This window comes from Methylocystis bryophila (assembly GCF_027925445.1).
Lineage (GTDB): Bacteria > Pseudomonadota > Alphaproteobacteria > Rhizobiales > Beijerinckiaceae > Methylocystis > Methylocystis bryophila.
On sequence record NZ_AP027149.1, the window covers coordinates 1,133,587 to 1,190,225 of the forward strand.

Consider the following 56,639-nt stretch of genomic DNA (forward strand, 5'->3'; position numbering starts at 1 on the left):
CAGCTCCTGACGCCAGGGATGATCGGGCTTGCGCATGTTGGAGAGCGTGTCGACGAGCCCGGCGACGACTCTCTCGACCAGCATGGCGTCGATCCATTTCGGCAGCCATTTGGGCGCTCTCTTCGCGGCCCGCCGCTGGATGTCCTGGCGTCTCGCCAAGAGCTGATCGCAAGCCTCCGCGATGGCGCGGTCGAGCAAAGCCTGCGCCTCGCCTCGCGCCCAAAGCGTCTCGAGCAGATGCGCGCCGAGCGTCGCGATGGGGACGGATTGCGCGCCCTGCCGCGCCACTTCGTCGACGACTTGTCGAATTCGATCCTTCGGAACGATCTTCGCGAGCTCGGGCAGCGCCCGACTGCAAAAGGAGGCGATCTTGGCGGAATTCTTGGAATCGCCCAGCCAGCGGGTCAGTGCGCCCACCGCATCGACGCTGCGCAGCTTTTGGTCGACGGTGCGGCGCGTAAGGAAGTTGGTTTCGATGAAGCGGCCGAGCGCGTCGGCGATACGGTCCTTATTGGCCGGCACGATGCCCGTATGCGGGATCGGCAGTCCGAGCGGTCGGCGAAACAGCGCGACCACGGCGAACCAGTCGGCGCAAGCGCCGACCAGTCCGGCCTCGGCGAAGGCGCGCACATAAGGAACCCAAGGATAGGCGTCGCCGAGGCGCTTCGTCGCCGCAAAGACCGCCGCCATCAGCAGCAGCAGCAGCGTCGCGACGAGGCGCATCCGAAGGAGATCCGTCGCGCGCTCGCCGCGCCGCGCCGCTTCCGCGTCGGTGATTTCGGGCGGTTTCAGCATCGCTCAAGCAGTCGCAAAATTCTTCGCCGATCCCAGGGGGCAGAGGCGTTTCCGGCTCACCAATTGAGCCAACGCCGTCCGGCCGCATATCCCGCGAGCGTAACGATAGCGATCGCTAACGAATACCACGCGACGACGAAAAATGGGCTGTCGTCGGTGCAATGGAGGGCATAGAGCGTGGCTCCGACCCCTCCGGCCAGAAGCCCCGCGACGGCGCCCGCGAGCCCCGGGTCGGAGGGCGCTCCCCGTCGCAGCGCATGGAGCGCGCAGGCGAGCGGCGCCGCCGACAGAAGCGGGATTAGCGTCAGGCAATAGGGGGCGTTATGGCCGACGAGTCGCGCAGCCCAGGAAGCGGGCGGCGTCGTGACGGCTTCGGCGAGCACGCCGAAGCCGATGACGAGCAGCGTGAGAGAGAGGGCGCCGAGCCACGGCTTGACCTTCGCCCCCGGCGTCGCAAGCCGCGAGACGAGCCCCAGGCTCGTGACGCTGAGCGTCAGCGTCGTCACGAATTTGAACCAGAGACGCGGCGAGGCGATCTGCGCGCCCAGGTCAGGCCGAAGGCGCAAGGCAACCAGCAAGATGAGGCCCGCCAAAACCGCGCCGCAGGCGAGCTCGAGGCGCAGTCGAGCGCGAAACCTCAGCCTCGAGGGCTCGAGATCGGCGACGAGGATATCGATCAGCGCGCCGGTTTTCATGCCCGCTCTCCCCGAAAGAAGGCGGCGAGCCGCTTGACGGCGCGGTGGAGAGCGACGCGAACCGCGCCTTCGCTCATGTTCAGCGTCGCGGCCGTCTCCCGCACCGAGCGGCCCTCGATCGCCAACGCCCGCACGAGGCTCTGGTCGCGATCGCCCAGTCGCCCGATCATGCGGTCGAGATCGATTCGATCGAGGTCGTCGTCAATGCTTCCGACGCTCAGCATGTCGGCGAAATCCTCGATTGGCGCGACGGTGGCGGCGCCGCGCCGCCGTCTTGCGTCCACGAGCTTGTTGCGCGCGATCGTCATGATCCAGGGGCCGATGGGGCGCTCCGGCTCCCATGTTTCCCGCTTCAAATGGATCGCCAGCAGCGTTTCCTGCACCACATCCTCCGCCTCGCCCGGATCGAGACCGATGCGCCCGCAGTTCCGTCTCACGACGGCGCGAAGCGCAGGCGTCAGGGAAGCCAGGAGACGTCGGTAGGCCTCGCCGTCCCCGGCGGTCGCCTGGCGCATCAACGCCTCCCACTCGGCTTCGGCGCGAGCCAAACCCAATCCCCTCTCCTCTTCCTCGTCGAAAAGCGATCCGGCGTTACAGCGTCAGCCTTGCGGCCGCGTCCCTTTATCATCATTGCCGCCCCCAGGGCGAGCGTCGGCGGGATCGGGCTGTAACGGTCGCCTCTGCATCCGCGAAGTCAAGAACGCGAACCAAACAATTCGCAGAACAACCTGAATCGGGAGAGCGAAATGAAAACCACCGTCTATTCGAGCGCGGCCATTGCCGGCGCGGCCATCGCGCTCGCGCTGAGCGGAGCGGCGTCCACGCCCGCCTTGGCGAAGAAGGCGCCGGTGCATTGCTCCGGGATCAATAGCTGCAAGGGCATGGGGGCCTGCAAGACGGCGAACAACGCCTGCAAGGGCCAGAACGCCTGCAAAGGGCAAGGCTTCGTCGAGGTCAAATCGCAAAAGGTCTGTGAAGCCAAAGGCGGCTCGGTCGTCGAGTAGCGCGAGACGCTCTCGATCGCAATCACGGCAATCGGGGGAAGAGGTCTTTGCACGAACCTCATCCTCAGGAGGCTCCGCAGGAGCCGTCTCGAAGGATGAGGATTCGTACTGGACGTGGCGCTACTGCGTCGCGGCGGCGAGCTGGTCCTTCAGTTTTGGCTCATTGGCGTTCGCCGCGACGAATTTGTCGAAATCTTTTTTGTTTTGGGCCGCGTAGAGCATCGCGAAAGAGGCGATGGCGTCTTCGAAGGTTTCGCTCTTCCCCATGTAGCCCGCAAGCGTCGTCGCGTCCGCAGAGCGGGCATGGGCGCGCGCGAGCGTGCGGCCGCAAAGGATCGCATATTGGGTGAGGGCCTTGGCCTCCAGAAGGTCGCTGATCGAGCCGAGCCGGCGGTTTTTCAAATGGCGAACGTAGAATTGCCGCTTCGAGACCGGGTCCTGCGTATAGCCGAGGAAGCTGTCGGCCGCCGTCTGCATGATGCGCTGACCTGTGACGACGCGGGCTCCCTGTTGTCCAGCCCAGGGTTTGCCACCAAGCCGCTCGAGCGCCGAGGTCATCGCCTCCTTGAGCTGCAGGAAGAGCGGCTCGCCGTCCTCGGTGACGTAGAGGCCGATGGCGCAATAGGTGCCGACGCTGCCGACGCCGACGACCTTCACGGCCGAGTCCGCAAGGCGGTAGCGCGCCAGGAGGATTCCCACCTCCGCCGGCAGGGTTGCGAGGACGCTCTCGAAGACCTGCGGCAAATCGACATGGATGGCCGCATCCTCCACGTCATTGTCGTGATAGATCAGCGGCGGGTGATCGGCGATGCGCCAGCCGCCTTTCTTGGAGTCGCCGACGAGATGAGGGAAGTTCTTGTCGTCTCCGTGGTCGGCGCGCTTGTGCGCGGCGGCCTCGCGCAGCGTCTTCGCCAGATCGCCTTCGAAGAGATCGGCCGCCTCGCGGCGCAGATCGACTCGCGCGTGCCACGCCTCATAGGGAGAGAGCGCCGCGAGCTGCGCCATGCGCTCGCGATAGGCTTTCACCGACTCTTTTGCGACCGCGCGCGCCTTTTTCTCCGAGTCGCCCGCGGCGAGCGCGGCGACGGCGCAACTGGCGGCAAGGCGCTTCACGTCGACAGTGAAATCGACGCCGGGCAGCGTCTCGTCGAAATCATTGATGTCGAAAAGCGCAGCGCCTTCGGGCGAGACGAAGGCGCCGTAATTCATCAGGTGGCCGTCGCCGCAGGACTGCACGGGGAAGCCGGGAGGCTTTTCCGTGGCGAGGTCGACGGCCATGAGCGCCGCGGCGCCGCGCAGGAAGGCGAAAGGCGAGGCGGCCATGCGCTGGCGACGTATCGGAAGCAGATTGGGGAGACGGCCCTTGTTGGTCTCCTCGATGATTGCAATCGGATCTCGCGCCGTGGCGGAGAACTCACCGAGCGACTCGCGCGAGACTTCGGCGCGGCGCTTTTTTCCGGCCTCGTAGCGCGCGTCGACGGAGAGCTGCGCGAGGGAAGTGGCTGAGCTGGATGCTTGCATAGGTGAGCCTCCCCGAGACGTTTGCTCTATCGATCAAGAAAAGCAGGATTATTATAGAAATTTGATCGAAAGGTCACAGCCGAGCTTCCAGTCGGGCTGGGCCATGAGGTGCGTTTGGTCCGCCCGGCAAAGCCCATAGTAGTTCATTGCCAACGCGCCGAACAGTGGCTGAAGGCTGAGCGGTAGCGACGCCATGAATCCGCGCTATGAGGAAAAGGGCGTCGGTCGCTTTTGTCTCATTGTGGTAGAGCGTTATAAGCCAAAGGGACTTAAAGACTCTCGCGAAGCGCTTTCGCAGCGATAATCCCATGAGGTCGCCTGGTGTCAAAAACTGTTCAGATGATCATCATTGCGGCGGTTATCGCGATCGGGGGCTACATCGGCTATCAGCACTGGAGCGCCGCGCGATCGGCGCTGCCGTCGGGGATCGCCTCTGGCAATGGGCGCATCGAGGCGAAGCTCGTCGACATCGCGGCAAAGGAGCCTCTGCGCGTTAAGCAAATCCTCGTCGACGAAGGCGATCTCGTGAAGCCCGGCCAGGTGGTGGTGCGAATGGACACGGTGACGCTCGATGCTCAGCTCGCCGAAGCCAAGCTCAGCGTCGTGGCGAAGCAACAGCAGGAAGCCGTCAGTCGAGCCACGATCGGAAAGAGGCAGGCTGAAATCAACCTCGCCAAGACGGAGGTCAAGCGCAGCACGGCGCTGGTCAGGGAGAGGGCCGGATCTCAGCGCGAGCTCGACGTGCGCCAAATGGCGTTGGCGACGACGACGGCCGGCTTGGCGGAAGAAGAGGCGAAGCTGCGCACGATAGAACAGGAGGTCAAGGTCGCCATCGCCACCGCCGCGACCATTCAGACCCGCATCGACGACGCCATACTCAAATCTCCGGTCACGGGGAGGGTGCTTTATAAGCTGGCCGAGGTCGGCGAGGTGATCGCGGCGGGTGGGAAGGTGCTGACTCTTACCAATCTCAGCGACGTTTACATGGAGATCTTCCTGCCGTCCGCTCAGGCCGCGAGGATCAGGGAAGGCGCGGAGGCGAGGTTGACCCTCGATGCGCTGCCGGGCGTCGCCGTCGCCGGCTATGTCAGCTTTGTGTCGCCGGAGGCGCAATTTACGCCGAAGCAGGTCGAGACCAAGACCGAGCGTGATAAATTGATGTTTCGCGTCAAGATCCGCGTGCCCGAGAAGATGGTCGAGTCCCACATCGACGTTGTGAAAACGGGCGTGCGCGGCGTCGGCTATGTCAAGCTCGACAATTCCGCCGAGTGGCCGGCTTACCTGCAGAATCTCGTTAAGCCCGGGGGCGAGCAGGCAAGTCGCAGCGCGAAACCGTAAAGCCCCGGAGCGACAACCTGATGCTGGATTCTGCGACTGACGCGTCAAAGGATGCACGCGTCGCTCCGCCTGTCGTTTCGGTCGCCAAAGTCACGCATCGCTATGGCAAGACGCTGGCGGTCGACACGCTTTCGCTCGACATTCCGAGCGGGCTCATGGTCGGCGTCATCGGTCCCGACGGCGTGGGCAAGTCGACGCTTCTGGCGCTCATCGCCGGCTCGAAGAAGATCCAGCAGGGCAAGGTGATCGTGCTCGGCGGCGACATGGCGGACGCCCGGCATCGGCGAGACGCCTGTCCCCGCATCGCTTACATGCCGCAGGGTCTCGGCAAGAACCTCTATTTAGAGCTCAGCGTCGCGGAGAACATCGATTTCATGGCCCGGCTCTTCGGCCTCTCCGCCGAGGAGCGTCCGGCCAAAATCAAGGAGCTGCTCGACGCAACGGGGCTTGGGCCTTTTCCCGAACGCCCCGCCGGAAAGCTTTCGGGCGGCATGAAGCAGAAGGTTAGCCTCTGCGGCGCGCTCGTGCATGAGCCGGATCTGCTCATTCTCGACGAGCCGACCACCGGCGTCGATCCCTTGTCGCGGCGGCAATTCTGGGCGCTCATCGACGACATTCGCCGGGACCGCCCGAGCATGAGCGTGATGATCTCCACCGCCTATATGGACGAAGCCGAGCGCTGGGATTGGATCGTCGCCATGGACGCGGGCCGTGTGCTCGCGACCGGCACGCCGAAGGAACTTATGGAGCGAACGGGGACGAAAGACCTGGAGCGGTGCTTCGTCCAATTGCTGCCGGAGGAAAAGCGCAGCGGCCACGTCGACCTGACCATCCCGCCAAGGCCAAAGGGCAAGGCCGAGATCGTCATTGACGCCAAGGGCCTGACGCGCCGTTTCGGCGATTTCGTCGCGGTCGATCACGTAACCTTGACGATCGAGCGCGGGGAAATTTTCGGCTTCCTCGGCTCCAACGGCTGCGGCAAGTCGACGACGATGAAGATGCTGACGGGCCTTCTGCCGCCGACGGAAGGCAGCGCGACGCTCTTCGGCCACTCCGTCGAAGCCGGCAGCATCGAGGTGCGCAAAACGCTCGGATATATGACGCAGGCCTTCTCTCTCTATGAAGAGCTTACCGTCAGAGAGAACCTCGTTCTCGACGCGCGCCTGTATCACCTCCCGCCCGACAAAACGAAGACGCGCATCGACGAGCTTGTCGAGAAATTCGGTCTCGGACCCTATCTCGATGCGCTTACCAAAGATCTGCCCCTGGGTCTGCGCCAGCGGCTTTCGCTCGCGGTCGCCGTGCTGCACGAGCCGCAGATGCTCATCCTCGACGAGCCGACCTCGGGCGTCGATCCGGTGGCGCGCGACGGCTTCTGGGAATTGCTCATCGATCTCTCGCGCAACCAGGGCGTGACGATCTTTATTACGACGCATTTTATGAACGAGGGGATGCGCTGCGATCGTATCTCGCTCATGAATGCAGGAAAAGTGCTCGCCGCCGACGCGCCGCAGAAGCTCATTGAAGCGCGCGGCGCCGCCTCGCTCGAGGAAGCCTTTATCGGCTACATGGAAGACGCGATCGCCGAAAAGGCGGCCAAGGAGAGCGCTGCAGCGGCGGCGCCGGCGAGCGCCGAGAAACCGGTGGGGCTTGCGCACGCCCCGCGCTCTGCTCTCTCGCTCGGGCTTGGCCGCTTGCTCGCCTATAGCGCCAATGAGACCATGCAGATTCTGCGGGACCCGATCCGTCTGGCCTTCGCCTTCCTAGGGTCGGCGCTTCTGATGCTCGTCTTCGGTTTCGGCATCACGACGGACGTCGAGCATATCCGCTATGCCCCCTTCGATCTCGACCAGACCGCGGAGAGCCGCGCCTATCTCGAGCAATTCGCGGGAACGCCGCGCTATTTCACGCTGACGGAGCCGGTTCGCTCAGCCGACAGCGCATTGAGGCGTCTGCAAGCGGATGACATCTCGCTGGTCATCGAGATGCCGCCCAATTTCGGTCGCGACTTGCGCAAGGAGCTTGCGCCGGAGGTGCTCGCCTGGGTTGACGGCGCCAACACCTACCGCGGCGAGACCGTCTCTCAATATGTTCAAGCCGTTCAGATGACGATGATGCAGGATCCCTCGAACGGGCTGCCTACCGAGCCTCCAAAATATACGGCCACGTTCCAAGATCGCTACATGTATAATCCGACATTTGAAAGCATTTATGTTATGGTTCCCAGTGTTCCGCCTATGTTGCTGATCTTCATTCCCGCCATCCTAATGGCGATCAGTGTCGTGCGCGAAAAAGAGCTTGGTTCGATCATCAATTTCTATGTCACGCCGACGGCGCGGCTGGAATATCTGCTCGGCAAGCAGATCCCCTATATCGTGATCGGCTTCGTGAACTATTTTATTTTAACGGCGATGGCGATCATCGTGTTCGGCATACCCGTCAAGGGCGACTTTGTGATTTTAACCATCTGCACGCTGCTCTACCTCGTCACGACGACCGGCATCGGCATGGTGGTCTCGACATTCACGAGCAGCCAAGTCGCCGCCGTGTTCGTGACCGCGATTCTGACCCTTGTGCCGACGATCAATTTCGCTGGTCTGTTGCAGCCGGTTTCGACGCTTGCGGGGAGCGCGAAACTCATGGGCGCAATTTGGCCGACGTCCTATTACATGCATGCCAGCAGGGGCGTCTTCACCAAGGGGCTCGGCGCCGATTTGCTGATGCAGGATGTGGTCTATCTGGCTTTCTGCATCCCCGTTTTATGGCTCGTGAGCGTGCTTGCCTTGCGCAAGCAGGAGAACTAGCCGTGAACACTCTGCTCAACGTCTTCTGGCTGGGGCTGAAGGAGTTTCGCAGCCTCGCGAGCGATCTCGTGATGGTTTTCTTTGTCCTCTATGCTTTCACCGGCGCGATCTATGCTCAAGCGACCGGCACATCGAGCGAGGTCCGCAACGCCTCCATCGCCTTCGTCGACGAAGACGGTTCGGCCCTCTCCAAGGAGCTCATGAACGCCTTCTATCCGCCGCGCTTTCAAAGGCCAGACATCATCCCCGTGTCCGAGGTCGAAACCTCGATGGATCGGGGCGAATATATGTTCGTCGTCGTGATCCCGCCGCGGTTCGAGCTCGATCAGCGCGCCGGCCGTCATCCCGACATTCAGCTCAACATCGACGCGACCGCCATGACGCAGGCGGCGATCGGCAGCGGCTACATCAAGAACATCATCAACGACCGTGTTTCGAGCTTTTTCCGACGAACAGACCGATCAGCCGCCCCTCCGATCAATTTGATCATCCGGCGCTTGTTCAATCCTAATGGCGAATCCTCCTGGTTCACGAGCGTCGTCGCCATCATCAACCAAATCACTCTCATAACCGTCATTTTGACGGGAGCCGCCGTCATCCGTGAACGTGAGCACGGAACGCTCGAACACCTGCTCGTCATGCCGCTCAACGCTTTCGAGATCGCCATGGCGAAGATTTGGTCCAACAGCCTTGTGATCCTCATATGCACGGCGCTTTCGCTGCGCATCGTTGTCATGCAATTGCTGGAGTCGCCTTTTGCGGGCTCTGTCCTGCTATGGTTCGCGGGCGTGCTGCTTTATCTCTTCTTTGCAACCGCGCTCGGCCTGTTCCTCGGGACGATCTCTCGCTCCATGGCGCAATTCGCCTTGCTCATCATTATCGTGGTCCTCGTGCTCCAATTGCTCTCGGGCGGCAACACGCCTGTCGAGAGTCAGCCGGCATGGCTGCAAAGTTTGACCTTCCTCCTGCCGTCTCGCCATTTCGTGAGCTTCTCGCAAATCATCATCTATCGGGGCGGCGGATTTCAGGACGTCTGGCGGCAGTTCGCGATGGTCGGCGGGATCGGCCTAACCTTTTTCGTCTACAGCCTGTCGCTGTTTCGAAAATCGATCGCGGTCACGCGATAGGCGGGGAGCGCACATCGACAGCGCTGGCGCCGTTTGGCCTTTATCGAGAACTAACCCTATTAAGCGAGGCCGCGGCGTTAATTAGCCCCCTCGGTGAGGGGCGGGGAGCTTTATGAAGCGTTCGACGGGCGCGAGGGGCATGCTTGCAAAGCGAGCGCGGAGACCGGCGCGCGCTGCGGGACTCCTCGGCCTCACGATCCTAACCGTCGGCTGCGCCGTCGGACCCGACTTCGTTCCCCCGGAAGTTCCGGTCAATGAGGATTGGCTCGAGCATCGCGATCGGCGCGTGTCCGAGCATTCCGGTCCGCATCTCTATTGGTGGAAGGTCTTCAAGGACCCGACTCTCGACCGACTTATCGAGATCGCGTCGGAGCAGAATCTTCCCCTTCAGGTCTCGGGGCTGCGCATTCTCGAATCGCGCGCGCAACTGGGCGTGGCGGTCGGCGAGCTCTTCCCGCAGGTCCAGCAGGGCACGGGGCTCGCGCAGGAAAATCTTCTGAGCTCGCGCGTGGCGAACCAGAACTTGCCCGTGTTTTTTAGGCATAACTTCCCGATCTACAGTCTCGGTTTCCAGGCCGGCTGGGAGCTCGATTTTTGGGGAAGGCTGCGCCGCAACGTCGAAGCCGCCGACGCCAAGCTCTTGGCGACCGCTGCCGACTACGACAATGCGCTTGTGTCGCTCACCGCAGAGGTCGCGCGCGACTATACGTGGATGCGGACATATGAAGCGCTCATTCGTCTCGCCCACGAGAACGCCAAGGTCCAAAAGGAGGGATTGGACGTCGCCGAATCGCGGTTCCGAAATGGCGCCGTCTCCGAGCTCGACGTCACGCAGGCGCGCACGCTGCTCGAGAGCACGCTCGCGTCGATTCCGGAGTATCAGTCCGAGTGGCAAAAATACAAAAACGCCCTGAGCGTGCTGCTCGGGCGTCCGCCAGGCGCGATTGAGTCTCTTCTTTGCCGTCCGGCCGGAATTCCGTCGGCGCCCAAGAGCATAGGGGTTGGCTTGCCGGCCAATCTTCTCCGCCGTCGCCCGGATATTCGCGCCGCCGAGCTTGCCGCAGCGGCCGAAAGCGCCCGCATCGGCGCCGCTGAGGCCGAACTCTATCCGCGCTTCGTCTTGTCCGGCGAGGTCGGGGTGCAGGCGAGCGACGTCCACAAGCTCTTTGCGCCCCATAGCCTCGCCTACACGCTTGGGCCGACCTTCACATGGCCCATTCTGAACTACGGCCAGATCACCAATAATGTGCGCGCGCAGGACGCACGCTTTCAGCAAGCGCTCACCAATTATGAGCAGACGGTGCTTTCGGCGCAGCGAGAGGTCGAAGACGGGTTGATCGGCTATCTCAAGGAGCAGGAGAGCGCCGTCAATTATCAGCGCGCTGTTGAGGCTGCGCTCGAGTCCGTGCGTCTCTCTATGATCCAGTATCGCGAAGGCGCGACGGATTATCTGCGAGTGCTCAACTCGCAAACTTCCTTACTCCAGCAGAGAAACCGGCTCGTGGAGGCGCGGTCGACCATCGCGCTTAATCTCATCGGCGTTTACAGGGGGCTTGGCGGCGGCTGGGAGATCCGCAACGGCAAGCCGGTCGTTCCCATAGAGGTGCAGGCGGACATGGCGTCGCGCACCAATTGGGGCGATTTGCTGCCGGCGCCTTCTCCGCCCCCGACCGACGCCCTGCCTTTGCCGACGCCGGCGGGCGCGGCGCCGGCCCTGAGGCCCCCGGACTGGTGAGCGGGCGCGCGCCTCGTCCGCGAATCGCGATGAGTCCCCTGCGCAACCTCTCTCTGAGACGGCTCGAGCCCGTCACGGAGGCCGGGCCCAGCGGCGTCGCTGGATTTGACCGCGAGGGGCCGAGCCTTTACAATCCAATCGTAGCCTGCCGCCCCTTCGGGGCGGCGGTTTGTTTTTGGGCTCGAGCGCGATGCGGGCCGCCCTACAGACGCGCCGCCTAGAGCATGTCACGGAAAAGTGCGAAGCGGTTTTCCGGTGAGGACATGCTCTAAGTTCATGATTTGGAGCTGTGTCCTTTTCGATCGCGTGATTCCGCGCGATCGGGACGCGCTCTAGGGGAGCGAGAGCTTTGACGTCGGCGCTTTATCCAACTTACGCTCGCGCGGATCTCGCCTTCGAGAGCGGCGAGGGCCCTTGGCTCGTCGCGAGCAACGGCGGGCGTTATCTCGATTTTGGCGCGGGAGTTGCCGTCAACTCGCTCGGCCATGCCCATCCGCGCCTTCTCGAAGCCTTGCAACAGGGCGCGACGCGGCCCTGGCACGTCTCCAACCTCTATCAGATACCCCAGGCGGAACGGCTCGCGCAGCGGCTCGTCGACGCGAGCTTCGCGGACGAGGTCTTTCTTTGCAATTCCGGTGCGGAAGCGATCGAATGCGCGATCAAGACCGCCCGCAAGTTCCACGCCGCCAACGGCGAGCCGCAACGCTACCGGCTGATCACCTTCGAAGGCGCGTTCCACGGCCGCACGCTCGCCACTCTCTCCGCCGGCGGCAATCGCAAATATCTCGACGGCTTTGGCCCGCCGGTCGAAGGTTTCGATCAGGCGCCCTTCGGCGACCTGGCCGCGGTGGAGACGCTGATCGGCCCCGAGACGGCGGGCGTGCTCATCGAGTCGATCCAGGGCGAGGGAGGCATTCGCGTGTTTCCGCTCGAGTTCCTGCGCGCGCTCCGCACGCTTTGCGATCAGCGTGGCCTGCTGCTTGTCGTCGACGAGGTGCAGACCGGAGTTGGGCGATTGGGAAGCTTTCTCGCCATCGAAAGAGCGGGCGTTTCACCCGACATTGCTGCGCTCGCGAAGGGACTCGGCGGCGGATTCCCCATTGGCGCCTGCCTTGCGACGAAAGAAGCGGCCAAGGGCATGACGCTCGGCGCCCATGGATCGACTTTCGGCGGGAATCCGCTCGCGGCGAGCATCGCCAATGCCGTTCTCGACGTTGTTCTCTCGGAAGGTTTTCTCGAGCGCGTCAAACGGCTGGAGCCGGTGCTGCGCCAGCAGCTCGCCGAGCTCGAGGACGAGCATCCGCAGATCATCGACAGCCTGCGCGGCGAGGGGCTGATGTTCGGCCTCAAGACGCGCGTCCCCAATCTCGAATTTCTCAAAGCGGCGCGTGACGCGGGGCTGCTCCTCGTCGCGGCCGGCGACAATGTCGTCCGCCTCCTCCCGCCGCTCATTATCGACGAGAGCCATATCGCGGAAGCCGGCAAACGACTGCGCGCCGCCTGCGTTGCGCTGGAGAGCGCGGCGCTTGCTGGAGCGGCGCAGTGACCAAAGGACCGGCAAAAGGCGCGCCGCGCCATTTTCTCGATATTTCCCAGCTCCCCGCGAACGAGCTGCGCGCCATTCTTACGCGCGCGGTCGCCATGAAGGCGCGCCGGATCAAGGGCGTGCTGTCCGCGGAGCGCCCGCTCGCCGGAAAGTTCCTCGGCATGGTCTTTGACCGGCCCTCGACGCGCACGCGCGTTTCCTTCGACGTGGCGATGCGCGAGCTCGGCGGCGAGACGATCATGCTGACGGGCGCTGAGATGCAGCTCGGCCGCGGCGAGACGATCGCCGACACGGCGCGCGTGCTCTCGCGCTTTCTCGATGCGGTCATGATCCGCATCTTGGATCGCGACGATCTGCTCGAGCTCGCCGAGCACGCCGCCGTGCCCATTATCAATGGATTGACGAAACATTCGCATCCCTGCCAGGTCATGGCCGATGTGATGACTTTCGAGGAGCATCGCGGCCCGATCGCCGGACGCCGTGTCGCCTGGAGCGGCGACGCCAACAATGTGCTGACGAGTTGGGTTCATGCGGCGCAGCGCTTCGACTTCGAGATCAACATCGCGACGCCGCGAGATCTGCGGCCCGCCAAGGAGCTTCTCGACTGGGCGAAGAAACATCGCGCCAGGCTCAACCTCTGCCATGATCCCTATGAGGCGGTCGCCGGCGCCGACGCGGTCATCACGGATTGCTGGGTGTCGATGGGCGACGAGGAAGAGACGTATCGGCACAATCTCCTTGCGCCCTTCCAGGTCGACGAGAAGCTGATGAAGGCGGCGGCCAAGGACGCGATCTTCCTGCATTGCCTGCCGGCGCATCGCGGCGAGGAGGTCACCTCCGCCGTGATCGACGGTGCGCAATCGGTCGTTTTCGACGAGGCCGAAAATCGACTGCACGCTCAAAAAGGCATCCTGACCTGGTGCCTGGACGCGAGTGCGTCGTGAAGGGCGCGCCGGCGAGCCGTCCCGTCTCGAACGAGCCCGAGGACGACAGCGTGCTGGCCTTCGCCGTGCCGGGGCTCGATCTGCGCGGCCGCATCGTGCGGCTGGGGCCGGTCGTCGACGAGATCCTGACGAATTACCCCTATCCGGAATCGGTCGCGCGCGCGCTCGGGGAAGGGGTCGCGCTCACCGCGCTGCTCGGCTCGATGATGACGCGCCACGACCGCTTTCAGCTGCAGACGCGCAGCGATGGCGCGATCGACCTTCTCGTCGTCGATTACGATCCGCCGGGGCGGCTGCGCGGCTTCGCCCGTTACGAAAAAGAAGGGGAGGCGCCGCTCGGCGCGCCCGCGGAGCTTCTCGGGCGCGGCCATATGGCGCTCACGATCGAAAATCCCGAGGAGGACGCACGCCATCAGGGCGTCGTCGCCCTCGAGGGCGAAGGCTTGGCCTTGGCTGCCTTCGAATATTTCCGCCAGTCCGAACAGATTCCCTCCTTCCTGCGGCTGGCGGTCGCCGAAGTCGTCGAGCCGCGGGGCCGGCGCTGGCGCGCCGGCGGCATATTGCTGCAGTTCCTGCCGCCGCGAGGCGCGTCGCTGATCGAGTCCACGGGCGAAGTGCCGGATTCCTGGAACGAAGGCGTCGCGCTGGCGACCACGATCGCAGACCATGAGCTCGTCGACCCGAGCCTTTCCGCTGAGCGCCTGCTTTACCGCCTATTTCACGAGCGGGGAGTCACCGTGGAGACGGCCCGGCCCCTCAAGGCGGGCTGCCGCTGCACCGACGAGCGCGTCGAAAACATGCTGAAGAGCTTTTCGTCGCAGGACCGCGCCGACATGGTCGGAGACGACGGCCGCATCGTCGTCACCTGCGAATTCTGCAACAGGCGGCGCATCTATGATCCGGCGGCGCTGGATTGAGACGCAGGCGCAGCGAAGCGAGCCCCGCGAAGCTGAAACTAAATCACCTGAACCTTGCGGGCGCCGGCGCTTTCGTGGCACAGCGTGCCTAGGTTTCCTCAGGCGAGAGTCCGCGGTGAATAAGACCGAATTGCGAAAGTTGCAGGCCTTCCTGCGCAAGTCCTTTGGCAACGAAGGGGTACTCGTCGGGCTCGATCCCAAGGACGAGGATGCGGCGGCTGTGCGGCTCGGCGAGCGCCAGATCGCCAAGATCACCGTCGACGACGAGGACGGAGACCGCTCCTTCGCCTTCGCGATGAAAATTCCCGTCGGCCGCGAGGTCCTGCAGTCCTACCTGCAGAAGCTTTTCGAGAACGAGCGCCTCACGCTCGCGGCGCGAGGCCGCAAGGGCGATTTCGTCGAGCTCAACAGCGGCGAGGACTTCCTCGGCGTCATCTCGGCGGACGACGCCAGAGGCTCGAGCTATACCTTGCAGATCGCCATTCTCGACATCGATCTCGACGAGTTTTAAGCGCGCCGGGGTCATGGCCTCGATTCAAACGCTCGAACCGCCCCGCTTCGCGGGAGAGGGAGCGGGCCCTGTCCCCCATCATCGCCGGTCGTTGGCGTCCCCTCTCCCGCGAGCGGGGGAGGGACAGGGAGGGGGCTTAGAGCGCGGCCGGATCGCGTGGGCGCCATCGCCGCAAACGGTGATCGGTCATGCCCGCGCTTGTCGCGGGCGTCCGCGCCAGCGGGCGCCACGGGCGTTCGCAAATGGACGTTGCGGTTCAATGTCTTGCGATTGCGCAGCGGGATGGCGTGGATGGCCGGGACGAGCCCGGCCATGACGACCCTTGAAGCCTGCTTGCCGCCCTTCGGTATTACTTCACATCCAGCAGCTCGACATCGAACAGCAGCGTCGCGTTCGGCGGGATGACGCCGCCGGCGCCGCGCGCGCCATAGCCGAGATCGGGCGGAATGATCAGCGTGCGCTTGCCGCCGACCTTCATCGTCGAGACGCCTTCGTCCCAGCCGGGAATGACCTGGCCCACGCCGATCTTGAATTGGAAGGGCTGGCCGCGGTCCTTCGAGCTGTCGAATTTCTTGCCCTTGGCGCCGTTCTCATAGAGCCAGCCCGTGTAATGCACCGTGACGGTCTGCCCGGTCTTGGGCTCTGCGCCGGTTCCGACCTTCGTGTCGATGTTCTTGAGGCCGGACAGCGTCGTCACGGCCTTGCTGTCCTCGAGCGCGATCGCAGGCGCCGACGCTACGCCGAGGAGCGGCAGGGAGAGAAGAATACCGGCGAGGGCCGTGGTGAGAGAAGATCTCGTCATGCTGCTGTCTCCGTGGTGGGGAATTTCATCTTGGCGTCAGGCGAGGAGCCCGTTGTCGCGGGCGAGTTGCGCCAAGTCCTTTTGCGGGCGAGCGCCGAAATGCGAGATGATCTCGGCCGCTGCGAGCGCGCCGAGCCTTGCGCTTCTATCGTGCGGCAGGCCTTGCGTGAAGCCCGCGAGAAAGCCAGCCGCGAAGAGATCGCCGGCGCCGGTCGTGTCGACGATTTCCTCGACCGCGAAGGCCGGGACGCTCACGACGCCGGCCGCGTCCGCGACGAGGGCGCCCTGGGCCGAGCGCGTGACAACGCCGAGCAAGCCCTTCTCCGCCCGCAGCGCCACAAGCGCCGTGTCGAAATCGGCGGTCTGATAGAGCGAATGCAGCTCGCTTTCGTTGGCGAAGACGATGTCCACCAGCTGGTCGCGTATGAGGCCGAGAAACTCGTCACGATAACGGTCGACGCAGAAGGCGTCGGAGAGGCTCAACGCGACCTTGCGCCCTTTCGCGCGGCTAAGCTTTGCGGCCTTCAGGAAAGCCTCCTTGGCGGCCGGCGGGTCCCAAAGATAGCCCTCGAGATAGAGGACCTTGGCGTCGGCCGCTTGCGCTTCGTCGATGTCCGCGGGGCCGAGCGCCTGACAGGCGCCGAGAAAGGTGTTCATCGTGCGCTGGCCGTCCGGCGTGACGAAGATCAGGCAACGCGCCGTCGCCGCGCCGTCCGTCGCAAAGGGCGTCTCGAAAGCGACGCCCGCCTTGCGAATGTCATGCGCGAATTCGCGACCGGCTTCGTCTTCCTTGACCTTGCCGACGAAGCCGACGCGGCAGCCGAGGCTGGCTAAGCCCGCCATCGTATTCGCGGCGGAGCCGCCCGAGACGATCGTTGTCGGCCCCATGTCGGCGTAAAGCGCGTCGGCGCGGGCCTCATCGATGAGCTGCATCGCGCCTTTATGGAGGCCGGCGCGCGCGAGCGCGTCATCCTCGGCGCGGGTGAGCACGTCGACGATGGCGTTGCCGACGCCGAGCACGTCGAGGGTCGTGGTCATTGAGCAAATCCGTGCGGTGCATGAGAAAACCGCCTCGAGACTCGAGGCGCGGGCTTCCTAGCGCGCTTTCCGCTCGAAGGGAACCATTCGAGGGCGAATGTCTCGCGCGAGCCCGAGCCGCCCCTCGTTCCGATCGCTCCGCATATCCAGCGCGCGACGAAACTCGCTGTGTGAAGGAGGCTCGCGAAGCTGCGTCAAGATGGACGCCGCTTCGCGCTTTCGTGGGTTTTCCTCAGTGCAGGAGTTTTGCGAGGATGAAGTCGACAATGATGACGAATGTCGCAGAGAGAGCGAAAGCCGGAAAGTTCCGCAGCTTGCCGTGGCGATAGATGTAGGCGAAGGCGAAGAAGTTCCAGATGCAGAGCGGAAACAGGAGAAAGCTGACGAGACGAGCGGTTGGCAGCGGCGGCGGCAGCGCGATCGCGAACACGAAATGCAGCACGATGGAGGCGAGCGCGATCACGGCGCCGACGCCCGCGAGCGCGGTGATGGTTTGAACGACCCGGTCGCGCGCGTCGTAGCGCGGCAGCAGGAGGGCTGTGAGCCCGCCGACGAGCCCCGCGCTGGCGAGGCCGAAACCGATCGACCCGAGAAAGCTATGCTCGGGCAAATGATCAAGGCTCTGAAGCACGGCATAGACGCCGAGGCTGCCGGCCATCAGCTGCGTGTTGATGGGAAGCTTGCCCTGTCCTCCCTCGAGCGTGAGGATGTCGAGGAACGCCTTGGGCGTTCCATTCGCCCAATTCGTCCAAGCGGCCGGCACATTGATCGCCATGAGGATCTTTATCCGTGAGTTGGAGCGCGAGATTCGGTTCGGCGTCGAGGACGCGAAGGAGGCTGCGCTCGAATTGATGACAGGACAACCGTCCGCGAGCGGGACGCCCGCCCGCTTTTGGCCGCTCAGAGGCTTCTTAACACGGCTCGCGGCGCGCGAAAACAGCCGGAGGCAAGCGGAACGCCGCGGCGCGGGCTCGGAAAGCCGGCGCCGACGGCGAGCCAAGGGGGCGTTTCACTTTCGCCCGCCAACATTGAGGAGGCGCTGCAAAAACCAGATGGGGAAGACGATCGCGGCGCCCGCCACCACATAGTCGATGAGCTCGCGCACGGCGCCAAAGCCCAGCGCATAAATGCGCCGGAAGAAGTTCGCGAGCCCCATGAGAATGTCGGCCGGGCGGATCTCGAGCCACATCATCAGGGCGCCGACGACGAGCGACATAAGAAGCAGCTTCAACGCCACCGCGGCCGGCGAGCCGCCTAGGAAGGACTCGAGGCCGTTCGCCGGTTCGGACGCGGGCTCTTGCGAGGCGCCAGAGGGCGCGCGCGCGCCATCCGCGCCGGCGCCTTGGGCGCGATCGAGATGTGGCCAGTTGGACAGAGGGTTGTCGTCTTGCGTCACTTGAAACGCTCCTTGATTCTCGGCGCTCAGATTCGGTCGCCCGAGTTCTCTTCCTTAAGAATACGCACCATGCGGCGAAAGAAGCGTTCGACGAAATTGAGCGTCCGCTCGAGCTCTTCTTCCCTTGGCAAGGGCGACGCGCCCGTTTGATTGTGCGCCCCACCGCGACTGGCCTGCAACTCGATGTTCTGACGCCGCAGCTCGGCGATCTCCTTCTCGAGCGCGGCGCGCTCGTCGGCGCCGGCCCGGCAGATGGATTGGCCGGCTTCGACAGTGCAGAAGGACACGGCGCCGGTCTGTTTGTCGAGCCGCAGGAAACCGCCCTGGGCGGGCGTCATCGAGAAACGATCCATAGGAGCCGGCGGCTCAGCGGTTTGCGGTGGCGGCGCCGTCGTTTGCGCCAGCGCCCCCGGCGCGGCGAGCGACGCTGCAGCGAGCGAAATGGGGAAGGCTACGGCGCGCACGGCGGAGCCTCTCCAAGGGAGCGCCAGCGGCGCCGGCAGGCGGGGGGCATGGAGTCTCGCAAAAGTTGGTAGACTTTGGCGACCAAAACTCGCTCCAGCTTTTCGACCTGGCGCGAACTCGCAATCCTCGAACCCCTCCGTTCAAGGGGAAAGCGCGCTACGTAGCCGCCGAGGGCGCCGGCACAGCACATGGTGAGCCCCGGGGCGAGCGTCAATGGCCCAGCGGCCGAACAAGACGAGGTCCGCGTGATCATTGGCGGCAACAGCACAACTTTGGGATTAGCCTGAACAGCTGTCGCCTCGCCCGGGGATGGCCCGTGGTCTCCGAGGAAGTCGCGAAGGTACGAGCTCGAAGATGAAAAAAGGCTATAAGGACTTGTTGGCTGAAGCCAACGCGTTGGTTGACGTAGTCAACCCCGCCGAAGCACGGCTTCTCCTCGATCGAGACGACGTCCTTTTCGTGGATCTTCGGGAGCTTCGAGAGCGGGAGCGCGAGGGAAGCATCCCCCGGGCGTTTTCCTGCCCGCGGGGAATGCTCGAGTTTTGGATCGACCCTGAAAGCCCCTATGCAAAACCCGTGTTCGCGCAGCCAAAGAAATTTGTGCTTTTCTGCGCCAGTGGTTGGCGCTCCGCGCTTGCGACAAAGACGGCGCTCGAGATGGGCTTAGAGAGTGTTTGCCATCTCGAAGGCGGGTTTTCAGCTTGGCGAAAAGCAGGAGGTCCGGTCGAGCCGATAAATCCCAAAAGCGAGTGATAAAGCCTAGCGCCCTGAGGGGCGCGGAGGGAATCACTCCGCCGGCGCTGCGCGGACAGGCTTAGGCGCTGTGGGCAGCGTCGCGGCGAGCCGCGTCGCAAGGACAATGACCGCGATCGTCGCCAGATAGACCACGCCTTGCAGCGCCGACGGCTGGTCCGCGTAGCCAATTAGCGTGCGCAATACGCGCCCCACGACGCCATTGTCGGGCAGGATCGCGGAGGTGTCCCAAAGCGTTTGCGTGAGCACAGGCGCCAATCCCGCCTGCTGCAGGAAGGCCGCGCATTGGGAGGCCAATCCCGCGGCGAGCAGCGTCACGAGCACAGCGGTTGCGCCAAAGAGCTTGCCCGGCGGGATCTTCACGAGCCCGTAGAAGGTGAGGAAGCTCAATCCCGCGCCGAGCGCGAGGCCGATCACGCCGCCCGTGAGCAGATTGGCGGTCGATTCTCCCGAGACCAGAATGCCGTAAAGGAAGAGCGCGACCTCGGCGCCTTCGCGCAGCACGGCGACGCCGACGACCATCGCGAGCGCGACAAAGCCCTTCTCGCCCGTCTTGACCGAGTGGCCCACCGCCGACAATTCGCGCGCGAGCTCGCGCCCGTGCCGCGCCATCCAGATGTTATGCCAGGCGAGCATGAGCACGGCGAAGCCGAGCACGCCCGCGTTGAAGAGCTCCTGCCCGCGCCCCGCGAGCGCGCCGGAGAGCTGTTCGGCGAAGGCGGCGACGATGAGCGCGCCGAGGAGGCCCGCGACGGCGCCGGCGACGATCACGCGGCGCGTGCCAGGGACGCCGCGCGTGACGGCGAGAGCGATCCCGATGATCAGGCCGGCTTCGATAACCTCGCGAAAGACGACGATGAGCGCGCCGAGCATGAATGACCGCCTATTCTACGATCAGCACGCCTTGGGCGGTTTTCTCATGATAGTCGCCGAAGAAGCTATATTTGCCCGGCGCGAGCGCGGGAATGCGCACGGTCGCCTGCGCCTTGCCGGCGACAACTTTCTCGATGCGCAACGGCTTGCTCTCGAATTCTTCCGCCGTCGCATCGAGATTCTTGACCGTCAACGTGATCGCCTTATTGGCCGGCGCATGAAGCTCGGCAGGCTCGAAGCGATGGTCCTTGATCTCGACGCCAAGGCTCGTTTCCTCGGCCGATCCCGCGCCCGCATAGCAGGTCGCGGCGAGCAGAATCCCGGCGGCGACGAATTTTCTGAGACGTGTCACGAAGCAGTTTTCCTCTCGCTTGGCATGCGTGGAGCCAGCCTAGCAGGCCGCAGCAGACGGTCAATGTCGATGTTCTGGACGAGTTCCAAGCTCGACCTGCAGAAAATTTCAAGACTTGCGGGTCCGAGACGCCGCCTACTCCGGGTAGCCGTGCCGGGACTTGCTCGCTCGCAGCAGACTTAGCGCCTTCGCCTCGTCGCCATAGGCGCAGGCGCTCTGGGCCTCGGCGATCTCCTTTTGAATCCGCGAATGGACCTTTTTATCGACGTGGCCCATCGCGAGGTCGTTGTCTTGAATTGCGCGATAGCGAGCGACGGCCGAGGCGCAGCCGGGGCCTTCCGGAATCGTCGCGCTTGTCTGCGCCGCTGGCGCCGCGACCGGGGGCGGCGGAGGTGGCGCGGCGCTGTTGCAGCCGGCTGCGAGCGCCGCGAAAGAGAGAGCCGCCGTCAGGAAGGCTGCGTTACGTCGCATATCGATCCCTCGGTTGTTGGAGCCGTTCCGCAAAAGTTTTCTTATCGCTCGAATGATTCCGCTCAAGCGCGCAGCGCGCTAGAGCGAGCGCTGGAAATGCATCACGCCCGGGCCTTTGAAGGCCTTGATGATGAGCTGGTCGCCTTTGAGGTCCCAAAAGGGGCCGCCGAGCAGAATTGCCCAGAACTGCTGCTCAAAGGCCTTTTGCGCCGGGTCGCAGGGCGATTCGGTGAAGGCCGGCATCGTGCGCGGCCCAAACCGATCTGGACCCACCGCGAAAATTCCCGACCAGTTCTTGCAGCCCGAAGAGCCGTTGGCGCGTCCGGTCGAATCGATTCGCAGCCACATTTCGGCGGGCGGCGCCTTTCCGTCGATGTCGACGAGGTTGAAAATCAAATTATGCGGAAAGGGCGTGTAGCGCGGCGGCGCCTCGCTTTTTGTCTCTTCTTGCTGTTGCCCTTCGTCTTTTTGTTGCTTCTTCTTGGCCTCCGCCGGCGCGACGGCCAGAGCGTAGGCGCACAACACGAGGGTGAGCGTGGTCGAAAGGCTTTTCATTCTCCCCATCCCTTTAATCGTCACAGCTCACAACATGCTGGGCAGGACTCGATCGGGCGGTCTGTGCCCGTCGATGAAGGTTTTGATGTTCACAATGACCTTCTCGCCCATGTCGATGCGGCCCTCGATGGTCGCCGACCCCATGTGCGGCAGCAGCGTCACTTTGCCCGCTTGGGCCAGCTTGAGGAGCTTGGGAGAAACTGCCGGCTCGTGCTCGAACACGTCAAGACCCGCCCCCGCGAGTTCGTCGGACTCGAGCATGCGCACGAGCTCATTCTCGTCGACGATCTCGCCGCGCGCGGTGTTCACCAATATCGCGTGCGGCCGCAACTGCTTCAGACGACGCGCCGAGAGCAAATGGTAGGTCGCCGGCGTGTGGGGACAGTGGATTGAGAGAATGTCCACGCGCGCCAGCATCTGGTCGAGGCTCTCCCAATAGGTCGCCTCGAGCTGTTCCTCGATCTCCGCCGGCAGCCTGCGGCGGTTGTGGTAATGAATGGAGAGGCCGAAGGCATTGGCGCGTCTCGCCAGCGCTTGGCCGATCCGGCCCATGCCGACGATGCCGAGGCGTTTGCCGGTGATGCGCCGACCGAGCATCCAGGTCGGCGACCATCCGCCCCAAGAGCCCGCGCCAATCACATTGGCGCCCTCAACAATGCGACGCGCGACCGCGAGAATCAGCGCCATCGTCATATCGGCCGTGTCCTCGGTCAGCACACCCGGCGTGTTGGTCACGGTGATCGACCGCCGGAGCGCCGAAGCCACGTCAATATTGTCCACGCCATTGCCGAAGTTGGCGATCAGCTTCATTTGCTCGCCGGCTTGAGCGATGAGGCTGGCGTCGATCCGGTCGGTGATGGTCGGCACCAGCACGTCGGCGGTGCGCATCGCCTCGGCGAGCTCCTCATGGGTTGGCGGCTTGTCGTTTTCGTTGAGGCGCGCGTCGAAGAGCTCGCGCATGCGCGTCTCGATCACCTCGGGCAGGCGACGCGTCACGACGACGACGGGCTTCCTTTTCGGCATTTTCGCCTTCGCTCCCACTCCCGATGCATTATTTTCCTAGCAGGAAAACCGGCCATCGGATACGCCGATCTCGCGGACGCGCCAGGCCGAGCAGCGTTCGAGCGCGCGCTTCAACTCGCTGTTAACGCCGCTGCGCCGAAAAATCGGGCTGGCGCGGACTAAGCTCCGAGCCCGGCCTTCTAACAGATGCCGGGCCAAAGACAAGACGAGCGGCGGGCTGTGTCATCGCGTTGCATGAAGGGTCTCGATCAATGCTGTGGATTTCGCGCCTGATCAGAAGAGGGTCGTCGCCGTTGCTCGCCTTTCTCTTCGTCCTGGCCGCTTCGGTTAGCGGAACGCCGGGCGCTTCCGCGCAGCAGGCGCAGCTTGGACCTGTCTCGAAACTTCCGCTTCCACGATATGTGAGCCTCAAGTCGGATCGGGTCAATTTGCATGAGGGTCCGAGCAAGGAGCACCCGACACGTTGGATCTACGAGCGCGCGGGCCTGCCGGTGGAGGTGACCGCAGAATTCGAGATCTGGCGTAAGATTCGCGACTCGGAAGGCGGCGAGGGATGGGTGCTCCATTCGCTGCTGTCGGGACGCCGCACCGCGCTCGTCGCGCCCTGGAAGAAGGAGCCGCTCCTGCTCACCGCCGCCGACCACCAGCAGCCCGTAGCGAAGCTTTCGCCGGGCGTGATCGCGCTGCTCAAATCCTGCGACGGCGAATGGTGTCGGCTGCAAGGGCCGGGCTTCGACGGCTATATGAAGCAGGAAAATCTTTGGGGGGTCTATCCGGGCGAAAAGGTTCAGTGAAGCCCCGCGGCCCGCATTTTTGAGTGCACTTAGACGTGAGGGCGATGCCGAAAGAGCTGCGCCCTCACGCGATCAGTCGTCATCGCGGGTGAGCCGCACCACGACGTCGATGCGCGCGACTTTCATTCCCGGCGGGGGCGGGGGCACATTGGCCACGGCCACAGCGCCCGAAATGTCGAACAGCTCCTCGCCGTCCTCCAGCAGAAAATGATGGTGCTCGGAGATGTTGGTGTCGAAATAGACGCGCGCGCCATCCACCGCGATCTCGCGCAGAAGGCCCGCGGCCGTGAACTGATGCAGCGTGTTGTAGACAGTGGCGAGCGAGACCGGCATCTGCGCGGTCGTCGCCTCGTCGAAGAGCTTCTCTGCCGTCACGTGGCGATCGCCCCTGCTGAAGAGCAATTCCGCCAGCGCCACGCGCCGACGCGTTGGCCGCAGCCCGGCCGCGACCAGTCGCTCCGCGAATGCGCCCGCGCTCGTCTCCACGACAGAGTCGTCACTTTGCCCGGCGGCCGATGGCGTCGTCGTATCCATGCTCATGATATTATGCATTAGAGTCGGCCGACGACAAGGGCGGCGGAAGCCGAAGGCGCCGGAATTTCCGGCGTCCGGCCGTCGCCTTGCCCCAAGGGCGCGCAGCTGGGTCGGCGTTCTACTCCACGTCCTCGACCTGAACCGGCCCGCCGCCCTCTACGCGCTGGGCGAGAGACGCCTGCATGAAATCGTCAAGCTCGCCGTCGAGCACTTCGTCGGGCGTGCCCGACGTGTGACCCGTGCGCAGATCTTTGACGAGTTGGTAGGGCTGCAGCACGTAGGAGCGGATCTGGTGTCCCCAGCCGATGTCGGTCTTGGCGGCGGCCACGGCGTTGGCTTCGGCTTCCCGGCGCTCGAGCTCCTTCTCGTAGAGCCTGGCGCGCAGCATGTTCCAGGCCGTGGCTCGATTCTTGTGCTGGGAGCGCTCGGCTTGGCACGCGACGACAATGCCGGACGGAATATGGGTGATTCGGATCGCCGAGTCGGTCGTGTTGACGTGCTGGCCGCCCGCGCCCGACGACCGATAAGTGTCGATGCGGCAATCGCTCTCGTTGACCTCTATGTCTATCCTGTCGTCGACGACCGGATAGACCCAAACCGAGGCGAAGCTCGTGTGCCGGCGCGCGTTGGAGTCGAAAGGCGAGATGCGCACGAGCCGATGCACGCCCGATTCAGTCTTGGCCCAGCCATAGGCGTTGTGGCCTTTGATAAGGAGCGTTCCGGACTTCAATCCGGCTTCGTCTCCCGCCGTCTCCTCGATGATTTCGACCTTGAATTTCTTGCGTTCCGCCCAGCGCGCATACATTCGGAAAAGCATCCGCGCCCAGTCGCAGGATTCGGTGCCGCCCGCGCCCGAATGCACCTCGAGATAGGCGTCGTTGGCGTCGGCCTCGCCGGAGAGCAACGCCTCCAATTGCAGGCGCTTGGCCTCGGCGAGCAGTGCTTTGAGCGCGGCGACGCCTTCACTCTCGGTCGCCTCGTCGCCTTCCGCCTCGCCGAGCTCGACGAGCGTCAGGGCGTCGTCGAGCTCGCTCTCGAGCTTCTTTTGCGCGCCGAGCCGCTCCTCGAGCTCGCTGCGCTCGCGCATGATCTTCTGCGCGTCCTCGGCGTCGTTCCAGAGATTGGGGTCTTCGATGCGCGCGTTCAGCTCGCCGAGACGACGTGTCGCCGTATCGACGTCAAAGATGCCTCCTCAGCAGTCCCATGGACTGCTCGATCTCTTCTTTCAACGCCAGCGGTTCAGCGCGCATCGATTCTTTCCGTTCGGATTGGAGGTTGTGAACCTAGGGACGCGCAGCGCGCTTGTAAAGAGACGGTTCGGTTGGAAAGCGTAAGCGCGCGCGAACGCCGCTTTCACTTTTGCGTCAGGCGCACTAGATTGACTCTCGCGGCGCTGCGGGGTGCGTGTAGGACAATTTCCCCGGGGCCTTATCGATCTCCTTGGGAGCTGTCCCTGGCCTCGCCCGTGGGCTTGGCCACATGGCGCCCACCTACGTTGTAGGTTCCCGGGATCGACGTCCCACGGCTTTCGCGGCCCGCACCCTCTCCCAATCCATGGTTCTCTTGGCGGCTCGGCGCGCGTGCTCGCGGCGCGGGCTTTCGTCTCTTCTTTTTTGAAATGTGGTCCAAGCAAAAAGAAACCGCCCGCGTCAGGGACGCGGGCGGCGAGATAACCGGTTTCGTCTGATCGCCGATCAGGCGAGCAGCGCGACGCCTTCCTTGCCGACCAGCGCATGGATGCGGCCGAGGATCTGCAGCACGACGCCGAACACGCCCAGCGCCATCCAGCCGAAGAACACGAAGCCCCAATGCAGCGGAGCAACGAACAGCTCTTCCATGAACCAGAAGGTGTGGCCCCACTCGTTCAGGCCAACGTTCGGGATGATCATGAACGGACCAATCGCCACGATCAGGAACGCCAGCGAGTAGCCATGAGCAAAATACGGAATGCGGGTCTTCGCATAGAAGAACGCGCCAACCGCGATCACCGAGTAAATCGGGTAGCTCATGTAGAACTCGATGATGTGCGACGGCGTGAAGTCCGTGTCGCGAATCACCGTCATGTGCCACGTGCCGTCCTGCTCCGTGAAGAAGGACGCGCCCCAGTAAATGGCGATGCCGTAAACCGTCAGCCATTGAACCAGAACCACGAGACGGCGCATCTCCTCGCGAGGAGCCACGGCGTCAACGTTGCGGTCGCGGGTCTTCCAGAGGTAGCCCGCAAGGCCGATGCCCGACACGAGCTCCAGCGGGATCTCCGTCCAAAGGATCGACAGCCAGTACGTCTGGAACTCCGGAGCGAACGAGTCGAGACCCGCGCGCCAGCCGTAGATCTGCTCATAGATGCGAACGATCAGATAAAACACGTTCAGCACCGCAAGGCCGATCCACATTCCCTTCAGATCGACGATGGTGTCTGTGCCAGCGGCTGCGCCAGCAGCCGTGCTTGTTGTCGAACTCATGCTTGGTCTCCCATTCTGAACCCAGGGCTTTGACCCTTGGGCTTAATGCACACTGACTTCTCGCAGCGGGAAAGTCATGTGACTTGGTCGCCACTTTAAATGCAAAATGCGTCCTGGGCTATAAAGTTTTGTGCTGCAGCGCAATAAGGCCCGGGGAGCGTCCCCGGGCCTTCTCGCAACTCTTTCTTTTCACGTCGGCATTAGGCCGGCTGCGGCTCGGCGCCGCCTAATCCGGTCTCGCCGCGATTCGGCGAGGAGGGCACCGAACCGCGGGGTTGGGCGGGGGACGGCGGCTGGTCCTCCCGCGTCGGAACCTTGCCCTCGAGGAGGCCCTTGAGCTCTTCGCCGGTCAGGGTCTCGAATTCGAGCAGCGCGTTGGCGATCACGTCGAGCTGTCGGCGTTTCTCGGTCAGAATGCGTTTCGCCGACTCATAGCCCTCCGACACGAGGCGGCGCACCTCGGCGTCGATCGTCTGCTGAGTCGCCTCCGACAAGGTGACCTGCCGGCCGAGCGAATAGCCGAGAAACTGCTCCTGCTGAGGATCCGCATAGGCCACCGTGCCGAGCTCGTCGGAGAATCCGAACTGCGTCACCATCGACCGAGCCACTCGAGTGCACATCTGGATGTCGCTCGCGGCGCCCGAAGTGACATTATCGTGTCCGAACACGAGCTCCTCGGCGACGCGCCCCCCCATTCCCATTGCGAGCATCGCGACGAGCTGCTCGTAGCTTTGCGAGATCTCGTCGCGCTCGGGCAGCGACTGCACCATGCCAAGCGCGCGGCCGCGTGGGATTATCGTCGCCTTGTGGATCGGCACGGAGCCTTTCATGTTCAAGGACACCAGCGCATGCCCGCCTTCGTGATAGGCGGTGAGGCGCTTCTCCTCATCCGTCATCATCAGCGTGCGCCGCTCCGCGCCCATCAGGATCTTGTCGCGCGAGTCCTCAAACTCGGCCTTGGTCACGATGCGCTTCGAACGCCGCGCCGCGAGCAGCGCCGCCTCATTGACGAGATTCATCAGATCCGCGCCCGAAAAGCCGGGCGTGCCGCGCGCCACCACCTTCAGATCCACGTCCGGCGCCAAAGGCACCTTGCGCGCATGAACCTTCAGGATCTTCTCGCGGCCGATGAAGTCCGGATTCGGCACGTTGATCTGACGGTCGAAGCGGCCCGGACGCATCAGCGCCGGATCGAGCACGTCCGGACGGTTCGTCGCGGCGATCAGGATGATGCCTTCATTGGCTTCGAAGCCGTCCATCTCCACGAGCAGCTGATTGAGCGTCTGCTCGCGCTCGTCATTGCCGCCGCCAAGCCCCGCGCCGCGATGGCGGCCCACCGCGTCGATCTCGTCGACGAAGATGATGCAGGGCGCGTTCTTCTTGGCCTGCTCGAACATGTCGCGCACGCGCGAGGCGCCGACGCCCACGAACATCTCGACGAAGTCCGAGCCCGAGATCGTGAAGAAGGGGACATTCGCCTCGCCCGCAATGGCGCGCGCGAGCAGCGTCTTGCCGGTGCCGGGCGGACCGACGAGCAGCACGCCGCGCGGAATGCGGCCGCCGAGCCGCTGGAATTTCTGCGGATCGCGCAGGAACTCGACGATCTCCTGCAAATCCTCCTTGGCCTCGTCGACGCCGGCGACGTCCTCAAAGGTCACGCGGCCCTGCGACTCGGTCAGAAGCTTCGCCTTCGACTTGCCAAAGCCCATGGCCCGGCCGCCCATGCCGCCCTGCATCTGACGCGAAAGGAAGATCCAGACGCCCAGAAAGGCCAGAAGCGGCAGACCGTTCACGAGGAGGGTCATCATCCAGCCGCCGCCCTCGCCCAGAGGGCGGGCGCTGATCTGCACGTTCTTGCTTTGCAGCCGCTGCACGAGACTGGGATCATTCGGCGCAAAGGTCTGGAACGGCCGGTTGTCGGCGAAATGACCGGTGATCTCGTTGCCCGAAATCGTCACGTCATGAACCCGACCCTGATCGATCTGGGTCAAAAGCTCACTAAACGTGATGTCGCGGATCGAGGAGCGTTGGCTGGGCTCGTGGAAGAGTAGGACAAGGGCTGCGACGAGCAGACCGATGATTGTCCACAGGGCGATGTTGCGAATTTGCGGGTTCATGGCGCGCCTGACATTGATTGCGCATCGTCCGAGGCTGAGCCCGGCGACGCTTCGATTGATGTTAAACTAGGCGCGCAAGCCACGCTTGCCAAGTGAGCGGGGCGGCATGGGCGCGCAGAGCCAGAGCAGAAACCCGGCTCATTAAAGAAAAAGGCTGTTTTTTCGCGCGTTGCAAACAAGCTTCTGATCAAAAGATCACGGTCGTCCCGCGCAGAACGGGTTAACGTTAATTAATGTTGTGTCAAAAGCGCGACGATCGTCATTGAGAGGCCATCCGAGCCCGGGGGATGAAATGCGCGTCAAGCTCGTCTGCCTGCATGGAAATTTCAAAATCGCCTATCATTACGTTGTTACATGTGTCGGCTGCGTGGCGGCGCCGGGCGAAAGCTCAGGAAATCCTCGTCAACATCGATCAGCGCGCCCGCGAGTGTCATGCGCGCCGCTTCGCGTCTCGCCAGAGCGCCTGCGACGCGTTGCGATGCGCGCTCGAGCCGATCCAAGCGCGGGGCCAAGCCAAAATGGGCGACCTGCCTCTCGATGAGACGCATCAGAAGCTCGTCCGGCGCTCCCCGCAGCGCCTCGGCTTTGAAGCGCGCCGGCGCCGCGTCGCCTTCAATACGCGCGCCGGCCTCCACCTCCGCGGCGCAATGTCGCAGCGCCGCTTCGGCCCGCGCCGCGCGGCGGCCCAGGCGCAGCAGCGCGTCCCGATCGAGCCCCTCTGCGGCGAGCGTCGCCGCGAGCGAGCGAAGGCGTCCGCGTGCGAAGCGCGGGTCGAGGTTGCTCGGATCGGTGACGTAAGCCCGGCCGGCCTCGGCGCAGATCGCCTCGAGCGCCGCCTTGGGCGCCTCCAGAAGGGGGCGTAGGAGCCGGACGCTTTTCGACGCGCGCTGCGAGCGAGCAGAGTGGACCAGGAGCGTCGATACGGCGCTCATGCCGGCGAGCCCGGCGCCGCCGCTTCCCCGGCAAAGCCTGAAAAGGATCGTTTCCGCCTGATCGTCGGCATGGTGCGCCGTGACGATCGCGCAGCGCGGGTCGATTTCGGCGGCGCAGTCGGCCAGCAGCGCATAGCGCATTTCTCGCGCGCGCTCCTGGAGCCGCGTCGAGGGCTTTTCGCCGGCCCAGAGGAGCAGCCGATGCTCGAAACCGAGCGCTTGGGCCTCCCCGCCCACGAAAAGGGCTTCCTCGCGGGAAGCTGCGCGCAGGCCATGGTCTACCGTCGCGACGACGATGCGGACCCTTGCGCGCAGCGACCAGGCGGCTGCGAGCAGCATCAACGCGATGGAGTCGGGTCCTCCCGAGACCGCGAGCAGCAGGGCCGTTTCTTCGGCGAGCGGCGCGAGCAGCGCGTCCGCCGAAGTCAGGCTCAGCATTGGTGCTTTTTGATCTCACGCACCGCCGATTCACGCACTCGGGCCGGAGACTGCGGATAGCTCGCGCCGATGTCGGCGAAGGACTGGCAGGCCTCCTCATGGGCGCCGATCTCGGCCAGCGACTGACCCAGACGGAGCAGCGCTTCCGGCGTTTGCGCCGACTGCGGGTGCTTCTTTTTGATGTCCAGGAATTTTTCAGCCGCCTCCCGGAAGCGGGAGCGCAGGAAGAAGCTCTCTCCGAGGCCAAAGGTCGCCGCCGGGACATATTTGCTCTTTGGATATTTCGCGAGAAATGCCGTCAGCGCGCGCTCGGCGGCTTCATATTGCTGCTGCTGCATCAAAGCCGCGGCTTGCTCGTATTCCTCCTTCATCGACGCAGGCGAGGCTTCCGCCGCCGGCCGCGTCGCGGACGGAGCACCCTGCAAGCCGGGCGGGGTCAGGTCCATCGGCGCGCCCGGGTCGCGTGAGCCCGTTCGCGCCGTATCGCTCGGGGTCAGCGGGGCCGAAGGCGTCGTTTGGCCGAGCGGCCGCGGGGCGCCTGCGGCGGTAGGGTTGGCGGCGGGGTCGAAGGCGTCGCGCGATCCGCCGACGGGGGCAGTCTGCGGCCGGCCTGCGACGGGGGCAGAGGCGGGGGCGGGAAGGGCTGCGGACTCCGGGCGCGCGCGGAGTTGCTCTTCGAGCCCCTGAACCTGATGCTGGAGTTCCTCGATCTGCCCCGTAGCCTTGCGCAGCTCGCGCTCGAGTCGATCGACGCGGTTGATGAGAACAGAATCCCGATCGGGGCCGGCCGGTTCGCCGACGTCATAACCATCGGGCGCAGACCGGTTCAGATATTGCGCCTCGGTTGCGCGCGGAGCGGCGATGACGCCGACGAAGACGAGGAGTATTGCGCCAATGGCGCGGGGGATGAGCATGGCGGGATCGCATCGGTTCGAGCGCGGCGACGCGCGGAGAAAGCCTGGGCGAGCATAAGCGACGTTTCGGCCAAAGTGAGGCGCGCCGCTCGCCTCTCCGGCTTTCGCATGGAGGCTGTGGCCAGCTCCATCGCGGGGCGGAGGTTGTTGCATATTGTCGCAAAGCGTGATTGGCGCGGAGCGCGGCAGTAGCTTTAAAGTGCGCGTGGGTGACGCTTTCCTGCGCTTGAGCGGGCCCAGAGGCGGGAAGCCTGGAAGCAGAACCTGGCCGGTTAAAGCGGCGGAGAGGGGTGAGGGCTCGGCGTCCCGTTTGGGCCCACCGTCCCAAATCGGATCGCCGGCGCAATCTTCAAGCAGACCATGACGTCACCCATGCCTTCTTCTCGCCATCGCCAGACGACCCTCGCCCAGAGGGTGACGCTTGTGGGGACCGGCGCCCATACGGGTCGCCCTTGCCGCATGTTCCTGCTGCCAACTGACGCCTCGAGCGGAATCGCTTTCTCGCGGCTCGACTCCGAGGAGCTTATTCCCGCGAGCTGGCGCCAGGTTCGCGATACGCGGCTGCGCGTCGAAGTCGGCGCGAGCGGCGCGCGCGTGTCTACCGTGGAGCATGTGACGGCGGCGCTGTCAGGCCTCGGCGTCGATAATGCGCTCATCGAGGTTGACGGCCCCGAGGCCCCGGCGTTGGACGGCTCGGCCCACCGGATCGTCGAGGCCGTTCTGGAGGCCGGCGTGAGCCGGCTCGCCGCGCCGCGAAGAGCGTTGCGAATCCTTCGCAGAGTCCGCGTCGAGGCGGGGGCCGCCTGGGCGGAGCTTGCGCCGATCGCCGCGCCTCGGCTCGAGATTGACGTCGAGATCGACTTTCCCGCCCCGATCGGCCGGCAGCGCGTGAGGCGCCGGCTCTCGCCGGGCGTTTTCGTTCGGGAACTTTGCTGGGCCCGCAGCTTTGGCTTCCTGGGAGACGCAGAGAGGCTCTGGCGCGAGGGATTGGCGCTCGGCGCCACGCTCGACAACAGCGTCGTCTTTGCGAAGGGGAGGGTGCTCAACCCCGGCGGATTGCGCCGGTTTGACGAGCCTGCGCGGCATAAGGCGCTCGACGCCTTGGGCGATCTCGCGCTTGCCGGGGCGCCAATCCTGGGCCGCTTCCGGTCCTATCGCAGCGGTCACGCGCTCAATGTCGCGCTCGTCAAAAAGTTGATGACGACCCACGGAGCCTTCGCGATGGAAGAGGGAGCGAGCGCAGCCCGGGAATGCCGGGCGGAAGAGCGCGTCCTCTCGCCATAATGTCGCCCGAACAAGCAGGTCTCTAGGATAGGCGTCTCGCTTTGGGCCCCGCCGGGCTTCAAGGCGGAGGTGCGATTCGCAAAATGCCGCGAGAGGCCGTCAGCATGAATGCAATCCTTCGCAGTTTGGGCGCGTTAGCCCCGAGCGTGGCGCTGCTGCTGGTCGCGCAGACCGGCTTCGCGCGCGCCGACATCTCGGACCTTTTTGATCCCGTCACCAATCTTTTCGGGTCGAGCAGCAAATACAAGACGGAAATTACGCCCGACATCCCGGCTGACGAGCTTTATGACGAAGGTCTCGCCAAGCTCAAGGCTAAGGATTACGAGAACGCGGCGAAGAAGTTCCAGGAAGTGGAGAAGCGATTCCCATTTTCGCAATGGGCGCGCAAAGGGCTTCTCATGACGACATACGCCCAGTACGAGAAGCCGGCCTACGATGATGCGATCCAGTCGGCTAAGCGCTATATTGAACTCTATCCGAAGTCGGCTGATACGCCGTATGTGTACTATTTGACCGGAATGTCTTACTATAATCAGATCACCAGCGTGATGCAGGATCAGTCGAATTCGGAGAAAGCCTATCAGGCCTTCTCGGCTCTCGTCGAGAAATTTCCCACCTCTGAATATGCGGCCGACGCCAAGCTCAAGATCAATATCGCGCGTGACCAGCTCGCCGCCAAAGAGATGCAGATCGGCCGTTTCTATCTGACCCGCAAGAATTACCCGGCTGCGGTGAATCGCTATCACGCCGTGCTCGGAAAGTTTCAGACGACCCGCTACGCTGAAGAGGCGCTCTACCGGCTGACCGAGGCCTATCTGTCGATGGGAATTACCCCCGAAGCCGAGACCGCGGCGGCCGTGCTGGGCCACAACTACCCCGATTCACAGTGGTATACGGATGCTGTGTCGCTGTTGAAAACGGGCGGCCTCGCGCCGCAGGAACATAACGAGAGCTGGATCTCGAAGCTTTCGAAGACCTTTAGATCCGAAAAAACCGAGCAACGGGGCGTCGCCCCTCTCACTGCCGCGACCGGCCATTAGCGAGGCCGATCGGGTGGGCCATGCGCAATCAGGGGGCGTTCGCAGATCCGTTTTTTCGGAAAGGCGCTCGCCGCGGCGCGGATTGGCCTGAGGGCAAGCCTGCCCTCTGTTCTCGTCGAGGGAGCTGGCGCCTCATCGCCGCTTTGAGGAGCGGCAAGAGATCGTTCCGGCGGAAACGCATTGGAGATCGCGGCGGATATCGCCGTTCGACAGGCTGGCGGACTCGATATGGCGACTGATGCTGGGCTGCTCGAGCAGGCGCTAGGCAAGAGCGAGCTGCGCTTTCGCACGCTCCTCAGCGCGGTCAGCGCGTTCACGTGGTCCTGCCCTTCGTCCGGCCTGCAGATCGAGCCGCAGCCGGAGTGGATGGCGTTCACGGGGCAGACGTCGGAGCAAATGCTCGGCCTCGGCTGGGCAAAAGCCGTGCATCCGGAGGACCTCGTCGCAGCGGCGTCGGGCTGGCGCGCGGCGGTTGCTCGCGGCGAGCCTTATGCCGGCGAGCATCGCGTCCGCCGTCACGACGGCGAGTGGCGTTGGATGAACGTTCGGGCCGCGCCGATCCGCGATGCGAGCGGCGAGGTCGCCGAATGGTTCGGCATGTGCATCGACATCACCGAACAAAAACAGGCGGCGGACGCCTTGCGCGAGAGCGAGGAACGGTTGCGGCTGTTCGTGGACAACAGTCCGACGGTCGCCTGGATGAAAGACGCAGACGGCCGATATGTTTACCGCAACCGAGCGATCGAACGACGGTTTGGCGGTCAGGTCGCGGATTTTCTCGGGAAGACGGACGCCGAGCTATGGCCGCCGGATGTCGCGGCGGAATTTCGCAAGAATGATTTGGCGGTGCTCGCGACTGGCCGGACGATCGCGATCGTTGAGGAAACGCGTGAGCCGGACCAAGAGCCCAGTTGTTGGCTCAACACCAAATTTCCTTTCCGCGACAAGGCGGGCAAACGATATGTGGGCGGGATAGGACTGGACATAACCGAGCGCAAGAAGATGGAGGCCGCGCTACGCGCGAGCGAGCGGCGGTTTCGCGCCATCTTCAATCAGCAGTTCGAACATAGCTGCCTCGTGGATCCGGAGGGCCGCATCCTCGAAATGAGCGATTCGGTCATGCGCGGCGCGGCCGCAGAAACCGAGGTCCTCGTGGGCCAGCGCTTCCTGGATGCTCCATGGTGGCGAGACACGCCGGAGATGCGCGAGCGCTGGCGGCGCCAGTTCGAGGAGGCGCAGGCGCAGCCCGGCGCTTCGCGAGGCGAGATCGAGTATCGAGCGGAAGACGGCGAGCGAGGCTATATTCTCAGCGCCGTGACGGCGCTGCGCGACGAGCGGGGAGCGCTCGAAGGCTTTCTCGTCGAAGGCCTCGACATCACCGAATGCAAGCTGACCGAGAATGCGCTGGGCGAGACAGAAGGCCATTTGCGGCTGGCGCTCGACGCGTCTCGGGCCGGAAGCTGGGCGTGGGACGCCAAGAGCAGCACGTCAACTTGGGATGAGCGCTTTCGCGAACTTTATGATTTCCCGCCCGGCTCGCCGAGCCGCTTCCATGAATGGATCGAGCGCTTGCATCCAGAGGATCGTCTCCACATCCTCTCTCGGATCGAGGAGCTGCGCAGCGCATCCGGCGACGATCAGTGGAACGAGGAGTTCCGCAGCATATCTTCCGATGGCCGCGTGCGCTGGCATCAGAACCTGGGCCGGGCGCAACGCAACGCCGCCGGCGCGCTCGACAAGGTCGTCGGCATCGATCTCGACGTCACCGCGCGCAAGCAAGCGGAGGAAGCGCTGCGCGAGGCCGATCGGCGCAAGGATGAATTTCTCGCGACGCTGGCGCATGAGCTGCGCAACCCGCTCGCGCCCGTGCGCAATGGCTTGGACGCCTTACGCAGGATCGGCGCGCCTACGCCGGCCGCCGATCGCCTGCTCGTCATGATGGAGGGACAGGTCGACCACCTTGTGCGTTTGGTGAACGATCTCATGGACATTTCCCGAATCAGCCTCGGAAAATTCGAGCTCCAGAAGCAGCGCATGGACCTCGCGGCCGCCGTGGCCCAAGCCGTCGACATGAGCAGACACCTCGTTGAAGCGGGAAACCTCGACCTCCGCCTGAAGCTGCCCCGCGAGCCGGCGCCCGTCCATGGCGACGCGGTGCGGTTGACGCAAGTCTTCTCCAATTTGCTGAGCAACGCGGCAAGACACACGATGCAGGAAGGGCGCATCCAAGTCTCTCTCGAACGAGCGGGAGACGTGGCGGTCGTCAGCGTCGCCGACACAGGCGTGGGCATCCCGGAAGAGTTCTTGCCCTATATTTTCGAGCCTTTTGTTCAGGGAGGCAAAGGCGGGCGACCCGATCAGGGGCTGGGAGTCGGGCTGGCGCTTGTTCACTCGATCACGCAGATGCATGGCGGCACGGTCGAAGCGAAGAGCGGCGCGGAGGGGCTCGGCAGCACATTCGTCGTGCGTTTGCCTCTGCTGGAGCCCGCAAGGACGCAAGCGCCCGCGCCCCAAACCGCTTCGGGGCCTCTAACGACGTCGCCGCGCCTTCTCGTGATCGACGATATGCCACAGGTGGCTGAAGCTCTCGCTTTCTTGCTCAACGTGTTAGGCGCAAACGTTCGCGTTGCTCGCAGTGGCGCGGAAGGGCTCGAAGCCTGCGCCGAGTTTGAGCCCGAGCTGGTGCTTCTGGATCTCTCAATGCCGCATATGGATGGCTTCGAGACCGCCCGCCGAATGAGAGAGTCGCCCGTCGGAAGAAGAGCGAAGCTCGTCGCCTTGACTGGCTCGGGTGAGGACCACATGCGCGCGCGAACGCGGGAGGCCGGTTTTGACGGTCATTTGGTCAAGCCTGCTTCTCTCTCGCAACTTGAAGAGCTGCTTGCTTCCGTGAGCCGGCCCAGGACGCCGACGCCGGCTTCGAATTGATCGAATGATTCAGGAATTCCGCCAGAAACCAGCGTGATCTAGGCGGATCGCGCCAGGCTTGCGTCGTTCAGCGCAAGCGAGACGTACAGCAAATTATCTTCCTGACGCGTCGTCATCGGAAGTCCGCAACGTCGAAACACGCTCAACATCGGGGCGTTATTGCAGAGCACTTCCGCCTCTAGGCTGTGCAGGCCTTTCGCTATCGCGATTCGGACAAGATGGCGCATGAGCGCCGCGCCGACGCCGCGACCCTGGAAATCCTGCTCGACCGTGAAGGCCACTTCCGCATCACGCTGGGCGGCTCCGGGGTTGACGACGAAACAACTGACGCCGCCGATGACGGCCTCGTCTTGTCCTTCGCCGATCGTCGCGAGCAAGGCGATCGCGTTCTCGAAGTCGGCTCCCGTGATGCGGGCGACATCCTCGTCGGTGAGTTTATCTTTTTGGGAGAGGAAGCGCATATAGCGCGTTCTGGAATCCAGCAGGGAAAACGCGCGCCGTATTTTCGGCCCGTCGGCTGGGCGTGCGGCGCGAATGGTAATTTTCTGGCCGTCGTTCAGTCTTTCCACGCAGGCGTAATGTCTCAGGCTGTTAGGCATTTGCCGAACCTCGTGGTCAGCGCCCGAGCGCGCCCCGTTGCCGTCGCGGTGACATTTTAGATTATTCTATGAAAATTAGATCATTCTATGAAAAGCGCTTGACGCGCGGGAGTCAAAAATCTCCGCGTCAGCATAACACATTGAACAAACGACGCATCATCCGTGCGAACCCGTCGGCGAACTCCACGCCCTTACTTGACCGACGCCGGTAATCTGCCTGCCCGACAGGACTTGCTCGCGAGAATCGCTCAAACGCAGACAAGGTGATCGATTCCAAAATTTCAGAGCGCGATGCGCGCGACAAACCGGTTTCCGCATTTTCGCAACGCGCTCTAAGTAGAACTCACTAAGTATAACAGCTAATAGTTTTCCGTGATGCAAGAGTTATTGCGTCGGCGTGACAAACATGCGACGATATGGAGCGATATTCGAATAGAAGCGTTCTCTGTGGGAAGATTGCCTTTGCCAAAGCCAGAGCTTGCGCGCGACTGCGATGCGCGGCCAATCACGGTGTGGGCCGCCTATAGATTTGCTCGTGATAAAGGATAGGGAGCAAGGAGAGAGATGCTTAGATCATATTTTGTCTTAGATTCAACGCTCTCGGAGGAGCATCAGCGCGTAATGGATCAGATCGCGTTTATCGAGCGTGTGGCGGCTGAACCGCGTTTTGACGCGCATCGGATGGTCGTAGCGCTGTGGGAGCTTCTGGAGGTGACGAATCAACACTTTGCGCATGAAGAGAAAGCCATGGTCGATGACGCCTTTCCGCGACTGGCTCTGCATCGCCGTGATCACGAATATTTGCTGAAAGCCCTGCGCGATTATATAGCGGCGTTCGTCGACAACACTGAAAGGCCGTCCGCGAGCTTTTGCGACAATCTTCGAAGCTGGATCGGCTTCCATTGCCGGCGCTATGACGAAGATTATTCGCGCTTCAGCGATTGGAGGCGGGCAAGCGGCTCGCGAGCGTGAAGGCCGCAGCGATCGGAAAAACTCGCTGACATCGTGCACATTCTCGAGAAGTCCGCCCCCGCGCGCCGTGCGACTTGTTCGCCGCGCCCTAGCGTCCTATAGACCTGCCGGCGGCTAGACCCTGAAGCCTCGCGAGCGCCGGGCCGCAGCAGGCGCCGCAACGACGGCCCTCATGCTCACTCCCCTCGAAATCGCTCTCTTCTCCGGACTCGGCCTGATCTTCGCCGCAGGCCTCATCGTCGTGGCGCGCTGGGGCGGCCGCAACCTACCCCATCTGGCGGGCTATGCGCTGATCGCCGCCTGCTTCATCTATGTCGGCCTCGGGCTCGGCTCCGACAATCCGAACAGCTGGAGCGCGGTGGAAATGACCGCCGTCGCCGTGTTCGGCTCCCTGGTCTTCCTCTCCCGGCTGACCTCTGTCTGGGTTCTCATCGCGACGCTTTTCCTGCATCCCGTCTGGCTGATCTATGTGCATTACAAGGGGTCTGCCGCGCTCTTCACGCCGGCGCCGCTCGTCTTCGCGAACGCCGGGTTCGATGTGACGCTTGCGCTTTATCTCGTCTTTCTCACGGTTAGCGGGCGGCTCACGCCGACGCCGTTGAGCAGGCCGGCGGGCAAGGGCGGAAAGAGAGACTCGCGATGAACGCGCCGCCTTTCGTTTTCGAGCTGCGTCACGACTGGACTGTCGAGGAGATCGTCGCGATCCACGACGCGCCGCTACTGGATCTCATCGCCCGCGCCAGCGCGACGCATCGGGGCTTCTTCGACGGCCATGACGTGCAAAAAGCGGCGCTGCTGTCGATCAAGACGGGCGGCTGTCCGGAGGACTGCTCCTACTGCCCGCAGTCGGCGCATCACCGCGAGGTCAAGCTCGACCGCGTGGAGCTCATGGGCGTGGAGGCCGTTCTCGGGGCCGCGCGCGTGGCGCGCGAGGCGGGCGCGGATCGCTTCTGCATGGGCGCGGCCTGGCGCGCCGCGCCGGAAGGGCCGCGTTTCGAGGCGGTGCTGGATATGGTCAAGGGCGTTCGCGCGCTCGGCATGGAGGCTTGCGTCACGCTGGGCATGCTGACGCCGCCGCAGGCCAAGCGTCTCGCCGAGGCGGGTTTGACGGCCTATAACCACAACCTCGACACTGGGCCGGAATTCTACGACGAGATCATCTCGACGCGGAGCTATCGCGACCGGCTCGAGACTTTGAAGGCCGTGCGCGGCGCCGGCATCGAAATGTGCTGTGGCGGCATCATCGGCATGGGCGAGAGCGTCAGGGATCGGGCCGGCATGCTCCAGGTTCTCGCGGGCTTCGATCCGCATCCTGAAAGCGTGCCGATCAACGCGCTCGTCGCCGTCCCCGGCACGCCCCTCGCCGAGCGTCCGCCCGTCGATCCGCTCGACCTCGTCCGGATGATCGCGACGACGCGAATCATCATGCCCAAATCCCGCGTGCGCCTTTCGGCCGGTCGGTCGAGCCTCTCGCGCGAAGCGCAAATCCTCTGCCTCGTCGCCGGCGCCAATTCGATCTTTTACGGTGAGAAGCTGCTCACGACCGCGAATCCCGACGCCGCCGAGGACGACGCGCTGTTCACGGCTTTGGCGCCGCGCGCCGAAGCGGCGCGGTCTGGCGCGGAAGTCTGCCTCGATCGAGACCATTTGGGCCGCCGCGGCGCGTGAGCCGGCTGCCGGCGCGTTCCGTGTCGCGGGCGTGAGGAGCGGAACGTCATGACCTACTGTTGCGGCATTCTGGTGCGCGAAGGCCTCGTCATGATGGCCGACACGCGCACCAATGCGGGGCTCGACAATATCTCCACCTTCCGCAAGCTGCATATCTTCGAGCGGCGCGAAGAAATGGTGCTGCTGCTCGCGAGCGCCGGCAATCTTTCGGTGAGCCAGGGCGTGATCCACCTCCTCGACGAGGGCGTCCCAGATCCGACGGATGAGACGATCTCGACGCGGCTCGTCGACGCGTCCAGCATGTCGGTCGCAGCCCATCTCGTCGGGGCCGCGACGCGTCGCGCGCGCGCGCAGGCGGCCGAAGGCATGGAGCAATCGGGCGTCAATTTCGACGTTTCTTTCTTGCTCGGCGGCCAGATCGGCGGCGGCGCCATGCGCCTATTCATGATCTATTCGGCCGGCAACGCGATCGAGTGCACGATCGACACGCCCTATTTCCAGATTGGCGAGCACAAATATGGCAAGCCCATTCTCGATCGCGCCATCAGCTTCGATATGGATCTCTATGACGCGCTGAAGATCGGCCTGATTTCCATGGATTCGACCATGCGCTCGAACCTCTCGGTCGGCCTTCCGCTCGATTTTGCGCTCTTGCGGCGCGATGCGCTGAAGCTCGAGCTTTCGATCCGTGTCGACGCCTCCGACGCCTATTTCCGGGATCTGCGCGAGCAGTGGTCTAAGGCGCTGAAGGCCGCGCATACAGCGATTCCGCGCCCCCCCTATGGCGGGCTGCAGGATAGGTGACGCGCGACTTTTAGCTTTCTTCAGCTCTGCGATTGCGCGCGCGAGTCCTCAACGCGCATATGCACCGTCGTCTCTTCCGCTCCGCCGCCGACTCGCGCGCCGCGAACGGGAGCGGCGCCGAGCGCATCGAGCGCCATGGCGACGCGCACATAGGACTCGTTCGGACAAAGCGCGTGGACAGGGTCGAATCCGACCCATCCGAGGCCCTCCACATGCGCCTCCGCCCAAGCGTGACCGGCGACCTGATCGCTCTCGCTGTCGTCGCGGCGAAGATAGCCGCTCACATAGCGCGACGGAATGCCGAGCGCGCGTGCGCAGGCGATGAAGACATGCGCGAAATCCTGATAAGCGCCGCAACGCTTCTCGAAAAGCGCGAGGGCGCCCGCCGCGGCGTGGGTCGCGTCCGGATTGAGGGCGAGCTTGTCGTGGATCGCCGCCATCAGCGCATGTAATTTCGCAAGCGTTGAGGACTCGCGCCCGCCGATGTCGCGCGCAAAGCTCGCGAGCGCGGCGTCTGGCCTCGTCAGGGCCGTCTCCCGCAGGAAAAGCGCTACCGGAAAGCGCTCAACGGCGCCGCTCACGACGCCGGCCTGATCGAAGGTTTCAACCTCGCCTTCGACGAGGGTCGTGAGTGATTGGAGCGGCCCTTCCACAAAAAAGCGATGCTCGATGTTTCCGAAGGCGTCCTTTCCCGCGACGAGGCAGCAATCCCGATCGACGTCGATACGCCACTCCCGCACGTGCTGGCCTTCATGATTGCGCGGGGTGACCAGCAGACGTTGCATCGTCGATTTCGCTGGCGCGTCGTAGCGGTAGATCGTCTCGTGCCTGACGCGAATGAGCATGGCGAAGGTTGTGCTTCCTAGATCACGCGACGTTCAGGCGGAATCGCCCGAACGCAGAAAACATGATCGATTCTTGAAGTTTGGAGCGCGATTTGCGCGAAAGACCGGTTTCCACTTTTTCGCATCGCGCTTTTAAGAAAGATACTGCTCGCCAATCAGCGCGCCGAGCTGGTTGTTCAAGGAGATGAATTCCTGCACGAATTCGTGCAGACCGCCCTGAAACGCGTTTTCCATCGTGAGCCGCTCCAGCCTCCCATAGACGGCGCGACTCTGGCGTTGCGCCTCCCCCTGCCGGCCATAGGCCTTCGACAGGCGATCCAGATTGTCCACGAGGCCTTCATAACAGGAGATCAACGAGCGCGGCATCTCGCGTCGCAGGATGAGAAGATCGGCGACGAGCCAGGGCTTCAGATTGTCGCGATAGACCCAGTGATAGGCGGTGTGCGCGGAAACAGCGCGCAAGATGGCCGCCCATTGGAAATAGTCGAGCGAGCCGCCAATGATTTCCTTCTCGGGCAGCAGCACGTGATATTTCACATCCAGCAGGCGCGCCGTATTGTCCGCCCGCTCGATTAAGAGACCAAGCCGCGTGAACCAATAGGCGTCGTTGCGCAGCATCGTGCGATAGGCGCCGCCGTCATAGGCGATCGACAGTTTCTTCACGAATTCGGTGAAGCGGGAGATCGCCGAGCCATCGCAATCGCCGGCTTTTCTCTCGAAGCTCTTCATCTCGAGGAAGCCGTCGTTGATCGCCTCCCAGACTTCGGCAGTCAGCGCGGTGCGCACCGCGCGCGCATTGGCGCGCGCGTGCTCGAGACAATTGCGCATCGAGCCGGGATATTCCGGCGCAAAGGCGAGAAAATGGGCGACATTGGCTTCGTCGACGGGACGTCGCGTCGCCGCAAAGGCGTCGCTCGCGCCCGAAGACAGCAGCACGCTCGTCCATTCGCTCTGGGCTCCGCCATAGGCCTTGGGCAGGGCGGCGAGACGTCGCGAGGCTTCGATCAGCCGCGCCAGAAAGTCGGCGCGCTCCATATAGCGCGCGAGCCAATAGAGATTGTCGGCGGTTCGCGACAGCATGGCCTACCACGCCGCGCGGAAAGGAGGGAGAGATTCAGTTCGCCGCGAGATCATCGACCACCCATGTGTCCTTTGTGCCGCCGCCCTGGCTCGAGTTGACGACGAGGGAGTTCTCGATCATCGCGACGCGGGTGAGCCCGCCCGGCACGATGCGCACATCCTTGGCGCCCTGCAGCACGAAAGGCCGCAAATCGACGTGGCGCGGCGCAACGCCTGAGGCCACCGAAATCGGACAAGTGGAGAGCGAAAGGGTCGGCTGCGCGATGAAATTTTCGGGCGCAGCCCTCAGCTTCGCGCCGAATTCTTCGATCTGCCGCGCCGTCGCATGCGGGCCGACGAGCATCCCATAGCCTCCCGAGCCCGCCACCTCCTTGACGACCAGCTCCGAGAGGCGCTCCGAAACATAGGCGTAGGCCTCCGGCTCGCGGCAGCGCCAGGTCGGCACGTTCTTGAGCAGCGGCTCCTCGCCGAGATAGAAGCGGATCGCCTCGGGGATGTACGTATACATCGCCTTGTCGTCGGCGACGCCGGTCCCCACTGCATTCGCAAGCGTCACATTGCCTGCTTGATAGGCGCCCATGAGCCCTGCGACGCCGAGAGCCGAATCCGGGCGGAAGGCCAGCGGGTCGAGGAAATCGTCGTCGATCCGGCGGTAGAGCACGTCGATGCGACGCGGTCCCTCGGTCGTGCGCATGTAGACGATGTCGTTCTTGACGAAGAGATCGCAGCCTTCCACGAGTTCGACGCCGAGCTTGTCGGCGAGAAAGGAGTGCTCGTAATAGGCGGAATTGAACTGGCCGGGTGTGAGCAGCGCGACCGTCGGCACGCCGGGGGTGTTCGGCGGCGCGACCGAGCGCAGGGTCTCGAGCAATTGGTCGGGATAATCTTCGATCGGCGCAACCTTGTGCCCGGAAAAAAGATCCGGGAAGAGCCGCATCATGACTTCCCGGTTTTCGAGCATGTAGGAGACGCCGGAAGGCGTGCGCGCATTGTCCTCGAGCACGTAGAAATCATGCTCGTCGGTGCGCACGACGTCCACGCCGGCGATATGCACGAAGACGTCGTGCGGGACCCGCCTGCCAGCCATTTCCGGGCGATAGGCCGGGTTGCGATAGACGAGCTCGTCGGGAATGATCCCGGCCTTGAGGATCTCTCCGGGACCGTAAAGATCGGCGAGCAGAAGATTGAGCGTGCGAACGCGCTGCTTCAGGCCGGCCTCGAGCCGTAGCCACTCGGAGCGCGTGATAATGCGGGGCAGTATGTCGAAGGGAATGAGGCGCTCGAGCGATTCTTCCGCGCCATAGACGGCGAAGGTGATGCCGATGCGCCGAAACAAGAGCTCCGCTTGCCGCCGGCGCGTCTCGAGGAGTTCCGGCGAAGCGGTGGAAAGCCATTGCGCAAGCCCTGCATAGCCCGCTCGGACGGCGCCGTTCGCGCCTTGCATTTCATCGAACTGCATCGTCTTGGAACTCAATGTCCGTAGGCTTCGGCGTGGTCGCGCCGTCGCTTCTTGCAGGATTCGAAGGATTTAAGGCAAGAGCGGCGCCAGCCATATGACGGATTTTCTCCTCCGGGTTCAATCGCCAGGGAGTCGCAGGCCCGAATTCTCGCTCCTCGCGCCGACTGGCTCCCCCCTGCGGGCGCACCTTCGGGCGCAGGACCGCGCTGACGTCCGCGGTTACCTCTGCGAGAGGCGGCGCGCCGAGGTCAGGGTGCCAGCGATGATCAGGAAGGCCAAAGCGAGCAATCCCGTTCCGAGGCTGGGGCCGGGGCTCGCCTGGAAATTGCCCGTTCCTGCGCCGGCGAAATTGGTTGTGAAGGTGTAGTTCCCGTCTGCGATGTTGATGTCGCCGAGTCCGCCGACCGCAAAGCTGATGCCGAGTGAGTCCAATTGAGGAGTTGAATTGGGATCGAGGACGTTGTCGTTGCTTAGAGGTGGTTGGCCTACTGGGGTTGGATATCCGTTACGCGGAAGCAGAGCGAGGCCATACGTCGAGCCGTTGTAGTCGGCCGCGCCGTCCAGGACGTTCGTAACGAGAAATTTGCCGGGGCTGTCACCCAGCGGCTCCGCGACCAGGATGCCGGAACCGGAGATGGAGCCGCCCCCCGAAAGATTATCGTCCGTGAAGGTGAAATAGAAATCCTGCGACTGCGGCGGCTTCCGGGGGACGATGTCGGTCGCGAATGCGGGCGCGCCGGCAGCGCTCAGGAGCATAGCGGACAGCGAGACGAACGTGCAGCGGCGGAGAAAAAGCGCAGTTCCTCGACCCCCAGCGCGTATTGAGGCAGTCATCAATAATCTCCAAGGCTGCAGTCCGACGGCCAAATTTTATTCACTAAACTGATCGCCCGAGGGGAGATTGTAAAGGTCAAGTGAGCTCTGCGAGGAAATCTTCTCCGACTGTTGCAAAGAGGTCACACCATTATTTGGGTCGTTCGCATGCGCTTCATGCGGGATTCCTTCGATTGCCGCGAGTGGAGCAGCCTACAGGTTGCGCGGCTACCCCCTTTCCTCGGCGCTTGACAGGCTCGCGCTTCGCTCCGATGGTAACGAACGACTCGTTCGATTTGCCGAACGAAAGGAATTCGTTTGACCTTCTCGCCACCGTCGTCAGGCGCCGCCGCGCCCGAAGCGATCGGCGCCCGGAATGGCGCGGCGTCGAACGGCAAGCGCGTCCATTTTCCGCCCGAGAAGCCGCTTGTCACCGACGGCGGTCGCGTGATCGCGCCGCTCACCATCGCCTACGAGACTTATGGCGCTCTGAACGAGGCCAAGAACAACGCGATTCTCCTCTGTCATGCGCTGACAGGGGACCAATATGCAGCCGGGGTTCACCCGGTGACGGGCAAGCCCGGGTGGTGGGACGTGCTGGTGGGTCCGGGCCGGCCCTTCGACACAAACCGATTCTTCATCATCTCAACCAATGTCGTCGGCGGCTGCATGGGGACGACGGGTCCCGCCTCGATCAATCTCGCCACGGCGCGCCCGTTCGGTCTCGACTTTCCGGTCGTGACCATCCGCGACATGGTGCGCGCGCAAGCCATGCTGATCGACCATCTCGGCATCGAGACGCTCTTTTGCGTCGCGGGCGGCTCGATGGGCGGGATGCAGGTCCTGCAATGGGCGGCGAGCTATCCCGAGCGCGTCTTCGCGGCGATGCCCATCGCCACCGCGCCGCGCCACTCTTCTCAAAATATCGCCTTTCACGAGGTCGGCCGCCAAGCGGTGATGGCCGACCCCGACTGGCGCGCAGGTCGCTACCTGGAGGCGGGCGTCCGGCCCGAGAAAGGCCTCGCCGTGGCGCGCATGGCGGCGCACATCACCTATCTCTCGGAGCAAGCGCTGCAGCGCAAGTTCGGCCGCAAGCTTCAAGACCGCGCGGCGCCGACCTTCTCCTTCGATGCGGACTTTCAGATCGAGAGCTATCTGCGCTATCAGGGCTTGGCCTTTGTCGAGCGTTTCGATGCGAACTCCTACCTCTTCGTCACGCGCGCCTGCGACTATTTTGATCTCGCCGCCGATTACGGCGGCTCGCTCGCCTTGGCCTTCAAGGGTTCGAAGACGCGTTTCTGCGTGATCTCCTTCACTTCCGACTGGCTCTATCCGACCTCCGATTCGCGCGCGATCGTTCATGCGTTGAACGCAGGCGGCGCCTCCGTTTCTTTCGTCGAGATCGAGAGCGACAAGGGCCACGACGCCTTTCTGCTCTACGAGCCGGATTTCTTCGCGACGACGCGCGGATTCCTCGAGGCGGCGGCGAATGCGCGAGGCATAGCGCGAGCGGCGGGCTTGTGACGACGCAGGCGCAAAAAAGATTTGATCTCGCCGTCGTCGCCGACATGGTCGCGCCGGGAAGCCGCGTTCTCGACGTCGGATGCGGCGACGGGCTGCTCTTGGAGATGCTCGCGAGAAACAGGCAGGTCGACGGCCGCGGCGTCGAGCTGTCGCAGAGAGGCGTCAATGATTGCGTCGCCAAAGGCTTGCCAGTTATCCAGGGCGACGCCGACACGGACCTCGCCGATTATCCCAAGGACAGCTTCGACTACGTGATCCTCTCGCAAACCTTGCAGGCCACGCAGCGCCCGCGAGTCGTGCTCGAGCACATGCTACGAATTGGCCGGCGCGCGATCGTTTCCTTCCCGAATTTCGGCCATTGGCGCGTGCGCATGCAGCTTTTGCTCCGAGGCCGCATGCCGCGGGCGACAAATCTTCAATACAGCTGGTATGAGACGCCCAATATTCACCTCTGCACGATCAAGGATTTTGTCGATCTTGCGGAAGAAGCGGGAGCCGTCATCGAGCGCGGCATGGCTCTCGATCGCGCCGGCGCGCCTTTTCGCGTCGCGGCGCCCTTGGCGATGATGAATCTTTTTGGCGCGCAGGCGATCTTTTTGCTCAAGCGCGGTCGCGACTTAAGGGGCTGAGTTCCAAACACAAGAGCGAAAGCGCGCCTGTCCAAGATTTCCATGCATGAAGGAAAATTCCTCCCGGCGAAATTTTGTCGCCTTTCGCGACCGCAGGTTTAGCGCTAGCCTGCGCTCAGCCGGCCACTCATAAGGCCGGAGGAGCGGCCCGTCGGCATGCGGCGACGCGGGACGCAAAAAGACAGAGACTGCGCATGTCTGAATCGCCGTTGCGAGATTTTCCGTTTTTTGCGAACGTCGACAATGCGATCTTGCAACGCCTTGCGACGGAAGCGAAGATTGAAACCTATGAAGCCAGCGCCGTCCTTTTCCGCCAGGGAGAACGGGTCACGGCGCTGACTTTCGTCCTGCGCGGTTTCGTCAAGCTCACGCGAACAGCGGCCAATGGCGACGAAACGCTGATCAGCATGCGCACGGAAGGGGCAAGCCTCAACGAGGCCGCGGCGCGCGCCGACGAGACGCATCATTATTCCGCGGAGGCGGTGGGGCCGGCGACGGCGCTGAAGATTCCGGCGGGCCGGCTTGCTCGGTTCATGGCCGAGAATCCTTCGCTCGCCCTAGCGGCGCTCGCCGACGCCAAGCGCACCGTCGCCGAGCTCACAGGCGAGATCGAGTCGCTGAAAGCGCATAGCGCGGAGCATAGGCTGATGCGCTTTCTCATTTCCTTTTGCCCGCCGGAAGAGGATCGCTGCCATTTTCGTTTGCCATACGACAAGCGGTTCGTCGCGGCGCGTCTCGGCGTGACGCAGGAGACCCTTTCGCGCTCGTTCGCAAGGCTGCGCGCCTATGGCGTTCGCACTGAAGCGCGGGGGATCGGAATCGAGAGCGTCGCAAGGTTGCGCGCTCAGTTCGAGGACAAGGCGCGCGACGCGAGAGTTGAGTAAAGGCCGGAACAGAAACGCGAACCCCGCGTTGACGCGAAGGCGAAAAAGGAATAGGGCGCCGCCGAAGCGATCGCCCCGGAAGCGCAAGCTCGGCAACGCTCGGAGACTCTCTCAGCCATGATCACCAGAAGATTCGCTCTCGCCTTCGCCGGCGCGTGGCTCGCGACGACAGCCGCCGCTCAACAGGAGCCGCACGCTTTTCCGATACGCGCTGACGACGGCGAGGCGGTCGTCAACTCCAAGATTCCCCCGGGAGTGGATCCCACGAAGGTTCCTGGTATCGTCTGGAAAGGCCCTGCAGACGCCAAGGTCTCGCTGATCGAGTATTTCGACTACAACTGTGGCTATTGTCGCGAGGCCGTCGGGGATCTCGACGCGCTGGTCGCAAACGATCCCGCCGTCCGCTTGGGCCTTGTCGATTACGCGGTGCTGTCGCCGGATTCTGCTGAGGCCGCCAAAGTCCATCAGGCGGTGCTGGCGCTGGCCGGACCCGACGTCGCCTATGACTTCCATAGGCGCTTGTTTAGTCGCCGCGGACACGCGAATGGAGCCGCGGCGCTCGCGGTCGCGCGGGAACTCGGCCTCGACTCCAAGAAGGTCGAGGAAATGGCCAACAGCGCCACCGTGCACGATGCGCTCGTCCGTCAGGCGCGCTTGGCGCAACAGCTTCGGCTGGAGGCAACGCCTTCTTTTGTCGTGGATCACGTCGCCATTCTCGGCTGGCCCGGCACGAACTCCATCAAGCGCGTGGTTGCGGAGGTCAAGAAGTGCGGGACGGCGGTCTGCCGATGACCTGCTCACAGGCGGGCTGACGCTGCGGTCCGGATCGCGCGACGCATTTACGGAATGCGTTGGATGCGCACGAGCGTGAAAAGCCCTAACGGCGCAATTCGGCGTCGCTCGACGAGCCGCATATCCGCGCGGCTCTTTAGCCAATCGTCGAAGACTTTCCAGGGGAAATGCGGGCGCCAACCGATCTGCGAACCAAAGCGCCTTCCCACCCATATTTCCAAGGCGGCGAGAGCCGGAAGCTCGGGGCTGATGCGGCCGATCGAAATAATTTCGCCGCCCGGCCTCACCACGCGCGCGACTTCGTTCAGGATCGCCGCGGGCTCCGGCGTCACGCTGAGGACATACATCAGCGCCGCGCAGCCAAAACTCGAGTCCTTGAAGCCGAGCCGGCAGGCGTCCATGCAGGCCAGTCCTTCAACCTGCGCAAGCCGTTTCCGGCGGACCCGACGTTTTGCGAGATGGAGCATGGGCTCCGACAAGTCGACGCCGACCACGCTGGCTGCGGGCGAGAAGAGGGGCAGCTCCAGGCCTGTTCCGACGCCCACGTCGAGAATGGGGCCGTCAGTTCCCGAAGCGGCGGCGGCGGCGGCGCGGCGGCCCGGCTCCAGCCATTTTGCGAAAATAAAGTCGTACATGGGCGCCCATCGAGCATAGGCGGTCTCGACGTTGTAATCGTCGCCCGGCCGCTGCTCAGCTTGGCGTTGAGACTGCGGAAACGCGCTCATTCAAGCCCTCTCGTCCAAATAAGATCTCCGGGACTCGAGCCTCAATTATCGCGCGCGGCCCGAACCGCGAGAGGGAGGCGCTGCGGGCCGCCGCAAGGGTTCAGATGGCGACGGCTTGCTCGTGCGACCGACCGGCTCAATGGGCTCCTTCACAGAAAGCTTGGCCGTCGCGGGCAGCCGTTCTTCGATTCGCTCCACCATATAAGGAAAGAAAGGGTTGGACGACATGCGCAAGAGCGCGTCCATGCTCACGATCAGCGTTCCCCTTTCGCCGCGCAGCGGCAAGGCGCCGAGGTTCACGCCAAAGTTTTCCGTGTCGTCCGGAGCCAACCCATAGAGCGAGTCGGTTAAGGGAAAAGGGAGCGCGACATGGGAGAGCGAAAAGACTCCCTTCGGATAAAACAGTCCCAAGGCGCGCGTGTGGTCGACGGTTGAGTTCGCCTCGACGACCCGCTCGACCACGTCGTCGGTCCCTTCGTCCGTGTTGGTTATCACCGTGAGCCTATACGTGCGCTGCTCGGGCGGCGCGAGCCGGGAGAGAGCCGTTTCCGCCGAGGCTCGAAGCAGCGGGCCGAATTTGGCGTTGCGATTGACGTCGAAAAGAACGAGCTCGCTCCCATTGGCGGGCAGATGCGAGTACAGCCCCGAGACGACCGCCTGCGTGCTGACCGTGAAATCCATGACCGACTGAAAGGTCAATATGGGCGCCAAGGCGGCCAAGCGTCCCTCGCGCTCGAGCCGGGAGATTTGCGTCTGCAGCGCATCGGTCAGGCGATAGGACTGGCGCGCGCCGTTTACCGGGAAAGAATTATATTTGAACGGGTTGAACTCGGGTAGCACGCTGAGCCAGGCGGCCTTTGCAAAAGCGGGCAGGTAGGCCGGCAAGCCGGCCAGGCCTGCAAATCGCGCGAAGCGCGTGATCCCCACCATCGGAGAAATCAAGATGAGGTTATCGGGACGCGCCAGTTGCTCGTTCTCGATGGCGTCCAGTGCGTATTTCAGCGCAAGAGAGCCGCCGTTCGAGAAGCCGACGATATGCAGGGGCAGAGGCTTCGGCGCGAGCCGTCGCGCCTCTCTGACGGCGAGCCGCGTCGCGGCGAGCCAGCTCTCCCAATCCGTTGCGCTGAGCGCCGCTGGCGTCGTGCCGTGCGCGGGCGCGCGGATCGCGACGACGACAAAGCCATGGTCGCGGTAGCGAGCGCCGATGTGGCGGAGGCTGTAAGGCGAGTCCGTCAGTCCGTGCAGAAGCACGACGGCGCCCACGGGCTCGCTCGGCGGCAGAAGCAGATAGGATCGGTTCCAGTCCTGCGCGAAGCTCGGCGGGTAGACGGGGCTTCGGGCGTAATAGCGATTATAGGGAACCTTGTCCTCTTCAGGCAGCGTCTCGGTGACATGCGCGCGCACCGACTGGAAGATCTCTGCTTCCTTGTCGAGATAGGCGCGCCAATCCGCATGATCGAGCTCGTCGACCGTCATCTCGCGCGGCGCGAATTTGTGCCAGGGCTCGAGCGGCAACCCGCGCTGAGAATCATAGATTCGGACGCCGAAGAACGTCAGCAATGCGACGCCCGCCAAGATCAGAATGAATTTCAAGAGTCTCGGCATGGCGATCCGCATTGGCTCGTCCGCGCTCCTCGCGACGCCGATCGAAGCGATCAGACGGATTTCGCATCATGCGAAATAAGCCCTCTTGGCCGCCGGCTCGTCAAGCATCGCCGCTCGCAGCCATTCGGCAATGAAAAGAATCGACCGCAGGGCATGGGCAAGAGGAGAATCCTGCGAGATTTGGGGCGTCCTCATCCTTCGAGACGGCTCCTCGCGCGTTTCCCGCTCGAACGGAAACGTTCGAGCGATAAGGAATCGCGCCAAATCAAAAGGTTGGAGCATGTCCTGACCGGAAAACCGCTTCGCACTTTTCCGGGACATGCTCGAGAGCGCGATGTGAAAAAGTGGGAACCGGTTTTTCGCGCGAATCGCGCTCTAAAACTTTGGAATCGATCACGTTATCTGCGTTTGAGCGATTCCGCTCGAACGCATCGTGATTCCTCTGGATGAGGACTCGCGGGCAGGCGGTTTCACACCCGATTGCCCGGCATCGATCGCCCCTGAAACTTGACGGCGCGGCCTTGGGCGAGACTTACTGTGAGCGCTCCATGCGAAAACGCATGGCTTTCCCTTGGAGTCCGCTCGTGCAGGTAAACGGGGCTCTGCTCAACACCGCGGCCGCCGCGCTTCTCCTTCTCATCTTTCTCGTCTTCTGCAATCTCGGACAGGCGGTGGTCGAGCCTGTCGTGCTCGGCTTCTTTCTGATCGAAGTCACCTGGCCGCTCTATCGCTTTCTGAAGAGAAAAATCGCCGGATGGTTCGCGACCGTGATCACGATCAGCGTGACGATCGTTTCCGTGCTCGCGCTTTTTGCGATCATCGCCTGGGGCGGCAGCCAAGTCGCCGTCTGGCTCCGCGATAATTTCGACAGCATCCAGACCACGCTCGTGAATTCGACCGCCTGGCTCGAGGAGCATGACATCTTCATCCTCGCGATGGTCACCGACCACTTCAACGCGGCCTCGCTCGTCGCGTTCTTCAGGACCGTCGCCCTACGGTTGAACACGATGGCGGCCTTCGCAGCGCTTGTTTTCCTCTATGTCGTGATGGGGCTCGCGGAGACCGAGGTCGTTCAAGAGAACATCGCGCGGCTCGAGGATCCCGATCTCGCGCGGCGACTGCTCGCCGCCGGACGCGGCATCGGCGAGAAATTCCGCTCCTATCTGCTCGTGCGGACCGTCGCGAGCATCGCCACCGGGCTCGCGATCTGGGGCTTCGTCGCCTCTATGCGGCTCGATCTGGCCGGCGCCTGGGGCGTGCTGGCCTTCGCGCTCAACTTCCTGCCCTATATCGGCTCGGTCCTCGTCACGCTCCTCTTGCCCCTCTTCGCGCTGGCGCAAGCCGACTCGCCGGCGACGGCCGTTTATGTCCTCCTGGGCGTCTCGATCATTCAATTCGCGATCGGCAGCGTGCTCGAGCCGGTCTTTTCAGGCTCGGCGCTGTCGATTTCTCCGCCGGTGGTCATCTTCTCGGTGGTCTTGTGGACTTTCCTTTGGGGCGCGCTCGGCGCCTTCCTCGGCGTCCCCGTTACAATCGCGATGCTCACGCTGCTCGAGCAATTTCCTTCGGCGCGCTGGCTGTCAGACCTGCTCGCGGGAGGGCCCGGCGTCTCGAGGAAGAATCGCCAGCTCGTGGGCTGACGCCCGATTGAAGACTCGCGTCCTGCGGCGGTCCGAGGCGCGCCTAGAGCAGTCACGGAAAAGTGCGAAGCGGTTTTCCGATCATGACATGCTCTAATTTTTTGACTTGGCGCGATTCCTTACCGCTCGAACGATTCCGTTCGAGCGGGAAACGCGCGAAGGGCGCGCGCGAAGGCTGCGAGGCTCAGGAGCGCTTGTTGATCGGCGTATAGTCGCGGCGCGTCGCCCCGGTATAGAGCTGGCGCGGACGGCCGATCTTGGATCCGGGATCCTCGATCATCTCCTTCCATTGCGCGATCCAGCCGACGGTGCGGGCGATGGCGAAGAGCACCGTGAAGGTTGTTGTCGGGAAGCCCATCGCCTTGAGCGTGATGCCCGAATAGAAGTCGATGTTGGGATAGAGCTTTTTCTCGATGAAATAATCGTCGTGCAGCGCGATGCGCTCGAGCTCGAGCGCAACTTCCAGCAGCGGGTCCTTGAGCCCGAGCTCCCTCAAAACCTCGCGCGTCGTCTGCTGCATCAGCTTCGCGCGCGGATCGTAGTTCTTGTAAACGCGATGGCCGAAGCCCATCAGGCGGAACGGGTCGTTCTTATCCTTGGCGCGTGCGATGAAATGCGGGATGCGATCGACGGTGCCGATTTCTTCGAGCATCTTCAGCACCGCTTCATTCGCGCCGCCGTGCGCCGGGCCCCAGAGAGAGGCGATGCCGGCGGCGATGCAGGCGAAGGGATTGGCGCCCGATGAGCCCGCGAGGCGGACCGTCGAGGTCGATGCGTTCTGCTCGTGATCGGCGTGCAGAATAAAGATGCGGTCGAGCGCGCGCGAGACGATCTGATTGACTTTATAGTCCTCGCAAGGCACCGCAAATGTCATCCGTAAAAAATTCGATGCGTAGTCAAGGTCGTTCTTGGGATAAACGAAGGGATGGCCGATTGAATATTTGTAGGCCATCGCGGCGAGCGTCGGGATCTTGGCGATCATCCGCGTCGAGGCGATCATGCGCTGGGTGGGGTCAGCGATGTTGGTCGAGTCGTGATAGAAGGCCGAGAGCGCGCCGACAGACGCCACCATGACCGCCATGGGGTGCGCATCGCGGCGGAAACCCTGGAAAAACCGCGCCATCTGCTCATGCACCATCGTATGGCGCGTGATGCGATAGTCGAAATCCGCTTTCTGAGCGGGAGTCGGCAGCTCGCCATAGAGCAAGAGATAGCAAGTCTCGAGGAAGTCGCCGTGCTCGGCGAGCTGCTCGATGGGATAGCCGCGATAGAGCAGAACGCCGGCGTCGCCGTCGATGAAGGTGATCTTCGATTCGCAGCTCGCGGTGGAGGTGAAGCCGGGATCGAAGGTGAACATCCCGGTCTCGCCGTAGAGCGAGCGGATGTCGAGAACCTCCGGACCCATCGAGCCCTGCATGACCGGCAACTCGATAGTTTTTCCACCGAGCCCGAGAGAACCCTTTTCGTCGCTCATCGTGATCCCCCGTGGCTATGGCGTCCCCGCTCAGCGGACCTGCAGGTCGCGTGCCATGAGCGAAGTCGCGTGCGTCGCAAAAGCGAATTGTGCATCGCAAAACGCTATAACAAAGCTGAGCCTTGTCAAGAGAGCCGAGGCAGGGGCGGCGTCACCCTTTCGCCTGGTCGGCGATCCGCGCGAGACTTTCCTCGCGGCCCAAAATCTCCATCACCTCGAAGATCGGCGGCGACACGCCTCGGCCCGTCAGCGCGGCGCGCAAGGGCTGGGCGAGATCCCCGAGCTTCAGCGAAAGCTCGTTCGCCGTCTCGCGCACGGCGGCCTCCGACGTGGCGGCGCTCCATTCGGGAAGGGCCGCCAATCTCTTCGCGAGCGCGGCAAGCCGCGCCTTTCCCTGTTCCGTGAGCAGCGACTTGGCCTTCTCGTCCGGCGCCAGCGGACGTTCGGCGAACAAGAAAGCTGCGCCGTCCAAAAGCTCGTTCAAGGTTTTCGCGCGCGCCTTCAGGCCCGACATCGCCGCCAAGAGTTGCGCGCGCTTGCGCTCGTCGAGCTTGGTGAGCGCTTCGGGTCCGCCTTTGAGATAGGGTAGCGTGTCGATCAAGGCGAGCAGAAGCTCCTCATCCGCCATCGCCCGCATGAAGTGCCCGTTCATATTCTCGAGCTTGACGAAGTCGAAGCGCGCCGGCGAACGATGCACCTGGGCGATGTCGAAAGCCTGAATCAGCTCGTCGGGCGTGAAGAACTCCTTGTCGCCCTGGCTCCAGCCGAGCCGCGCAAGATAATTGCGAAGCGCGATCGGCAGATAGCCCAGGGCGCGGTAGGCGTCGACGCCGAGCGCGCCGTGACGCTTCGAGAGCTTCGCACCGTCGGCGCCGTGGATCAGCGGAATATGCGCGAAGGCCGGAATGTCCCAGCCCATCGCCTGGTAGATGTGCGTTTGTCGCGCGGCGTTGGTGAAATGGTCGTCGCCGCGGATGATCTGGGTCACGCCCATGTCGTGGTCGTCGACGACGACGGCGAGCATATAGGTCGGCGTGCCGTCGGAGCGCAGCAGCACGAAATCGTCGAGGTCCTTGTTGGGGAAGGCGACGCGGCCCTGAACCGCGTCCCCGACGATCGTCTCGCCCTCGCGCGGGGCCTTGAGGCGAACGACCGAGCTCGCGCCTGCGGGCGCCTCAGAAGGATCACGGTCGCGCCAGCGCCCGTCGTAGCGCGGCGGCCGGCCTTCGGCGCGGGCTTTCTCGCGCATCTCCTCGAGCTCCGCGGCCGTCGCAAAGCAACGATAGGCCTTGCCTTTGGCCAGCAGCTCCTCCGCGACCTCGCGATGGCGCGGCGCGCGCGCAAATTGGTAGATTGCGTCGCCGTCCCAATCGAGCCCGAGCCAGCGCATGCCGTCGAGGATCGCCTCGATGGCCGCCTGCGTCGAGCGCTCGCGATCCGTGTCTTCGATGCGCAGCAGCATCTTGCCGCCATGCTTGCGCGCATAAAGCCAATTGAAGAGCGCCGTGCGCGCGGAGCCAATATGCAGGAAACCCGTGGGCGAGGGCGCAAAACGCGTGATGACTTCAGGGGACATTCGATCAATCGGGCTGGAGAAGGTGGGGGCCTCCTCTAACACGGGCGCCGCCATGATTCGACCCGCTGGTCTCCATCCGCAAATCTAACCGCGCGCCCTCATGCTGAGGTGGCTCCGCAGGAGCCGTCTCGAAGCAGGAGAGAAGGCTCCCGCCCCGTCCCGCTTCAAGACGCGCCCGCTTTCTCGGGCTTCTCGGGGGGGACGGTTGCGAAGATTCCCCGGGACAAGGCGTCCGGCGCGCGCTAAGCTTTCGCCGTCCCACTCGGCGGGGAGCCTGCATTTTTGCGCGTGTTGATTGGCCAAGCCGCAGGGGCGGCGGGGTTTCGGCGCCTTCCCGATCTTCCAGCCCTGGCTTTGCGCCTAGGCCGCGCCTTGCGTCTTGCGCTCGACCGAGAGATCGCGCTGCGCCGGCTCTTTCTCTGGACCCCGGTTGCGGCCGGCGCGGGAGCGCTGCTCTATTTCGGCGCCGAGCGTGAGCCGTCGCTTTGGGCCGCTCTGGCCTTGCTTCTCACCACGGCGGGGCTCGCCTTCGCCGCGAGAACGCATCCGCGCCTCTTCACGCCGCTCGTCGTCTTCGCATGCCTTAGCGGCGGCTTCTTCTCCGCCGCCTGGCGCGCGGCGCGCGTTGAGGCCCCGACGCTGACGCGCGTCGGCGTCGGCGAGCTGACGGGCTTCGTCGAAGAGCTGGACCCAAGGCGCGAGGGGGCGCGCTTTTTGTTGCAAGTCGCGAGCGCCGAAGGGCTGCCGGACGGGACAAAACCCGCGCGCGTGCGCCTCACTCTGCATGGCGAGCCGCATTTTTCAGCCGGCGACTTCGTCGTCCTGAAGGCTCGCCTCATGCCGCCGGCGCAGGCGTCGCTGCCCGCCGGCTATGATTTCGCGCGGGACGCCTATTTTCAGCGGCTCGGTGGCGTGGGCAACGTGCTCGGACGCGTCGAGACGATGCCGCCGCCCGACCCGGCGTCTTTCTCGCTGCGGTTCTTCGCCGGCATCGATCGTTTTCGCAATGCGCTCGCCGCGCGCGTCTATGAGCGGTTGCAAGGCGACACCGGCGCCATCGCCGCAGCGATGGTGAGCGGCAAGCGCGACTACCTCTCGGACGACGCCAAGGAGCTCATTCGCAAGGCTGGAATCTTTCACATCGTGACGATCTCCGGCATTCAAATGAGCCTCGTCGCCGGCGTCTTCTTCGTGGGCCTGCGGCGGCTCTTCGCGCTCTCGCGCACGCTCGCGCTGAATTACCCGATCAAGAAATGGGCGGCGGCGCTCGCGATCCTCGGCGCCGTCCTCTACGATCTGGCCACGGGCTCGCGCGTCGGCACGGAGCGCGCGCTTGTCATGACCCTCGTCATGCTCGTCGCGATCCTCTTCGACCGGCCGGCGATGTCGATGCGCAATCTCGCCTTCGCGGCCTTTTTCGTGATCCTCTTCGAGCCTGAGGC

53 protein-coding genes and 1 other RNA gene (2 of these 54 only partly in view) are annotated in these 56,639 nt (G+C 63.7%); 25 read left to right on the forward strand and 29 right to left on the reverse strand.

Features of this window, described 5'->3' with window-relative positions; translation table 11 throughout:
* The 3 genes in view from QMG80_RS05245 to QMG80_RS05255 are tightly spaced (at most 56 nt apart) and all read right to left on the reverse strand, a layout consistent with a single transcriptional unit that may run on beyond the window.
* A protein-coding gene (locus QMG80_RS05245) for a DUF445 domain-containing protein (RefSeq protein WP_085771863.1) crosses the window boundary here: on the reverse strand, positions 1-795 show its 5' portion. Its footprint begins 483 nt before the window's first position; the window shows 795 of its 1,278 coding nt (coding positions 1-795); the start codon lies at positions 793-795; the stop codon falls past the left edge of the window.
* A gap of 56 nt (positions 796-851) precedes the next feature.
* The gene (locus QMG80_RS05250; protein WP_085771864.1) at positions 852-1,490 is read right to left on the reverse strand and encodes an NrsF family protein; all 639 of its coding nucleotides are present in this window, start codon (positions 1,488-1,490) and stop codon (positions 852-854) included.
* Positions 1,487-2,044, reverse strand: coding sequence for a sigma-70 family RNA polymerase sigma factor (locus QMG80_RS05255; RefSeq protein WP_085771865.1), 558 nt, complete (start codon positions 2,042-2,044; stop codon positions 1,487-1,489). Before QMG80_RS05255 ends, QMG80_RS05250 begins: the two co-directional genes overlap by 4 nt.
* A 192-nt stretch (positions 2,045-2,236) precedes the next feature.
* Here QMG80_RS05255 and bufA2 point away from each other — a divergent pair, with 192 nt between their 5' ends.
* Positions 2,237-2,494, forward strand: coding sequence for a BufA2 family periplasmic bufferin-type metallophore (gene bufA2, locus QMG80_RS05260; RefSeq protein WP_085771866.1), 258 nt, complete (start codon positions 2,237-2,239; stop codon positions 2,492-2,494).
* 120 nt (positions 2,495-2,614) lie between these two features.
* Here the strand turns inward: bufA2 and QMG80_RS05265 are convergent, their stop codons facing one another.
* Positions 2,615-4,015 carry a DUF2252 domain-containing protein gene (locus QMG80_RS05265; protein ID WP_085771867.1) on the reverse strand — a complete coding sequence of 467 codons (1,401 nt, stop codon included), beginning with the start codon at positions 4,013-4,015 and terminating at the stop codon, positions 2,615-2,617.
* A gap of 321 nt (positions 4,016-4,336) precedes the next feature.
* Here QMG80_RS05265 and QMG80_RS05270 point away from each other — a divergent pair, with 321 nt between their 5' ends.
* The 8 genes from QMG80_RS05270 to QMG80_RS05305 all read left to right on the forward strand — a co-directional run bounded on the left by QMG80_RS05270 (position 4,337) and on the right by QMG80_RS05305 (position 14,937).
* Positions 4,337-5,353 (forward strand): HlyD family secretion protein, encoded by a 1,017-nt coding sequence (locus QMG80_RS05270; RefSeq protein WP_245299900.1) that lies wholly within the window; start codon positions 4,337-4,339, stop codon positions 5,351-5,353.
* Between the two features lie 20 nt (positions 5,354-5,373).
* On the forward strand, positions 5,374-8,157 hold the full coding sequence (rbbA, locus tag QMG80_RS05275; RefSeq protein ID WP_085771869.1) for a ribosome-associated ATPase/putative transporter RbbA: 2,784 nt from the start codon (positions 5,374-5,376) through the stop codon (positions 8,155-8,157).
* A 2-nt stretch (positions 8,158-8,159) separates the two neighbouring features.
* A complete protein-coding gene (locus QMG80_RS05280; protein WP_085771870.1) occupies positions 8,160-9,284 on the forward strand; it encodes an ABC transporter permease in 1,125 nt (374 codons plus the stop codon).
* Positions 9,285-9,396: 112 nt separating this feature from the next.
* Positions 9,397-11,019 carry an efflux transporter outer membrane subunit gene (locus QMG80_RS05285; protein ID WP_245299901.1) on the forward strand — a complete coding sequence of 541 codons (1,623 nt, stop codon included), beginning with the start codon at positions 9,397-9,399 and terminating at the stop codon, positions 11,017-11,019.
* Positions 11,020-11,368: 349 nt separating this feature from the next.
* Positions 11,369-12,565: an aspartate aminotransferase family protein gene (locus tag QMG80_RS05290; RefSeq protein WP_085771871.1), complete on the forward strand. Its 1,197-nt coding sequence runs from the start codon at positions 11,369-11,371 to the stop codon at positions 12,563-12,565.
* A complete protein-coding gene (gene argF, locus QMG80_RS05295; RefSeq protein WP_085771872.1) occupies positions 12,562-13,509 on the forward strand; it encodes an ornithine carbamoyltransferase in 948 nt (315 codons plus the stop codon). The genes QMG80_RS05290 and argF overlap by 4 nt, the downstream gene beginning before the upstream one ends.
* On the forward strand, positions 13,485-14,426 hold the full coding sequence (locus QMG80_RS05300) for an Hsp33 family molecular chaperone (protein ID WP_085771873.1): 942 nt from the start codon (positions 13,485-13,487) through the stop codon (positions 14,424-14,426). Before argF ends, QMG80_RS05300 begins: the two co-directional genes overlap by 25 nt.
* A gap of 115 nt (positions 14,427-14,541) precedes the next feature.
* Positions 14,542-14,937, forward strand: coding sequence for a DUF3126 family protein (locus QMG80_RS05305; protein WP_085771874.1), 396 nt, complete (start codon positions 14,542-14,544; stop codon positions 14,935-14,937).
* 349 nt (positions 14,938-15,286) lie between these two features.
* Here the strand turns inward: QMG80_RS05305 and QMG80_RS05310 are convergent, their stop codons facing one another.
* From QMG80_RS05310 to QMG80_RS05330, 5 genes are all read right to left on the reverse strand, one after another.
* Positions 15,287-15,739, reverse strand: coding sequence for an FKBP-type peptidyl-prolyl cis-trans isomerase (locus QMG80_RS05310; protein ID WP_085771875.1), 453 nt, complete (start codon positions 15,737-15,739; stop codon positions 15,287-15,289).
* 36 nt (positions 15,740-15,775) lie between these two features.
* A complete protein-coding gene (locus tag QMG80_RS05315; protein WP_085771876.1) occupies positions 15,776-16,777 on the reverse strand; it encodes an adenosine kinase in 1,002 nt (333 codons plus the stop codon).
* Between the two features lie 232 nt (positions 16,778-17,009).
* Positions 17,010-17,552 carry a hypothetical protein gene (locus QMG80_RS05320; RefSeq protein ID WP_158658736.1) on the reverse strand — a complete coding sequence of 181 codons (543 nt, stop codon included), beginning with the start codon at positions 17,550-17,552 and terminating at the stop codon, positions 17,010-17,012.
* A gap of 234 nt (positions 17,553-17,786) precedes the next feature.
* Complete coding sequence (locus tag QMG80_RS05325; RefSeq protein ID WP_245299902.1) at positions 17,787-18,173, reverse strand: DUF6460 domain-containing protein; 387 nt, start codon at positions 18,171-18,173, stop codon at positions 17,787-17,789.
* A 26-nt stretch (positions 18,174-18,199) separates the two neighbouring features.
* A complete protein-coding gene (locus tag QMG80_RS05330) occupies positions 18,200-18,637 on the reverse strand; it encodes a hypothetical protein (protein WP_245299903.1) in 438 nt (145 codons plus the stop codon).
* Between the two features lie 355 nt (positions 18,638-18,992).
* Here QMG80_RS05330 and QMG80_RS05335 point away from each other — a divergent pair, with 355 nt between their 5' ends.
* Positions 18,993-19,391 (forward strand): rhodanese-like domain-containing protein, encoded by a 399-nt coding sequence (locus QMG80_RS05335; protein ID WP_085771878.1) that lies wholly within the window; start codon positions 18,993-18,995, stop codon positions 19,389-19,391.
* 33 nt (positions 19,392-19,424) lie between these two features.
* Here QMG80_RS05335 and QMG80_RS05340 read toward each other — a convergent pair whose 3' ends face one another.
* The 5 genes from QMG80_RS05340 to QMG80_RS05360 all read right to left on the reverse strand — a co-directional run bounded on the left by QMG80_RS05340 (position 19,425) and on the right by QMG80_RS05360 (position 22,665).
* Positions 19,425-20,264, reverse strand: a complete 840-nt coding sequence (locus QMG80_RS05340) for an FTR1 family iron permease (protein WP_085771879.1) — start codon at positions 20,262-20,264, stop codon at positions 19,425-19,427.
* A gap of 10 nt (positions 20,265-20,274) precedes the next feature.
* Positions 20,275-20,616, reverse strand: coding sequence for a cupredoxin domain-containing protein (locus tag QMG80_RS05345; protein WP_085771880.1), 342 nt, complete (start codon positions 20,614-20,616; stop codon positions 20,275-20,277).
* A 135-nt stretch (positions 20,617-20,751) separates the two neighbouring features.
* Positions 20,752-21,087: a hypothetical protein gene (locus QMG80_RS05350; RefSeq protein ID WP_085771881.1), complete on the reverse strand. Its 336-nt coding sequence runs from the start codon at positions 21,085-21,087 to the stop codon at positions 20,752-20,754.
* A 78-nt stretch (positions 21,088-21,165) separates the two neighbouring features.
* Complete coding sequence (locus QMG80_RS05355) at positions 21,166-21,642, reverse strand: META domain-containing protein (protein WP_085771882.1); 477 nt, start codon at positions 21,640-21,642, stop codon at positions 21,166-21,168.
* Positions 21,643-21,669: 27 nt separating this feature from the next.
* On the reverse strand, positions 21,670-22,665 hold the full coding sequence (locus QMG80_RS05360; protein ID WP_085773692.1) for a 2-hydroxyacid dehydrogenase: 996 nt from the start codon (positions 22,663-22,665) through the stop codon (positions 21,670-21,672).
* A gap of 251 nt (positions 22,666-22,916) precedes the next feature.
* Between QMG80_RS05360 and QMG80_RS05365 the strand changes: the two genes are divergently transcribed.
* Positions 22,917-23,459, forward strand: a complete 543-nt coding sequence (locus QMG80_RS05365) for an SH3 domain-containing protein (protein ID WP_085771883.1) — start codon at positions 22,917-22,919, stop codon at positions 23,457-23,459.
* Between the two features lie 72 nt (positions 23,460-23,531).
* On the opposite strand, the gene irrA is transcribed toward QMG80_RS05365, so the two are convergent.
* Together irrA and prfB are read right to left on the reverse strand one after the other, a co-directional pair.
* The gene (gene irrA / locus QMG80_RS05370; protein WP_102938092.1) at positions 23,532-23,999 is read right to left on the reverse strand and encodes an iron response transcriptional regulator IrrA; all 468 of its coding nucleotides are present in this window, start codon (positions 23,997-23,999) and stop codon (positions 23,532-23,534) included.
* A gap of 112 nt (positions 24,000-24,111) precedes the next feature.
* A protein-coding gene (gene prfB / locus QMG80_RS05375; RefSeq protein ID WP_102938093.1) for a peptide chain release factor 2 occupies positions 24,112-25,243 on the reverse strand; the annotation gives its coding sequence in 2 pieces (ribosomal slippage) (positions 24,112-25,173 and positions 25,175-25,243; 1,131 coding nt in all).
* Positions 25,244-25,380: 137 nt separating this feature from the next.
* On the opposite strand from prfB, the gene ssrS reads away from it, so the two are divergent.
* Positions 25,381-25,533, forward strand: a non-coding RNA gene (gene ssrS, locus QMG80_RS05380) — 6S RNA.
* Between the two features lie 154 nt (positions 25,534-25,687).
* On the opposite strand, the gene amoC is transcribed toward ssrS, so the two are convergent.
* The 4 genes from amoC to ybgF form a co-directional block, all read right to left on the reverse strand.
* Positions 25,688-26,455 (reverse strand): bacterial ammonia monooxygenase, subunit AmoC, encoded by a 768-nt coding sequence (gene amoC, locus QMG80_RS05385; RefSeq protein ID WP_085771887.1) that lies wholly within the window; start codon positions 26,453-26,455, stop codon positions 25,688-25,690.
* A 200-nt stretch (positions 26,456-26,655) separates the two neighbouring features.
* Complete coding sequence (ftsH, locus tag QMG80_RS05390; protein ID WP_085771888.1) at positions 26,656-28,572, reverse strand: ATP-dependent zinc metalloprotease FtsH; 1,917 nt, start codon at positions 28,570-28,572, stop codon at positions 26,656-26,658.
* Positions 28,573-28,922: 350 nt separating this feature from the next.
* Complete coding sequence (tilS, locus tag QMG80_RS05395; protein WP_085771889.1) at positions 28,923-29,942, reverse strand: tRNA lysidine(34) synthetase TilS; 1,020 nt, start codon at positions 29,940-29,942, stop codon at positions 28,923-28,925.
* Positions 29,936-30,856, reverse strand: coding sequence for a tol-pal system protein YbgF (gene ybgF, locus QMG80_RS05400; protein ID WP_158658737.1), 921 nt, complete (start codon positions 30,854-30,856; stop codon positions 29,936-29,938). The genes tilS and ybgF overlap by 7 nt, the downstream gene beginning before the upstream one ends.
* A gap of 372 nt (positions 30,857-31,228) precedes the next feature.
* Here ybgF and lpxC point away from each other — a divergent pair, with 372 nt between their 5' ends.
* From lpxC to QMG80_RS05415, 3 genes are all read left to right on the forward strand, one after another.
* Positions 31,229-32,140, forward strand: coding sequence for a UDP-3-O-acyl-N-acetylglucosamine deacetylase (lpxC, locus tag QMG80_RS05405; RefSeq protein WP_085771891.1), 912 nt, complete (start codon positions 31,229-31,231; stop codon positions 32,138-32,140).
* A gap of 104 nt (positions 32,141-32,244) precedes the next feature.
* Entirely contained in the window at positions 32,245-33,180 is a 936-nt protein-coding gene (locus QMG80_RS05410) for an outer membrane protein assembly factor BamD (protein WP_085773693.1), read from the forward strand.
* A gap of 228 nt (positions 33,181-33,408) precedes the next feature.
* A complete protein-coding gene (locus QMG80_RS05415; protein ID WP_158658738.1) occupies positions 33,409-36,108 on the forward strand; it encodes a PAS domain-containing hybrid sensor histidine kinase/response regulator in 2,700 nt (899 codons plus the stop codon).
* Positions 36,109-36,146: 38 nt separating this feature from the next.
* Here the strand turns inward: QMG80_RS05415 and QMG80_RS05420 are convergent, their stop codons facing one another.
* A complete protein-coding gene (locus QMG80_RS05420; protein WP_085771893.1) occupies positions 36,147-36,707 on the reverse strand; it encodes a GNAT family N-acetyltransferase in 561 nt (186 codons plus the stop codon).
* 621 nt (positions 36,708-37,328) lie between these two features.
* Here QMG80_RS05420 and QMG80_RS21670 point away from each other — a divergent pair.
* The 4 genes from QMG80_RS21670 (at position 37,329) to QMG80_RS05440 (ending at position 40,151) form a co-directional block, all read left to right on the forward strand.
* On the forward strand, positions 37,329-37,679 hold the full coding sequence (locus tag QMG80_RS21670; RefSeq protein ID WP_158658739.1) for a hemerythrin family protein: 351 nt from the start codon (positions 37,329-37,331) through the stop codon (positions 37,677-37,679).
* Positions 37,680-37,851: 172 nt separating this feature from the next.
* Positions 37,852-38,322, forward strand: coding sequence for a hypothetical protein (locus QMG80_RS05430; RefSeq protein WP_085771895.1), 471 nt, complete (start codon positions 37,852-37,854; stop codon positions 38,320-38,322).
* Positions 38,319-39,347, forward strand: a complete 1,029-nt coding sequence (gene bioB, locus QMG80_RS05435) for a biotin synthase BioB (protein WP_085771896.1) — start codon at positions 38,319-38,321, stop codon at positions 39,345-39,347. The genes QMG80_RS05430 and bioB overlap by 4 nt, the downstream gene beginning before the upstream one ends.
* 48 nt (positions 39,348-39,395) lie before the next feature.
* The gene (locus QMG80_RS05440; protein WP_085771897.1) at positions 39,396-40,151 is read left to right on the forward strand and encodes a proteasome-type protease; all 756 of its coding nucleotides are present in this window, start codon (positions 39,396-39,398) and stop codon (positions 40,149-40,151) included.
* A gap of 20 nt (positions 40,152-40,171) precedes the next feature.
* Here QMG80_RS05440 and QMG80_RS05445 read toward each other — a convergent pair whose 3' ends face one another.
* The 4 genes from QMG80_RS05445 to QMG80_RS05460 all read right to left on the reverse strand — a co-directional run bounded on the left by QMG80_RS05445 (position 40,172) and on the right by QMG80_RS05460 (position 44,291).
* Positions 40,172-40,996 (reverse strand): transglutaminase family protein, encoded by an 825-nt coding sequence (locus QMG80_RS05445; RefSeq protein WP_085771898.1) that lies wholly within the window; start codon positions 40,994-40,996, stop codon positions 40,172-40,174.
* A 132-nt stretch (positions 40,997-41,128) separates the two neighbouring features.
* Positions 41,129-42,076, reverse strand: a complete 948-nt coding sequence (locus QMG80_RS05450) for an alpha-E domain-containing protein (protein WP_085771899.1) — start codon at positions 42,074-42,076, stop codon at positions 41,129-41,131.
* Positions 42,077-42,110: 34 nt separating this feature from the next.
* Positions 42,111-43,535: a circularly permuted type 2 ATP-grasp protein gene (locus tag QMG80_RS05455; protein WP_085771900.1), complete on the reverse strand. Its 1,425-nt coding sequence runs from the start codon at positions 43,533-43,535 to the stop codon at positions 42,111-42,113.
* A gap of 219 nt (positions 43,536-43,754) precedes the next feature.
* Complete coding sequence (locus QMG80_RS05460) at positions 43,755-44,291, reverse strand: hypothetical protein (protein WP_158658740.1); 537 nt, start codon at positions 44,289-44,291, stop codon at positions 43,755-43,757.
* Between the two features lie 420 nt (positions 44,292-44,711).
* On the opposite strand from QMG80_RS05460, the gene metX reads away from it, so the two are divergent.
* The 4 genes from metX to QMG80_RS05480 all read left to right on the forward strand — a co-directional run bounded on the left by metX (position 44,712) and on the right by QMG80_RS05480 (position 48,177).
* A complete protein-coding gene (gene metX, locus QMG80_RS05465) occupies positions 44,712-45,872 on the forward strand; it encodes a homoserine O-acetyltransferase MetX (protein WP_085773694.1) in 1,161 nt (386 codons plus the stop codon).
* Complete coding sequence (metW, locus tag QMG80_RS05470; protein WP_085771902.1) at positions 45,869-46,501, forward strand: methionine biosynthesis protein MetW; 633 nt, start codon at positions 45,869-45,871, stop codon at positions 46,499-46,501. Before metX ends, metW begins: the two co-directional genes overlap by 4 nt.
* A 194-nt stretch (positions 46,502-46,695) precedes the next feature.
* Entirely contained in the window at positions 46,696-47,385 is a 690-nt protein-coding gene (locus tag QMG80_RS05475) for a Crp/Fnr family transcriptional regulator (protein WP_085771903.1), read from the forward strand.
* Between the two features lie 117 nt (positions 47,386-47,502).
* On the forward strand, positions 47,503-48,177 hold the full coding sequence (locus QMG80_RS05480) for a DsbA family protein (RefSeq protein ID WP_085771904.1): 675 nt from the start codon (positions 47,503-47,505) through the stop codon (positions 48,175-48,177).
* Between the two features lie 47 nt (positions 48,178-48,224).
* Here the strand turns inward: QMG80_RS05480 and QMG80_RS05485 are convergent, their stop codons facing one another.
* Positions 48,225-48,902, reverse strand: a complete 678-nt coding sequence (locus QMG80_RS05485) for a class I SAM-dependent methyltransferase (RefSeq protein WP_085771905.1) — start codon at positions 48,900-48,902, stop codon at positions 48,225-48,227.
* A 45-nt stretch (positions 48,903-48,947) separates the two neighbouring features.
* Positions 48,948-50,507, reverse strand: a complete 1,560-nt coding sequence (locus QMG80_RS05490) for an alpha/beta hydrolase (protein ID WP_425351431.1) — start codon at positions 50,505-50,507, stop codon at positions 48,948-48,950.
* 560 nt (positions 50,508-51,067) lie between these two features.
* Between QMG80_RS05490 and QMG80_RS05495 the strand changes: the two genes are divergently transcribed.
* Entirely contained in the window at positions 51,068-52,147 is a 1,080-nt protein-coding gene (locus QMG80_RS05495) for an AI-2E family transporter (RefSeq protein ID WP_085771908.1), read from the forward strand.
* 184 nt (positions 52,148-52,331) lie between these two features.
* On the opposite strand, the gene QMG80_RS05500 is transcribed toward QMG80_RS05495, so the two are convergent.
* The gene (locus QMG80_RS05500; RefSeq protein WP_085771909.1) at positions 52,332-53,621 is read right to left on the reverse strand and encodes a citrate synthase; all 1,290 of its coding nucleotides are present in this window, start codon (positions 53,619-53,621) and stop codon (positions 52,332-52,334) included.
* A 151-nt stretch (positions 53,622-53,772) separates the two neighbouring features.
* Positions 53,773-55,197, reverse strand: a complete 1,425-nt coding sequence (gene gltX, locus QMG80_RS05505; protein WP_085773695.1) for a glutamate--tRNA ligase — start codon at positions 55,195-55,197, stop codon at positions 53,773-53,775.
* Between the two features lie 288 nt (positions 55,198-55,485).
* On the opposite strand from gltX, the gene QMG80_RS05510 reads away from it, so the two are divergent.
* Positions 55,486-56,639 carry the 5' portion of a ComEC/Rec2 family competence protein gene (locus QMG80_RS05510; protein ID WP_245300263.1) on the forward strand. 1,084 nt of this gene lie beyond the right edge of the window, so 1,154 of the gene's 2,238 nt are visible here — the first part of the coding sequence; it begins with the start codon at positions 55,486-55,488; its stop codon lies beyond the right edge, outside the window.

Coding starts and splice junctions, on each gene's coding strand:
- QMG80_RS05250 (WP_085771864.1), bottom strand. CDS start 1,490: ATGAAAACCGGCGCGCTGATCGATATCCTCGTCGCCGATCTCGAGCCC.
- bufA2 (WP_085771866.1), top strand. CDS start 2,237: ATGAAAACCACCGTCTATTCGAGCGCGGCCATTGCCGGCGCGGCCATC.
- QMG80_RS05265 (WP_085771867.1), bottom strand. CDS start 4,015: ATGCAAGCATCCAGCTCAGCCACTTCCCTCGCGCAGCTCTCCGTCGAC.
- rbbA (WP_085771869.1), top strand. CDS start 5,374: ATGCTGGATTCTGCGACTGACGCGTCAAAGGATGCACGCGTCGCTCCG.
- QMG80_RS05285 (WP_245299901.1), top strand. CDS start 9,397: ATGAAGCGTTCGACGGGCGCGAGGGGCATGCTTGCAAAGCGAGCGCGG.
- QMG80_RS05310 (WP_085771875.1), bottom strand. CDS start 15,739: ATGACGAGATCTTCTCTCACCACGGCCCTCGCCGGTATTCTTCTCTCC.
- QMG80_RS05315 (WP_085771876.1), bottom strand. CDS start 16,777: ATGACCACGACCCTCGACGTGCTCGGCGTCGGCAACGCCATCGTCGAC.
- QMG80_RS05320 (WP_158658736.1), bottom strand. CDS start 17,552: ATGGCGATCAATGTGCCGGCCGCTTGGACGAATTGGGCGAATGGAACG.
- QMG80_RS05335 (WP_085771878.1), top strand. CDS start 18,993: ATGAAAAAAGGCTATAAGGACTTGTTGGCTGAAGCCAACGCGTTGGTT.
- QMG80_RS05340 (WP_085771879.1), bottom strand. CDS start 20,264: ATGCTCGGCGCGCTCATCGTCGTCTTTCGCGAGGTTATCGAAGCCGGC.
- QMG80_RS05350 (WP_085771881.1), bottom strand. CDS start 21,087: ATGCGACGTAACGCAGCCTTCCTGACGGCGGCTCTCTCTTTCGCGGCG.
- QMG80_RS05355 (WP_085771882.1), bottom strand. CDS start 21,642: ATGAAAAGCCTTTCGACCACGCTCACCCTCGTGTTGTGCGCCTACGCT.
- QMG80_RS05360 (WP_085773692.1), bottom strand. CDS start 22,665: ATGCCGAAAAGGAAGCCCGTCGTCGTCGTGACGCGTCGCCTGCCCGAG.
- QMG80_RS05365 (WP_085771883.1), top strand. CDS start 22,917: ATGCTGTGGATTTCGCGCCTGATCAGAAGAGGGTCGTCGCCGTTGCTC.
- irrA (WP_102938092.1), bottom strand. CDS start 23,999: ATGAGCATGGATACGACGACGCCATCGGCCGCCGGGCAAAGTGACGAC.
- amoC (WP_085771887.1), bottom strand. CDS start 26,455: ATGAGTTCGACAACAAGCACGGCTGCTGGCGCAGCCGCTGGCACAGAC.
- ftsH (WP_085771888.1), bottom strand. CDS start 28,572: ATGAACCCGCAAATTCGCAACATCGCCCTGTGGACAATCATCGGTCTG.
- tilS (WP_085771889.1), bottom strand. CDS start 29,942: ATGCTGAGCCTGACTTCGGCGGACGCGCTGCTCGCGCCGCTCGCCGAA.
- ybgF (WP_158658737.1), bottom strand. CDS start 30,856: ATGCTCATCCCCCGCGCCATTGGCGCAATACTCCTCGTCTTCGTCGGC.
- lpxC (WP_085771891.1), top strand. CDS start 31,229: ATGCCTTCTTCTCGCCATCGCCAGACGACCCTCGCCCAGAGGGTGACG.
- QMG80_RS05410 (WP_085773693.1), top strand. CDS start 32,245: ATGAATGCAATCCTTCGCAGTTTGGGCGCGTTAGCCCCGAGCGTGGCG.
- QMG80_RS05415 (WP_158658738.1), top strand. CDS start 33,409: ATGGCGACTGATGCTGGGCTGCTCGAGCAGGCGCTAGGCAAGAGCGAG.
- QMG80_RS05420 (WP_085771893.1), bottom strand. CDS start 36,707: ATGCCTAACAGCCTGAGACATTACGCCTGCGTGGAAAGACTGAACGAC.
- QMG80_RS21670 (WP_158658739.1), top strand. CDS start 37,329: ATGGATCAGATCGCGTTTATCGAGCGTGTGGCGGCTGAACCGCGTTTT.
- QMG80_RS05430 (WP_085771895.1), top strand. CDS start 37,852: ATGCTCACTCCCCTCGAAATCGCTCTCTTCTCCGGACTCGGCCTGATC.
- bioB (WP_085771896.1), top strand. CDS start 38,319: ATGAACGCGCCGCCTTTCGTTTTCGAGCTGCGTCACGACTGGACTGTC.
- QMG80_RS05440 (WP_085771897.1), top strand. CDS start 39,396: ATGACCTACTGTTGCGGCATTCTGGTGCGCGAAGGCCTCGTCATGATG.
- QMG80_RS05445 (WP_085771898.1), bottom strand. CDS start 40,996: ATGCTCATTCGCGTCAGGCACGAGACGATCTACCGCTACGACGCGCCA.
- QMG80_RS05450 (WP_085771899.1), bottom strand. CDS start 42,076: ATGCTGTCGCGAACCGCCGACAATCTCTATTGGCTCGCGCGCTATATG.
- QMG80_RS05455 (WP_085771900.1), bottom strand. CDS start 43,535: ATGCAGTTCGATGAAATGCAAGGCGCGAACGGCGCCGTCCGAGCGGGC.
- QMG80_RS05460 (WP_158658740.1), bottom strand. CDS start 44,291: ATGCTCCTGAGCGCTGCCGGCGCGCCCGCATTCGCGACCGACATCGTC.
- QMG80_RS05475 (WP_085771903.1), top strand. CDS start 46,696: ATGTCTGAATCGCCGTTGCGAGATTTTCCGTTTTTTGCGAACGTCGAC.
- QMG80_RS05480 (WP_085771904.1), top strand. CDS start 47,503: ATGATCACCAGAAGATTCGCTCTCGCCTTCGCCGGCGCGTGGCTCGCG.
- QMG80_RS05485 (WP_085771905.1), bottom strand. CDS start 48,902: ATGAGCGCGTTTCCGCAGTCTCAACGCCAAGCTGAGCAGCGGCCGGGC.
- QMG80_RS05490 (WP_425351431.1), bottom strand. CDS start 50,507: ATGCCGAGACTCTTGAAATTCATTCTGATCTTGGCGGGCGTCGCATTG.
- QMG80_RS05495 (WP_085771908.1), top strand. CDS start 51,068: ATGGCTTTCCCTTGGAGTCCGCTCGTGCAGGTAAACGGGGCTCTGCTC.
- QMG80_RS05500 (WP_085771909.1), bottom strand. CDS start 53,621: ATGAGCGACGAAAAGGGTTCTCTCGGGCTCGGTGGAAAAACTATCGAG.
- gltX (WP_085773695.1), bottom strand. CDS start 55,197: ATGTCCCCTGAAGTCATCACGCGTTTTGCGCCCTCGCCCACGGGTTTC.